The 56,864-nt window shown below is 40.2% G+C and carries 51 protein-coding genes, 7 pseudogenes and 2 riboswitches; of the genes and pseudogenes, 41 read left to right on the top strand and 17 right to left on the bottom strand.

Translation table 11 applies throughout. The features are described from left to right. Window positions 1-31: 31 nt before the first annotated feature. Complete coding sequence (sstT, locus tag HMPREF2933_RS06205) at window positions 32-1,246, bottom strand: serine/threonine transporter SstT (protein WP_101749808.1); 1,215 nt, start codon at window positions 1,244-1,246, stop codon at window positions 32-34. Between the two features lie 155 nt (window positions 1,247-1,401). Between sstT and HMPREF2933_RS06200 the strand changes: the two genes are divergently transcribed. Both HMPREF2933_RS06200 and HMPREF2933_RS06195 read left to right on the top strand, forming a co-directional pair. Further along, on the top strand, window positions 1,402-2,259 hold the full coding sequence (locus tag HMPREF2933_RS06200; RefSeq protein WP_024052463.1) for a mechanosensitive ion channel family protein: 858 nt from the start codon (window positions 1,402-1,404) through the stop codon (window positions 2,257-2,259). A 17-nt stretch (window positions 2,260-2,276) separates the two neighbouring features. Further along, window positions 2,277-2,864 (top strand): DUF4352 domain-containing protein, encoded by a 588-nt coding sequence (locus tag HMPREF2933_RS06195; RefSeq protein ID WP_024052462.1) that lies wholly within the window; start codon window positions 2,277-2,279, stop codon window positions 2,862-2,864. A 71-nt stretch (window positions 2,865-2,935) separates the two neighbouring features. Here the strand turns inward: HMPREF2933_RS06195 and gdhA are convergent, their stop codons facing one another. Next, window positions 2,936-4,282 (bottom strand): NADP-specific glutamate dehydrogenase, encoded by a 1,347-nt coding sequence (gene gdhA, locus HMPREF2933_RS06190; RefSeq protein ID WP_070242075.1) that lies wholly within the window; start codon window positions 4,280-4,282, stop codon window positions 2,936-2,938. Between the two features lie 337 nt (window positions 4,283-4,619). Between gdhA and HMPREF2933_RS06185 the strand changes: the two genes are divergently transcribed. The 3 genes from HMPREF2933_RS06185 to HMPREF2933_RS06175 all read left to right on the top strand — a co-directional run bounded on the left by HMPREF2933_RS06185 (window position 4,620) and on the right by HMPREF2933_RS06175 (window position 8,326). Next, a complete protein-coding gene (locus HMPREF2933_RS06185) occupies window positions 4,620-5,555 on the top strand; it encodes a dihydroorotate oxidase (protein ID WP_070242072.1) in 936 nt (311 codons plus the stop codon). 116 nt (window positions 5,556-5,671) lie between these two features. After that, on the top strand, window positions 5,672-6,607 hold the full coding sequence (gene msrB / locus HMPREF2933_RS06180; RefSeq protein ID WP_024052459.1) for a peptide-methionine (R)-S-oxide reductase MsrB: 936 nt from the start codon (window positions 5,672-5,674) through the stop codon (window positions 6,605-6,607). Between the two features lie 227 nt (window positions 6,608-6,834). Continuing rightward, a riboswitch (purine riboswitch) is annotated at window positions 6,835-6,937 on the top strand. A gap of 123 nt (window positions 6,938-7,060) precedes the next feature. Beyond that, window positions 7,061-8,326, top strand: a complete 1,266-nt coding sequence (locus HMPREF2933_RS06175; RefSeq protein ID WP_024052458.1) for a TRZ/ATZ family protein — start codon at window positions 7,061-7,063, stop codon at window positions 8,324-8,326. Between the two features lie 186 nt (window positions 8,327-8,512). On the opposite strand, the gene HMPREF2933_RS06170 is transcribed toward HMPREF2933_RS06175, so the two are convergent. Then, complete coding sequence (locus HMPREF2933_RS06170; RefSeq protein ID WP_024052457.1) at window positions 8,513-9,691, bottom strand: ROK family transcriptional regulator; 1,179 nt, start codon at window positions 9,689-9,691, stop codon at window positions 8,513-8,515. Between the two features lie 172 nt (window positions 9,692-9,863). Here HMPREF2933_RS06170 and HMPREF2933_RS06165 point away from each other — a divergent pair, with 172 nt between their 5' ends. From HMPREF2933_RS06165 to HMPREF2933_RS06140, 6 genes are all read left to right on the top strand, one after another. Beyond that, window positions 9,864-11,129, top strand: a complete 1,266-nt coding sequence (locus tag HMPREF2933_RS06165) for a PTS sugar transporter subunit IIC (RefSeq protein WP_024052456.1) — start codon at window positions 9,864-9,866, stop codon at window positions 11,127-11,129. Window positions 11,130-11,141: 12 nt separating this feature from the next. Further along, entirely contained in the window at window positions 11,142-12,038 is an 897-nt protein-coding gene (locus HMPREF2933_RS06160) for a DUF7916 family protein (RefSeq protein ID WP_024052455.1), read from the top strand. A gap of 38 nt (window positions 12,039-12,076) precedes the next feature. Continuing rightward, entirely contained in the window at window positions 12,077-12,397 is a 321-nt protein-coding gene (locus tag HMPREF2933_RS06155; RefSeq protein ID WP_070672635.1) for a PTS sugar transporter subunit IIB, read from the top strand. Window positions 12,398-12,406: 9 nt separating this feature from the next. After that, on the top strand, window positions 12,407-12,730 hold the full coding sequence (locus tag HMPREF2933_RS06150; RefSeq protein WP_003070913.1) for a PTS sugar transporter subunit IIA: 324 nt from the start codon (window positions 12,407-12,409) through the stop codon (window positions 12,728-12,730). Window positions 12,731-13,049: 319 nt separating this feature from the next. After that, on the top strand, window positions 13,050-14,972 hold the full coding sequence (locus HMPREF2933_RS06145) for a beta-glucoside-specific PTS transporter subunit IIABC (protein ID WP_024052454.1): 1,923 nt from the start codon (window positions 13,050-13,052) through the stop codon (window positions 14,970-14,972). A gap of 155 nt (window positions 14,973-15,127) precedes the next feature. Next, window positions 15,128-16,393: a CapA family protein gene (locus tag HMPREF2933_RS06140; RefSeq protein ID WP_070672632.1), complete on the top strand. Its 1,266-nt coding sequence runs from the start codon at window positions 15,128-15,130 to the stop codon at window positions 16,391-16,393. 79 nt (window positions 16,394-16,472) lie between these two features. On the opposite strand, the gene HMPREF2933_RS06135 is transcribed toward HMPREF2933_RS06140, so the two are convergent. Continuing rightward, the gene (locus tag HMPREF2933_RS06135; RefSeq protein WP_024052452.1) at window positions 16,473-16,982 is read right to left on the bottom strand and encodes an HXXEE domain-containing protein; all 510 of its coding nucleotides are present in this window, start codon (window positions 16,980-16,982) and stop codon (window positions 16,473-16,475) included. A gap of 14 nt (window positions 16,983-16,996) precedes the next feature. Continuing rightward, window positions 16,997-17,866, bottom strand: a complete 870-nt coding sequence (locus tag HMPREF2933_RS06130) for an AraC family transcriptional regulator (RefSeq protein WP_024052451.1) — start codon at window positions 17,864-17,866, stop codon at window positions 16,997-16,999. 111 nt (window positions 17,867-17,977) lie between these two features. Here HMPREF2933_RS06130 and HMPREF2933_RS06125 point away from each other — a divergent pair, with 111 nt between their 5' ends. Continuing rightward, complete coding sequence (locus HMPREF2933_RS06125; RefSeq protein WP_024052450.1) at window positions 17,978-19,417, top strand: glycoside hydrolase family 1 protein; 1,440 nt, start codon at window positions 17,978-17,980, stop codon at window positions 19,415-19,417. Then, a pseudogene (locus HMPREF2933_RS06120) lies at window positions 19,407-19,616 on the top strand (VOC family protein); the annotation flags it as partial. The gene HMPREF2933_RS06125 and the pseudogene HMPREF2933_RS06120, both read left to right, overlap by 11 nt. Before the next feature lie 289 nt (window positions 19,617-19,905). Here HMPREF2933_RS06120 and HMPREF2933_RS06115 read toward each other — a convergent pair. After that, window positions 19,906-21,051: a cobalamin-independent methionine synthase II family protein gene (locus HMPREF2933_RS06115; RefSeq protein WP_024052449.1), complete on the bottom strand. Its 1,146-nt coding sequence runs from the start codon at window positions 21,049-21,051 to the stop codon at window positions 19,906-19,908. Between the two features lie 354 nt (window positions 21,052-21,405). Between HMPREF2933_RS06115 and HMPREF2933_RS06110 the strand changes: the two are divergent. The 6 genes and pseudogenes from HMPREF2933_RS06110 to HMPREF2933_RS06085 form a co-directional block, all read left to right on the top strand. After that, window positions 21,406-22,035: pseudogene (locus tag HMPREF2933_RS06110) on the top strand (HAD-IIB family hydrolase); the annotation flags it as partial. A gap of 1 nt (window position 22,036) precedes the next feature. Then, window positions 22,037-23,170, top strand: a pseudogene (locus tag HMPREF2933_RS06105) (thiamine pyrophosphate-binding protein); the annotation flags it as partial. A 255-nt stretch (window positions 23,171-23,425) separates the two neighbouring features. Further along, window positions 23,426-24,278: pseudogene (locus HMPREF2933_RS06100) on the top strand (alpha-hydroxy-acid oxidizing protein). Window positions 24,279-24,532: 254 nt separating this feature from the next. After that, entirely contained in the window at window positions 24,533-25,972 is a 1,440-nt protein-coding gene (locus HMPREF2933_RS06095; protein ID WP_024052444.1) for a 6-phospho-beta-glucosidase, read from the top strand. Between the two features lie 201 nt (window positions 25,973-26,173). Beyond that, window positions 26,174-26,851: a response regulator transcription factor gene (locus HMPREF2933_RS06090; RefSeq protein WP_024052443.1), complete on the top strand. Its 678-nt coding sequence runs from the start codon at window positions 26,174-26,176 to the stop codon at window positions 26,849-26,851. Window positions 26,852-26,853: 2 nt separating this feature from the next. Further along, window positions 26,854-27,720: a sensor histidine kinase gene (locus HMPREF2933_RS06085; protein ID WP_024052442.1), complete on the top strand. Its 867-nt coding sequence runs from the start codon at window positions 26,854-26,856 to the stop codon at window positions 27,718-27,720. Window positions 27,721-27,770: 50 nt separating this feature from the next. Here HMPREF2933_RS06085 and HMPREF2933_RS06080 read toward each other — a convergent pair whose 3' ends face one another. Together HMPREF2933_RS06080 and HMPREF2933_RS06075 are read right to left on the bottom strand one after the other, a co-directional pair. Next, window positions 27,771-28,529, bottom strand: a complete 759-nt coding sequence (locus HMPREF2933_RS06080; protein ID WP_024052441.1) for an ABC transporter permease — start codon at window positions 28,527-28,529, stop codon at window positions 27,771-27,773. 13 nt (window positions 28,530-28,542) lie between these two features. Next, window positions 28,543-29,451 (bottom strand): ABC transporter ATP-binding protein, encoded by a 909-nt coding sequence (locus tag HMPREF2933_RS06075; protein WP_024052440.1) that lies wholly within the window; start codon window positions 29,449-29,451, stop codon window positions 28,543-28,545. 222 nt (window positions 29,452-29,673) lie between these two features. On the opposite strand from HMPREF2933_RS06075, the gene dexB reads away from it, so the two are divergent. After that, window positions 29,674-31,281 (top strand): glucan 1,6-alpha-glucosidase DexB, encoded by a 1,608-nt coding sequence (gene dexB, locus HMPREF2933_RS06070; protein ID WP_024052439.1) that lies wholly within the window; start codon window positions 29,674-29,676, stop codon window positions 31,279-31,281. A gap of 67 nt (window positions 31,282-31,348) precedes the next feature. Here dexB and HMPREF2933_RS06065 read toward each other — a convergent pair whose 3' ends face one another. From HMPREF2933_RS06065 to HMPREF2933_RS06055, 3 genes are read right to left on the bottom strand one after another with little or no spacing between them, the layout of a single operon-like run. Continuing rightward, window positions 31,349-32,002, bottom strand: a complete 654-nt coding sequence (locus HMPREF2933_RS06065) for an energy-coupling factor transporter transmembrane component T (protein ID WP_024052438.1) — start codon at window positions 32,000-32,002, stop codon at window positions 31,349-31,351. Then, on the bottom strand, window positions 31,999-33,333 hold the full coding sequence (locus HMPREF2933_RS06060) for an ATP-binding cassette domain-containing protein (protein ID WP_024052437.1): 1,335 nt from the start codon (window positions 33,331-33,333) through the stop codon (window positions 31,999-32,001). The genes HMPREF2933_RS06065 and HMPREF2933_RS06060 overlap by 4 nt, the downstream gene beginning before the upstream one ends. Window position 33,334: 1 nt before the next feature. Continuing rightward, window positions 33,335-33,895 (bottom strand): ECF transporter S component, encoded by a 561-nt coding sequence (locus HMPREF2933_RS06055; protein WP_024052436.1) that lies wholly within the window; start codon window positions 33,893-33,895, stop codon window positions 33,335-33,337. An 82-nt stretch (window positions 33,896-33,977) separates the two neighbouring features. Next, window positions 33,978-34,065, bottom strand: a riboswitch (TPP riboswitch). A gap of 265 nt (window positions 34,066-34,330) precedes the next feature. On the opposite strand from HMPREF2933_RS06055, the gene metE reads away from it, so the two are divergent. From metE to HMPREF2933_RS06025, 7 genes and pseudogenes are all read left to right on the top strand, one after another. Then, a complete protein-coding gene (metE, locus tag HMPREF2933_RS06050; protein WP_024052435.1) occupies window positions 34,331-36,499 on the top strand; it encodes a 5-methyltetrahydropteroyltriglutamate--homocysteine S-methyltransferase in 2,169 nt (722 codons plus the stop codon). Between the two features lie 202 nt (window positions 36,500-36,701). After that, the gene (metF, locus tag HMPREF2933_RS06045) at window positions 36,702-37,568 is read left to right on the top strand and encodes a methylenetetrahydrofolate reductase [NAD(P)H] (RefSeq protein WP_070242010.1); all 867 of its coding nucleotides are present in this window, start codon (window positions 36,702-36,704) and stop codon (window positions 37,566-37,568) included. Window positions 37,569-37,875: 307 nt separating this feature from the next. Next, window positions 37,876-38,375: pseudogene (locus tag HMPREF2933_RS06040) on the top strand (family 1 glycosylhydrolase); the annotation flags it as partial. Continuing rightward, on the top strand, window positions 38,333-38,509 hold the full coding sequence (locus HMPREF2933_RS10610) for a family 1 glycosylhydrolase (RefSeq protein WP_117625225.1): 177 nt from the start codon (window positions 38,333-38,335) through the stop codon (window positions 38,507-38,509). The pseudogene HMPREF2933_RS06040 and the gene HMPREF2933_RS10610, both read left to right, overlap by 43 nt. A 12-nt stretch (window positions 38,510-38,521) precedes the next feature. Next, window positions 38,522-39,364 (top strand): Cof-type HAD-IIB family hydrolase, encoded by an 843-nt coding sequence (locus HMPREF2933_RS06035; protein ID WP_070672630.1) that lies wholly within the window; start codon window positions 38,522-38,524, stop codon window positions 39,362-39,364. Between the two features lie 11 nt (window positions 39,365-39,375). Continuing rightward, complete coding sequence (locus HMPREF2933_RS06030; protein WP_024052431.1) at window positions 39,376-39,969, top strand: histidine phosphatase family protein; 594 nt, start codon at window positions 39,376-39,378, stop codon at window positions 39,967-39,969. Next, a complete protein-coding gene (locus HMPREF2933_RS06025) occupies window positions 39,970-40,572 on the top strand; it encodes a histidine phosphatase family protein (RefSeq protein ID WP_024052430.1) in 603 nt (200 codons plus the stop codon). It abuts the gene before it with no gap. A gap of 226 nt (window positions 40,573-40,798) precedes the next feature. On the opposite strand, the gene HMPREF2933_RS06020 is transcribed toward HMPREF2933_RS06025, so the two are convergent. The 3 genes and pseudogenes from HMPREF2933_RS06020 to HMPREF2933_RS06010 form a co-directional block, all read right to left on the bottom strand. Continuing rightward, window positions 40,799-41,212, bottom strand: a complete 414-nt coding sequence (locus tag HMPREF2933_RS06020; protein WP_206151521.1) for a hypothetical protein — start codon at window positions 41,210-41,212, stop codon at window positions 40,799-40,801. Next, the gene (locus HMPREF2933_RS06015) at window positions 41,193-42,098 is read right to left on the bottom strand and encodes a phosphodiester glycosidase family protein (RefSeq protein ID WP_070672624.1); all 906 of its coding nucleotides are present in this window, start codon (window positions 42,096-42,098) and stop codon (window positions 41,193-41,195) included. Before HMPREF2933_RS06015 ends, HMPREF2933_RS06020 begins: the two co-directional genes overlap by 20 nt. After that, a pseudogene (locus HMPREF2933_RS06010) lies at window positions 42,095-43,137 on the bottom strand (GtrA family protein). The gene HMPREF2933_RS06015 and the pseudogene HMPREF2933_RS06010 overlap by 4 nt, the downstream one beginning before the upstream one ends. 267 nt (window positions 43,138-43,404) lie before the next feature. On the opposite strand from HMPREF2933_RS06010, the gene rpsF reads away from it, so the two are divergent. The 3 genes from rpsF to rpsR are packed head-to-tail and all read left to right on the top strand — an operon-like array spanning window position 43,405 to window position 44,474. Beyond that, window positions 43,405-43,695, top strand: a complete 291-nt coding sequence (gene rpsF, locus HMPREF2933_RS06005; RefSeq protein ID WP_003026325.1) for a 30S ribosomal protein S6 — start codon at window positions 43,405-43,407, stop codon at window positions 43,693-43,695. Between the two features lie 11 nt (window positions 43,696-43,706). Continuing rightward, window positions 43,707-44,198 carry a single-stranded DNA-binding protein gene (locus HMPREF2933_RS06000; RefSeq protein ID WP_070672620.1) on the top strand — a complete coding sequence of 164 codons (492 nt, stop codon included), beginning with the start codon at window positions 43,707-43,709 and terminating at the stop codon, window positions 44,196-44,198. Window positions 44,199-44,234: 36 nt separating this feature from the next. Then, entirely contained in the window at window positions 44,235-44,474 is a 240-nt protein-coding gene (gene rpsR / locus HMPREF2933_RS05995; RefSeq protein ID WP_000068664.1) for a 30S ribosomal protein S18, read from the top strand. Window positions 44,475-44,653: 179 nt separating this feature from the next. Here rpsR and HMPREF2933_RS05990 read toward each other — a convergent pair whose 3' ends face one another. After that, entirely contained in the window at window positions 44,654-45,331 is a 678-nt protein-coding gene (locus HMPREF2933_RS05990) for a DUF1129 domain-containing protein (protein ID WP_024052425.1), read from the bottom strand. 15 nt (window positions 45,332-45,346) lie between these two features. Further along, window positions 45,347-46,291, bottom strand: coding sequence for a magnesium transporter CorA family protein (locus HMPREF2933_RS05985; protein WP_003030529.1), 945 nt, complete (start codon window positions 46,289-46,291; stop codon window positions 45,347-45,349). A 122-nt stretch (window positions 46,292-46,413) separates the two neighbouring features. On the opposite strand from HMPREF2933_RS05985, the gene uvrA reads away from it, so the two are divergent. Next, a complete protein-coding gene (gene uvrA / locus HMPREF2933_RS05980; RefSeq protein WP_070672619.1) occupies window positions 46,414-49,239 on the top strand; it encodes an excinuclease ABC subunit UvrA in 2,826 nt (941 codons plus the stop codon). A gap of 117 nt (window positions 49,240-49,356) precedes the next feature. Here the strand turns inward: uvrA and HMPREF2933_RS05975 are convergent, their stop codons facing one another. Continuing rightward, window positions 49,357-50,109 carry a DeoR/GlpR family DNA-binding transcription regulator gene (locus HMPREF2933_RS05975; RefSeq protein ID WP_083308037.1) on the bottom strand — a complete coding sequence of 251 codons (753 nt, stop codon included), beginning with the start codon at window positions 50,107-50,109 and terminating at the stop codon, window positions 49,357-49,359. A gap of 175 nt (window positions 50,110-50,284) precedes the next feature. Here HMPREF2933_RS05975 and HMPREF2933_RS05970 point away from each other — a divergent pair, with 175 nt between their 5' ends. From HMPREF2933_RS05970 to HMPREF2933_RS10380, 10 genes and pseudogenes are all read left to right on the top strand, one after another. Continuing rightward, window positions 50,285-50,803 (top strand): RpiB/LacA/LacB family sugar-phosphate isomerase, encoded by a 519-nt coding sequence (locus HMPREF2933_RS05970; RefSeq protein WP_024052422.1) that lies wholly within the window; start codon window positions 50,285-50,287, stop codon window positions 50,801-50,803. Between the two features lie 38 nt (window positions 50,804-50,841). Continuing rightward, on the top strand, window positions 50,842-52,197 hold the full coding sequence (locus HMPREF2933_RS05965; protein WP_070584422.1) for a PTS galactitol transporter subunit IIC: 1,356 nt from the start codon (window positions 50,842-50,844) through the stop codon (window positions 52,195-52,197). Window positions 52,198-52,221: 24 nt separating this feature from the next. Beyond that, window positions 52,222-52,512, top strand: coding sequence for a PTS sugar transporter subunit IIB (locus tag HMPREF2933_RS05960; protein WP_024052420.1), 291 nt, complete (start codon window positions 52,222-52,224; stop codon window positions 52,510-52,512). A gap of 9 nt (window positions 52,513-52,521) precedes the next feature. Continuing rightward, window positions 52,522-52,974, top strand: a complete 453-nt coding sequence (locus HMPREF2933_RS05955) for a PTS sugar transporter subunit IIA (RefSeq protein WP_070654279.1) — start codon at window positions 52,522-52,524, stop codon at window positions 52,972-52,974. A gap of 17 nt (window positions 52,975-52,991) precedes the next feature. Next, the gene (gene hxlB, locus HMPREF2933_RS05950) at window positions 52,992-53,531 is read left to right on the top strand and encodes a 6-phospho-3-hexuloisomerase (RefSeq protein WP_070654278.1); all 540 of its coding nucleotides are present in this window, start codon (window positions 52,992-52,994) and stop codon (window positions 53,529-53,531) included. A 384-nt stretch (window positions 53,532-53,915) separates the two neighbouring features. Further along, the gene (locus HMPREF2933_RS05945; RefSeq protein ID WP_024052417.1) at window positions 53,916-54,977 is read left to right on the top strand and encodes a M24 family metallopeptidase; all 1,062 of its coding nucleotides are present in this window, start codon (window positions 53,916-53,918) and stop codon (window positions 54,975-54,977) included. Between the two features lie 58 nt (window positions 54,978-55,035). Further along, window positions 55,036-55,596, top strand: a complete 561-nt coding sequence (gene efp, locus HMPREF2933_RS05940; protein WP_003026309.1) for an elongation factor P — start codon at window positions 55,036-55,038, stop codon at window positions 55,594-55,596. A gap of 109 nt (window positions 55,597-55,705) precedes the next feature. Further along, a complete protein-coding gene (locus tag HMPREF2933_RS05935; RefSeq protein WP_003037725.1) occupies window positions 55,706-56,095 on the top strand; it encodes an Asp23/Gls24 family envelope stress response protein in 390 nt (129 codons plus the stop codon). After that, on the top strand, window positions 56,088-56,513 hold the full coding sequence (nusB, locus tag HMPREF2933_RS05930; RefSeq protein ID WP_003037723.1) for a transcription antitermination factor NusB: 426 nt from the start codon (window positions 56,088-56,090) through the stop codon (window positions 56,511-56,513). Before HMPREF2933_RS05935 ends, nusB begins: the two co-directional genes overlap by 8 nt. Before the next feature lie 216 nt (window positions 56,514-56,729). Then, window positions 56,730-56,864: pseudogene (locus HMPREF2933_RS10380) on the top strand (sigma-70 family RNA polymerase sigma factor); the annotation flags it as partial.

Here is a 56,864-nt window from a genome sequence, read left to right as displayed (position 1 = left end):
ATGAGGTTGGGACTTTTCCAACCTCATTGTATTACGCTTTTTTCCTTTTTCCCCAAATACTTTTTTCTGCAACTGCAGTAAAGAGGGCATCCGTTGAGGAATTGAGCGCCGTTTCACAGGAATCTTGGATAACTCCAATGATGAATCCTACCCCAACGACTTGCATGGCAACATCATTTGAAATACCGAAGAGACTACAAGCAACAGGAATGAGCAAAAGAGAGCCACCTGCCACCCCGGAAGCGCCACAAGCAGAGATAGCGGCGACAATACTGAGGATTAATGCTGTCGCAAAGTCGATCGAAATGCTTAATGTATTGACTGCAGCAAGGGTGAGCACATTGATGGTAATAGCTGCTCCAGCCATGTTAATAGTGGCACCAAGAGGGATAGAAACGGAATAAGTATCTTTGTTGAGTCCTAGTTCTTCACAAAGTTTCATGTTGACAGGAATATTAGCAGCTGAACTACGTGTGAAGAAAGCTGTCACACCACTGACTTTTAAACACCGCAAAACAAGTGGGTAGGGATTTTTTCTCATCAGAACAAAGGCAATGAAAGGGTTGACGACCAGAGCTACAAAAAGCATGATAGCGATTAAAACTGCTAATAAGCTGCCATAGTTAGCCAACACCGCCAACCCTTTGTCAGAAATCGTCTTAAAGACCAAACCAAGAATCCCAAAAGGAGCCAGATTGATAATCCATTCAACGACCTTAGAGGTTACACTTGCCATAGTTTGCAAAAGCTCTTTACTGCTTTTGCTGGCTTCACGCATGGCAAGTCCAAATACCACCGCCCAAGATAATATTCCAATATAGTTTGCGGTGATGAGAGCATTGACTGGATTGTCCACTACTTTGAGCAATAAATTACTGAGGACTCGCCCAATCCCATCTGGTGGTGTAATCTTGGTCTTTGACGCTGTGAGTGTGATGTGTAAAGGAAAAAGGTAGTTAGCTAGCACTGCGACTAAAGCTGCTGAGAATGTTCCCAAAAGATACAAGATAATGATAGTTTTCATGTTGGTTTCTTGTCCTTTTCGATGTTGTGATAGAGCATTGGTCACCAAAGCAAAAACCAACAGTGGAGCAATGCCCTTTAAGCCACCAACAAATATATCTCCCAATAAGCCAATTGCTGACAGCTTAGGACAGGTCAAGCCGAGGACAGCCCCTAATGCAATCCCGATAGCAATACGCTTAATCAAACTAGATTTTTTCCAAGCCAAAACTATTCTTTTCATATCATATAATCCCTTCATGATCATAATGTCTCCCATTATAGTATAAATATTCTGAAAAATCAATCTGTTTTAGATAGAATACACTGGGGGAGTTCGCATTCCCCTGATTCAATTAGGCTCAGATATGGTATAATAGAAATAAGTAGGAGGTAGCTATGCTATTTGCGAACAAGAATGTATTCTCTCGTTATTTTGAAAAACTCAACTGGTCTCATTTGGTAGATGATGTCTTTAGCAAGCTCGTTTCACTTTTGCTCTTGCTAGCTCTCTTTTACCTCGCTAAAAAGCTGGTACATGTACTCGTAAGAAAGATTATCTCACCCTCTTTGAAACTCTCCAGTCAAGACGAAGGGCGGCAAAAGACCCTCACTCGTTTGATTGAAAATTTGCTGAATTACACCCTTTACTTTCTCTTGATTTATTGGATATTAGCGATTTTAGGTTTGCCGGTGTCTAGTTTACTAGCAGGAGCTGGGATTGCTGGGGTGGCAATCGGGATGGGAGCGCAAGGCTTCTTGTCTGATTTAGTCAATGGTTTCTTTATTTTGTTGGAGCGGCAGTTGGATGTCGGAGACAGCGTTCGTCTGACTAATGGCTCGATTAAAATTGCAGGAACAGTTGTGAGTGTCGGAATTCGGACGACACAAGTGCGCGATGCAGATGGCGCTTTGCATTACGTTCCTAATCGCAACATTACCGTCGTCAGCAATTTCTCACGCGGTAATATGCGAGCGCTCATTGATATTCCATTATACGCTCAGACGGATTTGGAGAAGGTCACTCGGATTATCCAGCAGGTCAATCAAGAATATGCGGGCAATCAAGTAGAAATTTTGCAGGAACCGACGATTTTAGGTCCGCAAGTTAGCGAAAATGGTCAATTTTATTTTCGTATTAGTATCACCGTCCAAAGTGGTAGCCAAAGCATCGTTTACCATCAATTTTACAGGCTGTATCATGACGCTTTATTAAAGGAAGGAATTGATTTGCCAACGATTTATGCACCAGCGTAAGCAGAAAGGAGATTATTATGGAAGAACAAGTACCGCATGAAATAAAAACCCCTGCCGGTCACGTCTATCGCTTGAAACAGCCCCTGTATAAGCAGCCTTTGTTTTGGACGACCATCATTAGCTGTGTCATGCTTGTATTCATGACCCTCGTGGTGGCTGGTTTAAGTATTTTTAACTTTGCCGTTCTAGGGCATGGTGCTCGAACTGCAGTTTATCAAGATAGTTATAAACATCACCGTCTGGGAGACAGCGTGCGTTTTGAAAATGGAATAAAAATCACTGTTCAATACATTCATGTGGACTCCAAAGAGCGGATGAAAGGGCAAGCAACAGGAGCAACGATTACCGCCAAAGTCATTATCGAAAATACCTCTAGCGAATCGCTCCCTCTCAATGTCTATGACTTTGATTTACAAGACGAAATGGGAGAATCCTATGTCTTGGATGACGCTACTTTTGACACTGCCAACATAAAAGAGGAGCTTGCGGTGGGCGAAAAGGTGGAATGGAAGCTGATGTATGACGGTGAGGACGGCTCGCAGCAGCCCTATACTCTCGCTTATGACAATGTCAGGTGGGGAGAAGCCAAAAGCGTGAAGTTTTAGAAATTTTCAGCAGAAGAACAGTAAAAGACTGTGGACGAATCTGTCCACAGCCTTTTATCATGCATGTTCGTTTAAACAATCCCTTGAGCAATCATAGCATTGGCGACATTTTCAAAAGCAGCGATGTTTGCTCCTGCTAGATAGTCTTTGCCAAGATTGTAGTTTTCAGCAGTTGTTTTAGCAGTGTTGAAGATGTTGGTCATAATGTCTTTCAGACGAGTGTCTACTTCTTCACGCGTCCATGAGAGACGGAGACTATTTTGGCTCATTTCGAGTGCAGATACAGCAACTCCACCAGCATTGGCGGCTTTAGCAGGACCATAAAGGAGATTATGTTCTTTGTAAACAGCAATGGCGTCAAGATTACTTGGCATGTTAGCACCTTCTGATACACAGAATACGCCTTGCGCTACCAAGCGTTTCGCTGCTTCACCATCGATTTCATTTTGAGTGGCACATGGCAGGGCAATGTCGAATGTACCGTCGTAAGTCCAGACAGAGCCTTCGTGATAAGTAGCACTTGCTCTTTCAGCAGCGTATTCTGTCAGACGAGCACGACGTTTTACTTTCACATCTACCAGAAGATCAAAGTCAATTCCGTCCTTGTCAATGATATAGCCATTTGAATCAGACACAGAAATGACTTTGGCACCGAGGGCAGTTGCTTTTTGCACAGCATATTGAGCTACATTTCCAGCACCGGATACGACAACGGTCTTTCCGTCAAAACTTTCACCGTTTGCTTTGAGCATTTCTTGCGTATAGTAAACAAGACCGTAACCAGTTGCTTCTGGACGGATTAGAGAACCTCCAAATCCAAGTGGTTTACCAGTCAAGACACCAGCATCAAATTGGCGTAGGCGTTTATACTGACCGTAAAGATAGCCAATCTCGCGTCCGCCAACCCCAATATCACCAGCAGGAACGTCAAGAGAAGGACCGATGTATTTTTGCAATTCTGTCATGAAGCTTTGGCAGAAACGCATCACTTCAGCATCTGTCTTGCCTTTCGGATCAAAGTCAGACCCACCTTTACCACCACCGATTGGCAGTCCAGTCAAAACATTTTTAAAGATTTGTTCAAATCCGAGAAATTTCAAAATCCCTTGATTAACCGTTGGGTGGAAACGAAGACCGCCCTTATATGGTCCAACTGAGGAATTAAATTGCACGCGGTAACCGCGATTGACTTGAACTTTGCCGTCGCGATCAACCCAAGGAACACGGAAACTAATCACACGTTCTGGCTCGGTAATGCGTGCCAGAATGTTTTCTTCAATGTATTCAGGATGTTTTTCAAAAACGGGTTCAAGCGTGTTTAAAAATTCTTCCACCGCTTGCAGAAATTCTGCTTCGTGAGCATTGCGAGCTTTCACCAATTCAAAAGTGTTTTGGATATATTCTTTAGCAGTTGTCATAGACTTCTCCTTAAATAAGATACGAGGACGAGTAAAAATCGTACAAAATAGGAGGCTGACGCCGTGTTCGATGAACACAAGGGAGCCTATCTTTTTTGCTAGACTTTCGTCCGAGTTCAGTGTATGTTATATTTTGTTACGTGTGTCATTATAGCAGAAAATTTTTGTGCTGTAAAGAAAAAGTTGAATTTTCTGAAAATTCCGACATAACATTTACAACAAAATCCTGCTCAGCAAAAATTCATTTGCTTATCCCGAACATTTTTTCCTTCTATTCCGTTAAAAGAGTCAGATTTTTGCTTTTAATGGTACAATAGAAAAATGAAAGGAGTATTTCATGTTATCAACTCAAACACAAATCGCTGGTTTTTCTTTTGACAACTGCCTGATGAATGCGGCTGGAGTGGCCTGCATGACGATTGAAGAGTTAGAAGAAGTTAAAGACTCAGCTGCGGGAACCTTTGTCACCAAAACAGCTACTTTGCAAGCGCGAGCAGGAAATCCCGAACCGCGCTACCAAGATGTGCCGCTTGGCTCGATCAATTCAATGGGGCTGCCCAATCATGGACTGGACTATTATTTGAATTACTTGTTAGAATTACAACAGACAGAACCAAACCGAACCTTCTTTTTGTCGCTGGTAGGTCTGTCGCTAGAAGAAACCCATGCTCTTTTGAAAAAGGTGCAAGCTAGTGATTTTAAAGGCTTAACCGAGCTCAATCTATCTTGTCCCAATGTTCCCGGCAAACCACAAATCGCTTATGATTTTGAGACGACGGAAAAGATCTTGAGTGAAGTGTTTGACTATTTCACCAAGCCACTAGGCATTAAATTGCCACCATATTTTGATATGGCACATTTTGATCAAGCGACAGCTATTTTTAACAAATTTCCTCTTTCTTTTGTCAACTGTGTCAATTCAATTGGCAACGGGCTGTATATTAACGATGAAACAGTTGTCATTCGTCCGAAAAAAGGCTTTGGTGGTATTGGTGGTGAATACATCAAACCAACTGCACTTGCTAATGTTCATGCTTTTTATCAACGACTTAATCCTTCGATTCAAATCATCGGTACGGGCGGTGTATTGACAGGGCGGGACGCTTTTGAGCACATTCTTTGTGGAGCCAGTATGGTGCAAGTTGGAACAATGCTGCATAAAGAAGGTGTAGGGGCTTTTGAGCGCATTACAAATGAGCTGAAAGCGATTATGGAAGAAAAAGGCTATGAAAGCATAGAAGATTTTCGTGGGGAATTGCACTATCTGGACTAACCACAAGTGGTATTTGGCAGTTCATTGCCACATCATTCTCAAGAAAGTTCTAATCAAATCCTTATAACATTTTAGGAATTTGTGAGAAAATAAGAACAAAGAAATGAGGTATTTTTATGGCTGAAATTTATCTAGCAGGTGGCTGCTTTTGGGGTTTGGAAGAATATTTTTCCCGTATTACAGGTGTGACTGATACGACTGTCGGCTATGCCAATGGGCAGGTGGAATCTACCAATTACCAGTTGATTCATCAGACCGACCATGCTGAAACCGTTCATGTGACTTATGATGAAAATTTGGTTAGCTTGCGAGAAATTCTGCTCTATTATTTTCGGGTGATTAATCCGCTGTCCATCAATAAGCAAGGAAATGATGTCGGACGTCAGTACCGCACAGGGATTTATTATACAAAAGATATTGATGTATCAGTCATTAACGAAGTCGTGAAAGAGCAAAAGCGTCAATTCGGTCAGAAGATTGCGGTGGAAGTAGAACCGCTGCGCCATTATGTATTGGCAGAGGATTATCATCAAGATTACCTCAAGAAAAATCCTGGTGGTTATTGCCATATCAATGTTAATGACGCCTATCAGCCTTTAGTGGATCCGGGACAGTATGAGAAACCGAGTGAAAATGCTTTAAAGGAAAACTTGTCCGAGGAAGCCTATCAGGTCACTCAACATGCCGCAACCGAACGACCATTTCATAACGAATATTTTGCAACGTTTGAAGAAGGCATTTATGTGGATGTGACGACGGGAGAACCGCTTTTCTTTGCCAGTGATAAGTTTGATGCTGGTTGTGGCTGGCCGAGTTTTACAAGACCGATTGCCAAAGATGTGATCAAGTATTATCAAGATAAAAGTCACGGTATGGAGCGGATTGAGGTGCGGTCGCGTTCAGGAAATGCACACTTAGGTCATGTTTTCACAGATGGTCCACAGGATCAAGGTGGACTTCGCTACTGTATCAATTCTGCGGCATTGCGCTTTATTAAAAAAGAAGACATGGAAGCTGCAGGATATGGCTATTTACTTTCCTATATGAAGTAAAGTCGGTAGAATAAACAAGAAACGAAGTTAGACAATCCTAGTTGCTTCGCAATCACCTCTATAAGCGCAGGGCTGGACAATAATCGCCAGTTTGAAAACTGATTATGTACGAAACAAACGTTGTAGTGATTGATTGCTCAAAGTATTGCAGATAGGATTTGCGGAGTAAATTTCAATGTTTTTCCTATTTTTTAAAGCTTGCTATTTAGGGCAGATTTTGCTACAATAACTAAAAAATTCAATGAAAACATATAATCTCCATAATAAGGTTGGAGAGTTTCTACCGTCTTACCGTAAATAAGCGTGGCTTTGTCCTTAGTTATGTTGGCAGATACAAATAGAGCATAGGGTAATGTGAAATGATTGTCCCACACGATTTTTGTTTTTGCGATTGCTACGCTGACGAATGCGCAGTAATTGAATGCCTTGTGACTCTTATTTAAAGGAGAAGCGATGAAAGCATTTAAACAGGTGAATTTGGTGACATGTGACGCAGATTTTCATGTCTATCGAAATGGGCTGCTAGTGGTAAACGAGGACAAGATTGTTTATTGTGGGAATGAGGACGCCACTTGGGAAGCGCGGGCAGATGAGACAGTAGATTGTGAGGGAGCCTGGCTTATGCCTGGTCTAGTCAATTGCCATACCCACTCTGCTATGACCACCCTTCGTGGCATTCGAGATGACAGCAATCTCCATGAATGGCTAGAAGATTATATCTGGCCGGCAGAAAGCGAGTTTACACCAGAGGTCACAACAAAAGCTGTCAAGCTGGCGCTTACGGAAATGCTTCAGACTGGGACGACGACCTTTAATGATATGTACAATCCCAACGGTGTTGAAATTGGGCAGATTCATGAAGTGGTGGAACGCTCTAAAATGCGTTGTTATTTTTCACCGACTTTGTTTAGCTCCGATATGGAGACGACGGAAGAAACCTTAGCGCGTACTCGGACTATTATTGAGGAAATTCTGTCCTACAACGATGATCGCTTTAAAGTAATGGTAGCACCACATGCGCCATATAGTTGCAGTAAGGATTTGCTAAAAGGAAGCTTGGAGCTGGCGCGTGAATTACAACTGAAATTGCATATCCACGTGGCAGAAACACAAGCAGAAAATGGCATAATTTTAGAGCGCTATGGAAAACGCCCACTTGCTTTCTTGAAAGAATTAGGCTATCTGGAACATGAGGGGATTTTTGCCCACGGTGTGGAATTAAATGAGCGAGAAATTGAAGAACTAACAGCCTCTAAGATTCATATCGCCCACAATCCCATCAGCAATCTCAAATTAGCATCTGGCATCGCTCCCGTAACAGACTTGATTCAAGCTGGCGTGACAGTCGGACTTGCAACGGGCTCGGTCGCTTCCAATAATAATTTGGATATGTTTGAAGAAAGTCGTACTGCTGCTCTTTTACAAAAAATGCGCACAGGTGGCGCCACTCAATTTACCATTGAGCAGGCTTTGAAAACAATGACAATTGAAGGTGCCAAAGCGCTCGGCATGGATGATCAAATCGGCAGTCTAGAAGTTGGCAAACAAGCAGATTTTTTAATCATTCAGCCAAAAGGTAAAGTACATTTGTATCCAGAAGAAAAGATGCTTTCCCATCTCATCTATGCTGTCAAGGGAAATGATGTTAAAGATGTCTATATAGCAGGTGAGCAAGTTGTAAAAGACGGACAAGTCCTGACGATGGATGTAGTTATGTAAAAATGAAAGTTCTAAAGGAATCTTTGAAGAACCTCTTTGACACAATAGAGGTTCTTTCTTTATAAATATTTCAGACAAATTAGTAAGTCCATCTTGTATTGTATAGTAAAAATTAGAGGTTCGTAACAATTGTTCTAACCTCTAATTTTTGTAATAAGTATAACAAGCTTATGAGCCATAATGAAGCTAAATGGATAAAAACTCCTTTTGCAGACAAAGCGCAACACCAGCTGTTGCACCAGTGAAGTCATTGTAAGGCTCGATAATGAGTTCAGGCAAGTCTTTGAAGAGTAGTTTTGGTTGTTGTGAGATTTCTTGATAGAAAGCTGCAATGACTTTGTCATCAGTCAAGATGGGACTGTGCAGATAAATTTTCTTTGCATCAATCATCATGCTAAGGTTTAGCAGGGATTGTGCCAAATACTTAAATGCCAAATGAAGGAGATTGAGAATAGCTTGGTCTCCTAAGTTATATGCTGTGAGGATAGTTTGAATCGTGATCTCTTCTTTATCTGTGACAAGTGATTTTAAATGTGTCAACTCCGCAGTTTCAAAGATGATTTTTGCTTTTTTTATCAGCCAGCTTTCACTAGCATAAGTCTGCAAACAGCCTCTGCGTCCACAACCACAGACTTCTCCGTCAGGACAAACGACGGTATGACCAATTTCGCCGATGACAATATTGCTTTTGCCGTAGATTTTGCCATTGTACATATAAGAGCAGTGCATACCCCGTGCAAAATGAAAATAGATAAAATTCTCATCCAGTTGGTAAGCAGAAAAAAGGCGTTTTGCTAGTGCCATGCAATTGACATTATTAGAAAAGTAAATTGGAAAAGAAAACTCGTTTTTAATCTTCGCTAGATCAAATTGTTTCCATGTTTGATTGTTTGTTGTAATCAAATCATTGTGCAAATAGCGTCCAGGGATAGCTACTCCCACGGCTTGAATTGTATAGGAATTGTTCCGAAAAATAAATTGTTCAAGTAAATGACAAAATAAATCAGCGTCTTCTGCTAGAATTTTTTCCGAGGTGACGGTTGCTTTATCTTTATCAATCACATTTCCTGTATTATCACTCAACACAAAAGAAAAGTATTTTTCAGACAGTTCACAACCGATGAAATAAGAGTACTGTTTTTTTATACCCAAGAGGATTTTCTTTCGCCCGACTTTTGTGTGTTCTTCATCTTCCCCCAGCTCATACAGCAGTTTTTCTTGGATCAAACTTCCTGTAATCGCACTAACTGTAGCAGGAGTAATGCCCGTCTCTTTTGAAATATCAATGCGAGAAATTGGCCCCTTGGCGTAAATTTTATCTAAAATAATTGTTCGTAATTCAGCTTGTTTTTTCGTTTGATTCATTATCTACCATCCTTCCCTGCATCTATTATATATTGATTATAAAAAATTATCAAATATAAGTGAAAGCGCTTGACTTTTTTGGATAATTGTTTTAAAATATAATTAAAAAGCGAGATAAAGTTGATTTTGTCTGCTATTTAATAATATATTATAATCAAAGGAGATTGTAAAGATGGACAAATTTTTACAAGCAAAACTAATGCCTATTGCTATTAAGTTGGGGAACAATAAAGGCTTAGTAGCAATTCGAGACGGCATTACGCTTGCGGTACCATTACTGTTGATTGGTTCTTTGTTTATGGTCATTGCTAGTTTTCCTGTTCCAGGATGGGAAGCTTATTTGACAAAAATTGGGGTTTCTGCCTATCTATGGAAAGGCGTGGATAGTAGTTTTGGTCTGATTGGTTTGGTAGCCAGTTTTGGAATTGCCTACTATATGAGCCGTCAATACAAAGTGGATGGGATTCCTTCTGGGATTATCTCGCTTGCTGCCTTTATCACAGTGACACCATTTCTTGCTACTAAAACAGGAAATGGTGTTCCCACAGCATTTTTAGCTTCACAAGGCCTTTTTGTAGCAATCATTCTTGGTTTGGTAAATGGTTATATCTATCAATGGTTCATCAATCATAATGTCCAAATTAAAATGCCTGATGGTGTTCCACCGGCAGTTTCAAAAAGTTTCAGCGCCATTATTCCAGGTGCAGTGATTATCACAGGCTGGTTGTTGGTTTATGCCCTTTTAGCCAGTTTAAAACTACCAAATTTGCATGCGGTAGCTCAAACTGTTTTAGGAAAACCGCTAGGCCTACTAGGTAATAATTTATTTGGTTTGATGATTCTAGTTGCTTTAAATAGTTCATTCTGGTTTGTTGGACTTCACGGAGGGAATGTCGTCAATGCAGTTATGAAACCATTATGGCTTTCGAACCTCGATGCCAATAAAGTTGCTTATCAAGCAGGAGAAAAATTGCCGCATATTTTTACCAGTGTCTTTATGGATAACTTTGTCTTTATTGGTGGCGGAGGTGCTACCATTGGACTTGTATTGGCACTTGGTTATTTAGCGAAAAAGAAAAAATCAAGCAAACAAATCAAAGCACTGGCACCTATTACGGTAGTTCCAGGCTTGTTCAATATCAATGAGCCAACCATGTTTGGTGTGCCAATTGTCTTAAATATCTTGCTTCTGTTTCCATTCATTTTGGCACCGATTGCGAATCTCATCGTTGCGTGGTCATCCATGGCGAGTGGTCTGGTACCGTTAACATATACTGACCCAGGTTGGACAACTCCTCCGATTATTAGTGGCTTGCTGGCAACGGGAAGTTTTAAAGCGTCTATTTTACAAGCTGTTCTTATTGTGATGGATATTTTAATCTATATCCCATTTGTGATTGCTATTGAAAAACGCTTTAAAGCAGAAGAAAATCAGTAGGGAGATGAGAGTATGAAACGACTCATTAGTGCAAACCCTTCGGAAATTCTAAGCATGACTGCCCAAGAGCTTAAGCAAAGCATTCAAGCGAGTGAAGGGCGGGTTGTCTTATCTGAAAATGTGGTCATTCGTGAAACCTTTATCGGAGATATCACCAATGCTGAAATTGCAAGAGCTTTCGGCGCAGATATGATTTTACTGAATTGTTTAGATGTTTTTCAGCCAGAAATATTTGGTTTGGATTGTGAAAAAGAGAAAATTGTTCACGAATTGCATCGTTTGGTAGGCGCTCCAATCGGTGTGAATTTGGAGCCTATTGATCTACAAGCGGATATGTTGGAAGAAGTGCAAGTGATTGCTGCCGGTCGGCAAGCTAGTCAGGCTTCTTTTGAACAAATTGAAAAATTAGGTTTTGATTTTGTTTGTTTGACAGGTAATCCAGGAACAGGAGTTAGCAATAAAGAAATTATTGATGCAGTAAAATTAGCTAAGCAGCATTTTTCAGGTTTGATTATAGCTGGGAAAATGCACGGTGCAGGGGTATCTGAGCCGGTTGCAGACATTCAGATAGCTGAACAATTATTAGAAGCTGGTGCAGATGTGATTTTGGTGCCAGCGGTTGGTACAGTTCCTGCTTTTAGTGATGAAGAAATGAGAGCTGTCGTAGATCTAGTACATAGCAAAAGAGGTTTAGTCTTAAGCGCTATTGGCACTAGCCAAGAGACGTCAGATATTGAAACAATTAAACAAATCGCACTTCGTAATAAAATTTGTGGTGTTGATATTCAACATATTGGGGATGCAGGCTATGGTGGTTTGGCAGTAGTGGATAATATTTATGCACTGAGCAATACTATTCGTGGCATTCGACATACTGTGTCACGTTTAGCAAGATCCGTTAATCGGTAGAAAGGATCGTTGACTTTAATGAATAGAAAGGAACAATTATGACTAAAGTTACCATTATGTTGGCATGTGCTGCGGGTATGAGTACCAGCTTGCTTGTGACAAAAATGCAAGCTGCAGCCGATGAAAAAGGATTAGATGCAGAAATTTTTGCAGTTCCAGCACCAGAAGTAGATGATATCCTTTCTGAGAAGAAAGTAGATGTTTTGTTATTAGGTCCACAGGTGCGCTATCTTTTAGATCAATTCACAGAAAAGTTAGCTCAAAAGAATATCTCAGTTGGAGTTATCCCAATGGTGGATTATGGCATGATGAACGGTCCACAGGTGCTAGCGTTAGCTGAGGAACTGATCGGAGGCTAGAAGATTGATATGGAAAATTCAAATTTAGAAAGTATCATGTCCCTCATTATGTATGGTGGCGAGGCGAAGAGCAATGCTTTTGAAGCGATTCAAAAAGCTAAGAACGGTCTCTTTGAAGAAGCACATGAAAAGTTAAAAGCAGCAGATGAGGCATTAGTTTTAGCACACAAGTCACAGACAGTGATGCTGACACAAGAAGCTCAAGGTGAAAAAATTGAGCTCAGTCTTTTGATGGTGCATGCTCAAGATCACTTGATGACGAGCTTAACGTTTATTGATTTAGCAAAAGAAGTTGTTGCAGTGTATGAACGACTAAATCAAATGGTTAAATAATCTAATAACATTCTCTTTAAGAACTTTGATAGGTTGAACGACTTGTCAAAGTTTTTTTAAATAATTAACAGACGATTATTTTATTTATCACCTGATAATTATTTAAAAAAGTTTTAGAAACCGCTTGCAATAAAATAAATTTGTGCTATACTTAATTTACGGATTGTTACTGGTCATGCAGGCAAAACCTAGACAAATACGAGATATAAGGTAGGAAAGCTACTTTCTATTTGGTATGTGTTTAGGTTTTTTTGTTACCGTTGTTCTATATTTATATGTGCAACAACACAGCTGACCTAAAAAATAAAGGAGGTCCATTATGGCAAAAGATTATACTGACTTAGCTCAGGATATTGTTGCTCACGTTGGTGGTAAGGAAAATATTACCAAGTTAGTGCACTGTGTGACGCGTTTGCGTTTTTCTCTGAAAGATGAGAGCAAGGCAGATACGGAATACTTGAAAAATAGAGACGGTATTGTAACGGTTGTAAAAGCTGGTGGACAATACCAAGTGGTGATTGGGAACCACGTGCCAGATGTGTATGCGGCGGTCATTAAGGAAGCAGGTATTTCTGGTGAGGATAGTATTGATGTGGATGAAGGAGATGTTCCGCAAGGCAATCTCTTTGACCGATTTATCGCCTTGATCTCAGGACTTTTCCAACCAATGCTGGGAGCTCTTTCTGCAGCTGGTATGATCAAAGGTGTAGTTGCCATTATGGCAGTTTGTGGCGTTAAGACGACTGACGGAGCTTATGTCATCTTAAATGCCGCTGGTGATGGATTCTTCCAATTCTTACCATTGATTCTGGCTTTGACTGCTGCTAAGCGGTTTAAAATGGAAAAATTCACAGCGCTTGCGATTGGCTTTGCCTTGGTTTATCCCAATATCGCAGCTAGCTTTACAGGTGCCAAACCACTCTATACGCTATTTGCAGGAACTTTTATTGAGTCAAAAATCTACGCAACTTTCTTAGGTTTGCCGATTATCTTCCCTGCTTCTAGTTATCTATCAACTGTATTGCCAATCATTCTAGCAATTTGGGTCGGCTCAAAAATTGAAAAATTCTTTAAACAAATCATTCCAGATGTTGTCAAAGTCTTTATTGTTCCATTCTTTGTAATTTTAATTACTGTACCGTTATCATTTCTTGTCATTGGACCAGTCATGACATGGGCTTCTGATATAGTCGGTGCTATTTTCACAGGTATTTATAGCTTCAGCCCAATTATTTATGGAATTATTCTGGGTGCTTTGTGGCAAGTGCTGGTTATGTTCGGTCTCCACTGGGGATTGGTGCCGCTTGCAATTTTGGAATTACAAAAAGGACCAGGTGTCATTCTTGTAGCTTCTATTGCTATTTGCTTTGCGCAAGCAGGAGCATTGCTCAATATCTTCTTGCGTACAAAAGAAGAAAAAGTCAAACAATTGGCTATTCCAGCCTTTATCTCAGCTTTGTTTGGGGTAACAGAACCAGCCATTTACGGGATTACCTTGCCAATGCGAACACCATTTATTATGACTTGTATTGCCGGTGCGGTTCAAGGGGCTTATCTCGCTTTCTTTAATGCCAAAATGCAAGTAATGGGTGGAATGGGGCTCTTTGCGATTCCGTCTTTCATTGATCCAAAAGATTCACTATTGCTCATTCACTTCCTTGTAGCAATTGCAATCAGTTTTGTTCTTGGATTTGTATTGACCCAATTTACAAAGATTCCAACTCTCTATGGTGGAGCACAAGAAGTCGCTGCTGAAGAAATCAGTCTGCCAGTTGAAGAGATTGCTCCTGAGCAAGTCATCACAGCTCCGCTTAGCGGGAAAGTGGTCGCACTCGAAGATACGCCTGATGCTGTTTTTGCAAGTGGTGCAATGGGTCAAGGTATAGCAATTGAGCCTAGCGTTGGCGAAGTTGTCGCTCCTGCTGACGGTGTGATTCGTCTGCTTTTCCCAACCAACCATGCGATTGGCTTAGCGACTGATGATGGCGCTGAAATCTTGATTCACGTGGGCATGGATACAGTCGCTCTTGAAGGAGAAGGCTTTATGGCACATGTTACTCAAGGCTCAAAGGTCAAGGCGGGTCAATTATTGCTAAGCTTTGATATAGATGCTATCAAAAAAGCAGGTTATCTTGTTACAACTCCAATCATTGTGACCAATATAGCTGATTATAAGACAGTTGAAACATTAGCTGACGGCGATGTGAAACTAGGCGATGATTTGCTGAAAGTAAGTGAATAATCTAAGAAAAGGACAAGCAAAACTTGTAGAGTTCTAAACAGTTGGTCGAAAAAATCAACTAGAGCTACAAGCATGCTTCGTCCTTTTTATTATTTATCATTTCCTGCGTCATGTTCGCTTCTTTATGCTACAATGTAGATAGAGGAGAATAGAACATGAAAAGATCAGAACGGGAAATACAGTCAGCAACTAATTGGCAGTTTATTTTAGGCTTGCTTTGCGTAGTGTTTTTAGTAGCAAGTGGGATTTTATTAGCTGAGAAAATAAACGATAGCGTTAAGATTAAGGCAAAGTCGACAAAAACAGGTGTTGTACAAAAGAAAAAAATGTCTTCTACCCCAAATGGTGTACAGACGGCTCGTATCATGGCAAATGGAGATCTGCTATATCATGATCTTCTATATATGAGCGCCTTACAGTCAGATGGGACGTATGATTTCACAGAAAATTATCAATATGTCAAACCTTGGCTGAAAAATGCGGACTTGATATTAGGAGATTTCGAGGGGACTATCCGACCAAATTATCCTTTGGCGGGTTACCCACTGTTCAATGCGCCAGAGTCGGTGGTGTCAGCTATCAAAGATGCTGGTTATCAAGTTGTGGATTTGGCACACAATCACATTTTGGATTCCCAATTGGAAGGTGTTTTTTCAACAGCAAAAGCATTTGAGCAGCACGGAATTACACCGATTGGGGTTTATACACATAAAAACAGGGATAAAGCCTCGCTTGTGATTAAAAAAGTGAATGGGATTAAAATTGCGCTCTTAGCTTATTCCTATGGGTTTAACGGCTTGGAGGAAAATATCTCTCATGCAGACTACAATCATCATTTGTCGGATTTAAATGAAGAAAAGATGAAAAAAGAAATTAAGCAAGCCGAAAAAGAAGCTGATATAACCGTTGTCATGCCCCAGATGGGGGTTGAATATCAATTGGAACCGACACAGGAGCAAAAAAATCTTTATCATAAGATGATTGAGTGGGGAGCAGATATTATTTTCGGCGGACATCCGCATGTCGTTGAGCCGTCAGAAGTCGTCACACAAAATGGACAAAAGAAATTCATTATCTATTCTATGGGTAATTTCATCTCCAATCAGCGAATTGAGACGATGGACGGTGTGGAAAATAAGAAATGGACAGAACGCGGCGTGCTCATGGACGTGACGGTTGAAAAATCAAAGAAAGGGACGATTATCAAGGAGGTACAGGCACATCCGAGTTGGGTGAGTCGTGTGGCGAAAGGGACGTATTCACCGGAAGGCTATCCTCTCTACACCTACCAGACCTATATTTTAGAAGATTTCATTGAAGGTGGAAAATACCGTAATCAATTAGACCAAGCTACCAAAGAACGAATTGATACGGCTTATCAGGAAATGAATGAGCATGTAAATTTGAAATGGGATAAATAGTTGAGATTAAAATAAAAAGCGCTTAAATGAGTCTTGCTGTAGACAACGTTTAAGCGTTTTTGAATATTTTAAAGTGGTTCTAGCTCATCAACTTGGAAAACTGTTTACCTAACCAGAGTGCAAAAAAGAGATTGCTGATAATGATGAGAACGCCAATGAGACTGAAAACAAGAAGTTCAATTGTGTTGATATGAAGTAAAGTGGTGGTTTTCCAAATGATAATACTGCTAACTGGTAAGCATAGGATAGAGGTCGCAAGAGCTGGGATATAGCGCCTAAGCCAGATAGCTTGCAGGATATGAGTCACCAAATGAAGAGCAAAAGCCACAAATCCTCCCAGCCAGATGAGATAAAGTAGGCGGGTGTGGTAAAAAAGAGCAAAGAAAGAAATGAGGGATACCACGACAAATTCCTCTGCCACGGCTAGTGCGAAACCTTCTGTGGATAAGCTTTTGTGGGTATTTAAAATGAAGACAGCTTTTTTCTCCAGTAGTTTTTCATTCCGCTCTATCCATGGCATGAAGCCGATGATTTCTTCTAAATCATGAAAAATGAATAGCAGCGGAAACAACCAGATAGTATCTTTCATTGAATGCCTCCTTGTTATTTTTTCCGATATTGACTAGGAGTTATTTGGTAATACTTTTTAAACTGACGATTGAAGTTGGAGAGATTGTTAAAGCCAGACTGTGTAGCAATTTCTAGGACGGGCAAGGTAGAGTGTTGCAAGAGTTCAGCCGCTTTTCGCAAGCGAAATTGAATCACGTATTCCATGCAAGATACCCCAAGATGTTTCTTAAAGAAATTCATGAAATGGGTATCGCTGTAACCACAAATTTGAGCAAGCTGATCAATCGTGAGTTCCTCTTGATAATGACTACCGATATAGTCAATGATGGTACGGATTTTTTCTTCCTTGCGATAGCCTTCTAAGGATTGCTCTTTTGAAATCACATAGCCATTTTCAAATAAGAGAAAAAAGAGTTGGTTGAGCTGGGCTTTGAGCTGAAATTCAAAATACTCTGTACGATAATAGCCTGTTTTCATGGCATCAAGTAGACACTGCCGAATGTCTGCATAGGCTGGCTGATTGGGCTTGATGACACGAACAAAATCCAGCTGACCATTATAAAGCGGCTGCAAATATTCAATACTAGCTTGATCCATCGCAGAATAGCCCATTAAGTCTAAATGAAAGTTGATTGCATCCATATAGTGGCGACGATTTTCAATCGGGTGAATGGAGTGAAGAGCATTGGGACGAATGAGGATAATATCACCTGCTTCACTATTAAAGTAATCATAATCAATGTGAAACTGCGCAGTTCCCTCATGAACATAAACCAGTTCAACATCCGTATGCCAATGAAAGAGAATGTCCGGCTGACCGTTTTTTGTAATGGTTCGTGTGAGAGAATAAGGAGTGCCTTGAGTTTTGTAAACGATATCTTTGTGTAATGTTCTCAGATCCATAAGTGTTGCCTCTTTCGTAGAATAATACCAATTTATAAGAGAATTGTGTTAGAAAATACTCTTGTCTAAGATTATAATATAATTAAGTAAAAAATAAAAGAGGTAAAAGTCATGAGTAAATTTCCAGCAGATTTTCTTTGGGGCGGTGCAACAGCTGCCAATCAATACGAAGGAGCTTACAATGTGGACGGGAAAGGTCTTTCAGTTCAAGATGTGACACCAAAAGGCGGCATGCCAGCTAAAGCAGGTGATCTCAATCCTTTGATTACAGATGAGCCAACACTAGACAATCTTAAATTAGAAGGGATTGACTTTTATCATCGTTACAAAGAAGACATTGCCCTTTTTGCAGAAATGGGCTTCAAGGTCTATCGTACTTCCATTGCATGGTCACGGATTTTCCCAAATGGTGATGAAACGGAGCCAAATGAAGCAGGTCTAAAGTTTTATGATGATCTCTTTGATGAATTGGCAAAATATGGTATTGAGCCTTTAGTGACTTTGTCGCACTATGAAACACCGCTACACTTGGCACGCAAGTACAATGGTTGGGCAAATCGTGATTTGATTGGTTTTTATGAGCGCTATGTTCGCACTGTCTTTACTCGCTACAAAGACAAGGTGAAATATTGGTTGACCTTTAATGAAATCAACTCCGTTCTTCATGCGCCATTTATGAGCGGAGGGATTGCAACACCCGTAGAAGAATTGTCCAAGCAAGATCTTTATCAAGCAGTTCATCACGAACTAGTGGCATCAGCTCTTGCAACGAAGATTGGGCATGAAATCAATCCAAACTTTAAGATTGGTTGTATGGTACTGGCCATGCCGGCTTATCCGATGACGCCAAAACCAGAGGACGTACTGGCTGCCCGTGAGTTTGAAAATCAAAACTATCTCTTTTCAGATATTCATGTGCGTGGAAAATACCCAGCATATATGAACCGTTTCTTCAAGGAAAATGGAATTGAGATTCAATTTGCGCCGGGTGATAAGAAATTGATGGCAGAACATACCGTGGACTTCATCTCCTTCTCTTATTATATGAGTGTGGTTCAAGCTCATGATCCAGAAAGTTATTCTTCTGGTCGTGGAAATGTTCTAGGTGGTCTGCAAAACCCTTATCTAACTGCTTCAGAATGGGGGTGGCAAGTTGACCCAATCGGTCTGCGTCTGGTCCTCAATGCTTTCTATGACCGCTACCAATTGCCGCTCTTTATCGTAGAAAATGGTCTCGGTGCTAAAGATGTCTTGGTGGATGGCCCTAATGGTCCAACTGTTGAAGATGATTATCGTATTGATTATCTTAAACAACATTTGCAACAGGTCGGCGAAGCGATTGAAGATGGTGTTGAGCTCTGGGGCTATACCACTTGGGGCTGTATTGACCTCGTGTCTGCTTCAACAGCTCAGATGAGCAAGCGTTACGGATTTATCTATGTTGACCGCAACGACGATGGAACAGGGTCTTTGGATCGCTACAAGAAAAAATCATTTGATTGGTATAAAGAAGTTATTGCAACGAACGGAGAAAAACTCTATGAAGATTGAACATACAGCCCTTTATGTTCGAGATTTAGAAGGGGCTAAACGCTTCTTTGAAACGTATTTTGAGGCAAAAAGTAACCAGCTTTACTATAATCAGAAAACAGGTTTTCAATCTTACTTCCTCAGCTTTGACGAAGGAGCAAGATTGGAAATCATGACCCGAAAGGAAGGTTTAGCGGATAACAACCAACCACTGCATTTTGCAAGCTAAACGATAAAATACATGAGGCTGGGAACTTTTGTCCCAACCTCCTTTTTCGTGTTAAACAAATGAACTGAAAGTTGTAACATAGATATCAGGAGGAAAATGTCCAAGTGCCGCTCTCTGTTGTTTTTACCTTAAAAATTTGCCAAATAGAGAAATCATTTTGATTTTACTTTTTTTCAGTCGTATTTATTTTTGAAAGTTAAAAAGACAAACCTCAAAAAGAAGTTTGTCTAGCGTTTTATAAGGATTTACTAAACAGTCATAAGATGTCGTCACGTACAACTTAATCCCAAAACTTTTTAGCGATTTCTTGACCTTGTTTGATTTTGGCCCATTGTTGTGGAATAGCTAGTTCATTGCCTGAATCGCAGGAAGCAAAACCGCATTGATGTGACAGCAGGAGACGATCCTTAGGAAGGATAGTGCTGGCTTGTTCTAATAAACGAAGTACACGTTCTTCATCATCTAGATCAGTTGTCTTACTAGAAAGAAGTCCAAGAACAACTTCGGCATCTTTATCTTTAAGAGAAGCAAGAGCCTTCAAATCACCAGATACATCACTGTCCCATTCTAAGAAAAAGCGGTCATAGTGTTGATCACGTAAGAATTTTTCCGCAATGGCTTCATAAGTTCCGCCTGATGCCGAACGGCTTTCATAATTTCCGCGGCAGTTGTGTGTCCAAACTTTCAGTCCTAATTGATGTCCATAATCAGCCACTTCGTTATTGATTGCAATGAATTCATCAGCTAAATCAGCCAGCGCAGCATTGCCATCGGCAAAAAATGAAGCAGGATTTGATTCGTCAAAAAGTTCCCAGAGGCAGTCGTCAAACTGGATAATTTCACCGCCAGCTTCTTTATATTCTGTCAAGAATTCTTTGTAAGCCTTGATGAGACTGGCCTTTAATTCTTCATTTGTTTTGTAAACTTGATCATCGCCAGCTAGCCCATCAAAGATAGCCAGTTCTGTGTAAGCATGAGCAGGACCCCAAATGGTTAATTTGGTTTGCGTATTACCAGCTTCTTCCTTGAGCAATTTGTAAATGTCTAAGAAATGATGATTCTTCCCTGAAAGAGGTTCAGTGATACGGATACCAATGTCTTTGCGGGTCTCGTACTGTCCGCCATCATGGTCTTGGAAAGTGTAACCATGGTCAGCAATGTAGCGCTCAATGCCTTTAAGACCCCAAACAAAGTCTAAGTGCCACATTGATTTCGAGTATTCGCCGTCTGTCAGAATATCAATATCGTTTGCCTTTTCATCAGCAATCACTTTTTTTATCGCTGCTGTCTCTGTTTCAAGATAGCCGGGAAAACTGTCGTAAAATGGATAGTGAATATCATCACGATGTTCGATTTTATTTTTGTAGGCAAGGAGATTGGCTGGGCGAAGAAGAGAGCCAACAAGTTGAAATTTTGATTGTGTCATGTCAAAAGCCTCTTTCTAAATTTCTTACTTTTTATTGTACACAAGCTAAGCACTTTTGAAAAATAGTTAATTTAGAGGAAGGGATATAGCTTAAAACTATATCTAAAACGACCAATCCTTGCTTGAATACAATTGTTTCTTTTTCACCCCTCTTTTTGATAAAATAGAAGAAAAAGGTTTATTTACTATTTTTTAAATGTGCTATAATCCTTTTGAAATAGGATGTAAATGTAGCCAATCCTGTACTGTATTATCCGAGCAAAATTACAGAAATAGCAAAAGGATAGTTGTCATCATGAAATAAATGAACGACGAGATTTGAATTTGAAATGGATGATTGTTAGAGGTGATAACATGACAATTAAGATGGTTGTGACCGATATGGACGGCACGCTCTTAGATGAAAAAGGGGAATTCGATCGAAGTCGGTTGAAAAATATATTGGATGAGCTGGACAAGCGGGAGATTCGGTTTGTGGTGGCAACGGGCAACGAAATTCACCGAATGCACTTGTTATTTGGTGATTTGTTGGAGCGCGTGACCTTGATTGTTGCAAATGGTGCGCGGATTTTTGATAAAAACGAGGTACTGCTGGGGACATGTTGGTCTCAAGACCTAGTGGCACAGGTCTTGTCTTACTTTGAAGGGAGAGAACGTGATGTGCACCTCGTTGTCACAGCTGAAAATGGCGCTTTTGTCAAAACGGGAACGATTTTCCCTATGATTGAAAAAGTCATGACAGCAGAAATGGCGCAAGAATTTTACCGAAAGATAAACTTTGTCGAAACATTACGTCCAGACGATTTTCCGCAAGTTCTGAAAATGAGTATGGTGGTAAACGAGCAAGTAGCAGTTCAGGCTACTCGACAGCTCAATCAGGATTTTGCAGACACATTAAATGCAGTCACAAGCGGCTATGGAGCGATTGACATTTTGCAAAAAGGAATCCATAAAGCTTGGGGGGTAGAGCAATTGATGCAAAAAATTGATAGAACTGTCTCAAAAATTGTAAATTCCGATTGCTGTAGCGGGTCTGGCTAAGGGCAAAATTCCAGATGACTTTGAAGCCAACTTAGGAACATTGAATCGTGCCGCCTCTAAGGTTGGTGATGAAGCTTTTGCGGCAGCTGATCTGGTGATTGCTCTTGGGACAAACTTCCCATTTGCCAACTTAGTTTATCGTTCTCATGATTTTAAGTTTGTTTCTATTGATATTGATGCTGCTAATTTTGGTCGTCATCACTACTTGGATTTAGGAATTTTATCAGATTCTGGAAGTTTTCTGAAAAAAGCCTTGGAACGTAGTGAAGCAGTCGCTCCACAACCATTTTATCAAGCAAGTGTGGCAGCTATGAAAGATTGGAAAGCTTATCTGGAACGTTTAATGCAAAAAGCAGACGGACCACTAGAGTTTGAGCAAGTTTATCGCGAAATCAACCACATTTCAGATGCCAATGCTGTCTATGGTATTGATGTTGGGGACAATATTATCAATAGCTTCCGCTTCTTAAACTTTACATCAGAGAAGAAATGGACAATTTCAGCTCTCTTTGCTACGATGGGGTATGGCTTACCAGCTTCTATCGCAGGTCAATTTGGTTTTCCAAATCGTCAAGTTTTCAATATTGCTGGAGATGGTGCGTTTTCAATGGTCATGCAAGATCTGACGACCCAAGTCAAATACCAGTTGCCAATTATCAATATTATCACTTCTAATAATTCACTCAACTTTATCAAGTCTGAACAGGAAGATTTGGTCATGAACTTTTCAGGCGTAGATCTCTACGAAGTAGATTTTGCGAAAGTCGCAGAAGGAATGGGAGTAGAGGGAATAACAGTTAAAACTTTAGAGGAATTGCCAGCTGCATTTGACCGCGCACTTGAAGTTTCAAAATCTGGAAAGCCTGTTTTGATTGATGCTAAAATCACAGACAAATGTGGTATCCCTGTGGAAGAGTTGGAATTGGATATTGTTGATGGTGACTTTGTAGAAAAAATTTCTACTGGTTATCAAGAAACACATGGTCAAATGAGTCCAGAAGAATTCTTTGCGGCTTATGATGGGCAAGAGCTGCGACCTATTACAGCTTATTTCAAAGAATATGGTGTCAAGCCATAACGTGATCCACAGCTTATCTTAATTTACCACTGTCTATAGTAGTTAGAGCGGGAGGGCATCCCTCTCTAACTCTACTATAAATTGTAGAAGCTGTTTCACTTTATTAAATTGGTATAAATTTTATACAAATTCTTATTATTCTGATCTGTTAGATAGACTGATTGAATTTTTTGTTTCGAAAAAATGAAAGCGTTTGCTTCTCGAAAGTTCAATCTGACTTTCTCTGCAGATATGCATTAGATAGGAGGAAACATTATGTCTTACCAAACTAGTAGTGCTGAAGGTCCAGTTGATTTCATTAACACTTATGATTTAGAGCCCATGGCTCAGAAGGTCATTCCCAAAGCTGCATTTGGCTATATTGCAAGTGGAGCCGAAGATACTTTTACTCTGCGGGAAAATATTCGTGCCTTTAACCATAAGCTAATCGTACCTCATACGCTTCGCAATGTGGAAAATCCAAGTACAGAGATTGAATTTGACGGAGATAAACTATCGTCTCCAATTATTCTAGCTCCGGTAGCGGATCATAAGCTGGCGAATGTACAAGGAGAAGTGGCTTCCTGATGGTGCAGGCAAGACAATGGACTTCGTTTACAAATCAGCTAAGCAAAAATTATCCCCTCGTGATGTGGAATTTATCGGGTCTTACTCAGACCTTCCTGTCTATGTCAAGGGTCCACAATGTCGTGAAGATGTAGAGCGCTCGCTTGATGCCGGTGCTTCTGGTATTTGGGTGACCAACCACGGTGGACGGAAAATTGACGGCGGTCCGACAGCATTTGATTCATTGCAAGAAGTGGCTGAAACAGTTGATAAACGTGTACCAATTGTTTTTGATTCAGGTGTCCGTCGTGGTCAGCATATCTTTAAGGCACTCGCTTCTGGGGCAGATTTAGTGGCCATTGGACGACCTGTGATTTATGGTCTAGCTCTTGGTGGTAGTGTTGGTGTCCGCCAAGTCTTTGAGCATATCAATGATGAATTAAAAACAGTGATGCAATTATCTGGTACTCAAACGATTGAAGAAGTAAAACACTTCAAACTTCGTCATAATCCTTATAATCCAACTTTCCCAATAGACCCACGGGATTTGAAATTGTACTAAAATGGATAAATTATCATCCAACTCTCTTTGGCGTTTCAAAGGGAGTTTTGTTATGCTAAGCGATAGAGAAATGAAGTCAGATATCCGATTTTAATAAAAATGTTCAGTTCTAAATGACAAAAGTTAGCAAAAGTCATTAATGTACTTGGAAAATAGAATAGTATCACTATTTGACAGTTTTTTATAAGAAAATTTCTTATTTGTTTGTTATAATATAAAATGTAGAAAACGTTTTATATTATAAGGAGGAAAAAATGACAGAAAAATTGACTTTTCCAGATGGATTTTTATGGGGCGGAGCGACCGCTGCCAACCAATGTGAAGGGGCCTATGATGTTGATGGTAGAGGCCTTGCAAATGTCGATGTGGTGCCGATTGGTGCGGATCGTTTCCCGATTATTGCTGGTAAGAAAAAGATGTTTGACTTTGAGGAAGGCTATTTCTATCCGGCAAAAGAGTCCATTGATATGTATCATCATTTTAAAGAAGATATTGCGCTTTTTGGCGAAATGGGCTTTAAGACTTATCGACTCTCTATCGCATGGTCTCGGATTTTTCCAAAAGGAGATGAGCTGGAGCCCAATGAAGCAGGCTTGAAATTTTACGAAGACCTCTTTAAGGAATGCCACAAGTATGGCATTGAGCCCTTGGTGACTATCACCCACTTTGACTGTCCTATGCACTTGATTGAGGAATACGGGGGCTGGCGCAGCCGCAAAATGCTGGAATTTTACGAGCGCCTCTGCCGCACTCTTTTTACCCGCTACAAGGGGCTAGTCAAATACTGGCTGACTTTCAATGAAATCAACATGATTCTCCATGCGCCTTTTATGGGAGCAGGACTTTACTTTGAAGAAGGGGAAAATGAAGAGCAGGTCAAATACCAAGCAGCTCATCATGAATTGGTAGCCTCAGCTATTGCGACCAAGTTGGCTCATGAGATTGATCCTGAAAACAAGGTTGGCTGCATGCTGGCAGCTGGTCAGTATTATCCAAATACAGCCAATCCGGCAGATTACTGGGCAGCTTTGCAGGAAGATCGGGAAAGCTATTTCTTCATCGATGTCCAATCCAGAGGAGAATATCCAAACTATGCCAAGAAGAAATGGGAGCGTTTGGGTATTGAGGTTGAAATGACAAAAGAAGACCTAGACTTGCTCAAGACCTATACGGTGGATTTTATTTCCTTCTCTTATTATTCTAGCCGTGTGGCTTCTGGTGATCCAAAGGTCAATGAAAAAACTGCCGGAAATATCTTTGCCTCGCTTAAGAATCCTTACCTAAAATCTTCTGAGTGGGGCTGGCAGATTGATCCGCTGGGCTTGCGAATTACCCTTAACGTCATCTGGGATCGCTATCAAAAGCCGATGTTTATCGTGGAAAACGGGCTGGGAGCAGTTGATACGCCAGATGAAAATGGCTATGTCGAAGATGACTACCGTATTGACTATCTAGCAGCCCATATCAAGGCTATGCGCGATGCGATTAATGTAGACGGTGTAGAACTTCTAGGATACACCACTTGGGGCTGTATTGACCTCGTTTCCGCTGGAACCGGTGAGATGAAAAAACGCTATGGCTTCATCTATGTAGACCGGGATAACGATGGGAAGGGCACACTTAAACGTTCCAAGAAAAAATCGTTCAATTGGTATAAGGAAGTCATTGCGACTAACGGGGCAAGTGTGAAATAGAGCAATTGGGGCGTGAGACAAAATTTAAAATCATTTTAATCGGCTCTCTTATTTCAAGAATTCGGTGAGAGTGGGGCAGAAATCAGTAGCTTCGTAGAAACTTGATTTCGTCATCCCACTCTCTTTTTTTGCTTTCCGTTGACTTCCGTCTTTTTCCTTGTTACACTATGGATAAGAGATTTTACTGGAAATGGATATAATATGGCTACTATTTTAATCATCGAAGATAACAACGATATTCATGACATTTTAAAAGATTTATTTGAAACTGAGCACAGAGTTTTCTCGGCTTATTCTGGAACGGAAGGGTTGCTGCTTTTTGCGCAGGAAGCAATTGATTTGGTATTGCTGGACATTATGCTGCCAGGGAAAAACGGTGATCAGGTCTTGGCAGAAATTCGCAAAAACAGTCAGATTCCAGTGGTCATGCTGACAGCTTTGGGTGAGAAATCGCTGGTTAGTCAGTATCTGTTGGACGGCGCTAATGATTATATTGTCAAACCGTTCGATCTAGACGAGGTTTTTGCGCGTGTGACGGTGCAGCTGCGCAATCATCTTTCACAAAAGCAAGCGACGGAAATTCAAGGGATAAAAAATATCCGTCTTTCATCAGAAACATTTGAAGTAGTCAATGGCGAGAAACGGGTTCGTTTAGGCAAGAAAGAGTATCAGATACTTCAAACCTTGCTTCATCATCCGAAGAAAATTTACACAAAGGAAGAACTGTTTGAGTTGATTTGGGAAGAGGCATATTTGCCGGGAGACAACACGCTCAACACTCATCTCAGCAATCTTCGTAAGAAATTGGCACAAGTAGATGATTCGGAAGAATATATAGAAACAATTTGGGGATTAGGTGTACGGCTCAAGGAGGGCTGAGAATGCTTGATGTTATACTAATTATGTTCATCAGTCTGCTTGGAATTTTGCTGTTACGTTATCATTTGGCAGTGAGAAATCTGGCGGCACAGATTCGAGAAAAACGAAAAACAAGCAGTGAAATTCGTTTGGCACCTCAAAACCACAGCCAAACGATTGTTGAGTTGGCAAATGAAGTTGAAAAGCTCTTTCAAGAAGTAGAGCAGACACGTTTTATAGCTCGTCAGGAAAAGAAAACCTTAGATATGGCGATTAGCAATATTGCTCATGATATTCGCACACCCTTGACCATTGCTAGTGGCTATACCCAAAAGCTTATAAAGGGAAAAGAAGAAAATGAACAGCTGTTGAAAATTGCGACCAATCTGTCCGTTGTTTCCAATCGTTTAGAAGCGCTCATGGAATACCGTCGTCTTATGGAAGGTGCTGTTCGACCACAATTTCGACAAATAGATATTTCCAAGCTGATTGCAAAGCAAATGCTTCCTTTTTATGATGCCTTTCAAAAGCAAGGAATTGAATTGCAAGTAAATTTGCAGGAGGGGTTAGTAATAAAGTCAGATCCAGAAATTTTAGAGCGGATTGTCCAAAATATGTTGAGCAATGTCCTCAAGCATGGAAAGGAAACTGCCCAGCTATCTTTAATCCGAAAAGATGCGGCTATTCTTTTAAGTGTAAAAAATATTGTCAGTCAACCAATTCAGCATTTGGAAAAATTAACCAATCGCTTTTATTCTGAAAATCTCTCTAACATGGAAGAATCCTCTGGTTTAGGACTTTATATCACTCAACAACTGGTAGATATTCTTGGCGGTGATTTAACCATGAAAACTGAAGGAGAATGGTTTGGATTGCTTATCCGTTTGTGAATATTTTATACAGAAAAACAGCTAATCATTTGACTAGCTGTTTTCTTTTGTTATAAATCTTTTCTTTTAAACACTTGCAAACCACTAAATGCAAAAAGAAGTGTGATGAGAAGAGCGATGGTTATGGTTTTGAAGACCATATCCTGTTTAGAAACCATGTCAAAATAGAATTGCATGTTCAAGTATTTTAACCAGTCAATATCTGGGTAAAAGGCAGTTGGCAAACCTAGCAGGGAAGCGCCGACAAAATAGGTGAAAATAGCAGCTATAATAGAATTTGTAGCATACAGTACGAAAGAAATAAGACTAACCCAAGCAAGCGTACAAATAAATTGAACCCCTATCGTAATGAGAAAATTAGAAAGGAAATGTTTGGGTGCGGTTCCAATACCATTGATGAGTGTAGCAGGAATAAATGAGGAATAGGTTAGAATCAATTGGAGTACGATGAGACTTGCCAGAACAAAGAACTTAGACAAATAGAATTCTGTCCGTGAGATACCACTAGTGATAGAATTTTTATATAATTTCTGAGTGAGATCAATTCCAATCAATAAAACAACAAGGATAATAGTAAAAATAATGGTATTACTAAAATTATCAGAAGTTTTGGTGATAGCCTCAAAACCAGTCCAGCCTCCGTTGTCGCCCAGTTTTTCTAAAGCTTTTGTATCTGTATGGACCCCGACATTGCCTATGACACCATAGAACACACCTAATAAGAGCGTGGTGATAAAAAGGGTTTCTGTAATCCAAAAACCTTTTGAACGGAAAAGACGATAAAAGTCTGCTTGAATAGTATGAAACATGATAAACCTCCCTCTATTCTACTAAATCTGTAAAGTATTTTTCTAAATCTTGGCGAGCATAGTAGATTTCATTGATAGTAATATTCGCCTTTCCTAGCTCTTGAATAATCTTGTTAATTTCGTGTGAGTGAGTGAAAATATGCAGCTCGTCTGTTGCGTTTACAACTTTGAGGCGGTAACCTAGTTGATCGTGAAGAATTTTGCTTGCTTCAGCAAGATTATTTGTTTTCAAAACGATATAATCTTCATTTTGCTCTTCAAATTCTGCTTTCGTAATTTCTTTGATGAGATGACCATTTTCAATGATGCCGAATTTTGTAGCGACCAAGTATAGTTCACTTAAAATATGGCTGGAAATGATGAAGGTCATATTTAATTCTTCATTGAGACGTTGCACCAACTGGCGGAATTCTTTGATTCCGACAGGGTCAAGCCCGTTAATCGGTTCATCCAAAATTATCAAATCTGGTTTTGACAGAAGAGCAATAGCAATGCCCAAGCGCTGTTTCATTCCAAGAGAAAAGTCTCGGAATTTTTTCTTGCCAGTATTGGTTAGTCCGACGTAAGAGAGAGTTTCTCGGATAACCTTGTCCGCATTTGGGATATGCCGTATCTTGCAGCAATAGTTTAAGTTTTCATAAGCCGTCAAGTGATTGTAAGCAGCGGGTGCTTCAATGACAGAACCAACTCGTTTGAGAGCGTGCGTCCATTCGGATTTATTAGAAGAGCCAAAGAGAGCGACCGTACCGCTATTGGGCTGAATCAACTGGGTAATCACTTTGATAAGCGTTGTCTTACCAGCTCCATTTTTCCCAATTAGCCCGTAAATTTCTCCTTGCTTCACGGTGAGACTGACATCATTCAAAGCGAGTTGTTGTCCAAATCTCTTGCTGATGTGTTTCACATTTACAACAGTTTCCATAACGTGACCTCCATTTTTTCTATCGTAGAGTTCCCCTTTTTTCGCTATTTAGTATACAAAATGCTTGTCAAATAAGTCTCAAGCAATTCTCAAATATTTCTAAAATTGACAGAGTCAAAATTTTTACATACCAAAAAGAAATTAAAATTCAACGCAAACGCTTGCAAAGAAGTGAAAGATTATATAGTATGGAAGGTGAAAAAGATGAAAGTGAGATGCATAATGCAAAGAAAATGGTGGCATGATGCCGTGATTTATCAGATTTATCCAAAGAGTTTTATGGATAGTAATGGAGATGGAATTGGTGATTTAAAAGGAATTACAAGTAAATTGGATTACTTGAAGAAACTTGGGATTACTGCTATTTGGCTTTCTCCGGTTTACAAGAGTCCGATGGATGATAATGGCTATGATATTGCGGACTATGAAGCAATTGCGGATATTTTCGGATCTATGGAAGATATGGAGAACTTGATTGCGGAAGGGCAGAAGCGCGATATTAAAATTATCATGGACTTGGTGGTCAATCATACTTCTGATGAGCATGCTTGGTTTGTAGAGGCGCGTGAAAATCCAGATAGCCTGGAGCGCAATTATTACATCTGGCGAGATGAGCCGAATGACTTGGACTCTATTTTTGGTGGCTCTGCTTGGCAATATGATGAAAAAGCTGGACAATATTACCTGCACTTCTTTAGCAAAAAACAACCTGATCTCAACTGGGAAAATGAAGCCCTACGTCAAAAAATCTACAAGATGATGAATTTCTGGATTGACAAGGGAATTGGTGGTTTTCGTATGGACGTGATTGACATGATTGGCAAAGTACCCGGCCAGAAAATTGTCAATAACGGACCAATGTTGCACCCTTACTTGCAGGAGATGAACCGTGCAACATTTGGGGAGAAGGATTTACTGACAGTTGGCGAAACTTGGGGTGCCACTCCTGAAATTGCAAAGCAGTATTCCGATCCAAAGAATCATGAATTATCCATGGTGTTCCAATTTGAACACATTGGTCTTCAATACAAACCGAATCAACCCAAATGGGATGTGGCAGATGAATTGGACGTTCCTAAGCTCAAAGAGATTTTTGCTAAGTGGCAAAATGAACTAGGCGTAGAAGAGGGTTGGAATTCGCTCTTTTGGAATAATCATGACCTTCCGCGTGTTGTCTCTATCTGGGGAAATGCTACGAAATACCGCGAGAAGTCAGCCAAGGCTTTGGCAATTTTACTTCATCTGATGCGTGGCACTCCTTACATTTATCAAGGAGAAGAAATTGGTATGACTAATTATCCCTTTAAGACCTTGGAAGAAGTGGAAGATATTGAATCTCTCAATTATGCTCGTGAAGCCCTTGAAAAGGGGGTACCGCTGGATAATATTATGGCAAGTATTCGCGCGATTGGGCGGGACAATGCTCGCACACCCATGCAGTGGAATGCCCATCAACAGGCAGGTTTTTCAACCGGTCAATCTTGGCTAGCTGTCAATCCTAACTATTCAACGATCAATGTAGAAGCAGCTCTGGAAGATTCAAATTCTATTTTTTATACTTATCAAAAATTAATTCAATTGAGAAAAGACAATGATTGGTTGGTGACAGCAGATTTTAAACTACTTGAAACGGCTGATAAGGTGTTTGCTTATTTACGAGAAACGACAACAAAGAAATATCTGATCGTGATGAACTTCTCAAATGAAGAGCAAAGTTTTGTCTTGGAAAATACTGTAAAGGAAGTTTTGATTGCTAACACAGATGTAACTAAGATACTTCAAACCCATAAATTACAGGGCTGGGATGCTTTTTGTGTGGAAATTGAGTAGAAAGATTGGCAAGAACTCGACATAAAAAATACTGTGAGAAATTCCACAGTATTTTTTATGTCGAGTTCTATCTTGGGATCAAAAGAGTCAAATTGATAAGGAGGAAAATCAAGAAGCAAGCAAGGGTGGTGCTTTTTGGTGTTTCTAAATGTCGGTAATAGCTTCGCTTGATAGTCTCATCAAATCCGTGGGCGTACATAGCTTCTACATAGGAATCTCGCCAGTTGAAAGCGATAAAAATTGCTTTGATATAAAAGATTGGCGACCAGAAATGTAAGGTTTTACCTCGCAAGAGACTAGCTTCGCGAACAGCTTGGATTTCTTTTTGAATGACTGGAATGGCGTTTAAGACAACGAGCAGTCCGTAGGTAAAATGACTCGGAAGCCCTTTTTGATGTCCATAGCGCAAGAGTTGATTGAGATTGACGCCGTATAAAAAGGTCATTCCCAGAGCCGCTAAAGCAAAGGAGCGCGTAAAAAGAACAATCGCTTGATTTTTGTCGCCGTGAAGCTGGATAGCCCAGAAATTTGCCAACGCTGGAAGCAATGGAAGAAGGAACATCCAAAGAATGCCCCACCATTTGCTAAGGTAAGTAAGGTAGATAAGTGTTCCTGCGACAATAGCGCAGTTGAGCCATGTTGAGCGGACAAAGGAAATTTCTAGCGTCAATACAATGAGAAGGAGCAAGAGTGCTAGGACATTTGTTTCTTCTTTTTTCATAGCGCTCTCCTCTCTGTCAGCCCGTGAGACGTCAGCTCTACCAAATGATCACTAATGCCGTCCAAGGGCTCCAAACGATGAGAAATGATAATAAAGCTCTGTTGTGCAGCTTTTTCCTTAATCCAATTAGCAAAAAAATCACAGGCTTTTTTATCTAAGCCAGTAAAGGGCTCATCCATGAGTATGACAGGAGTTTCCAAGGTCAAGATAGCCAATAATTGAATGATTTTTTTCTGTCCACCACTCAAGTGAAAAAGACTAGAATCCATTTTGTCCTCTAAGCCAAATAAATCCAGGGCTTCTTGTACCTTTGCTTGGTTTTCACTGGAAAGAGAGGGCAGGTTTAATTCCTCTGCGGGGGTCGTCTGAATGAATTGCTTTTCAGCATCTTGAACAACGGCAGTAATATGGCGGTACAATTGTTTGCTTTTCTTGAGTTTTTGCCCCTGATAACTCATATTGCCTTTGTATTTTTGCAATTGCAAAATAGCACGAAAGAGAGTGGACTTGCCGACACCGTTAGCTCCGATGAGAGTTGTAATACCTTGTTGAAAAGTAAAGTCCTCAATTGTAAAAAGTATTTTTTTGTCAAATTGACAGGAAACGTGCTGTAATTGTAAGAGAGGATTCCGCTGGGTATTTTCGCATGCCAGCTGATAGCTTGGGAGTTCCTTTTTTAAAAGAGCTACATCTCGTTCAAAAAGTTCCCCATTTTTTAATTCAACAAGGTGGTCAACGCAGTCCGCATAGAGACTGCGGTCGTGGTCGCACAGAATCACCATTTTCCCCATTTTTGTCAAATCTGATAGTAAATGAATCAAGCGCTTGCGTGCTTCTTGATCGACAGAAGCAAAGGGCTCGTCCAATAGAATAATCTGCGAATCCATAGCCAACAGAACCGCCAGAGAGACTTGTTGCTTTTCTCCACCAGATAAGGTCAGAAAGTCTCGATGAAGCAGGTGCTCTACTTTGCCAAGTGCAATCGCATGCTGGATTTTTTCATCAATCTGGTCAGAGGGTGTTTGGAGATTTTCTAAGGTAAAAATCAATTCCTCATAGAGAGTTGGCATGGTGAATTGACGGCTTGGATTTTGAAACATCATGCTGAGGTAGGTGACTCGTTTATGAATAGGTAAATGAGATAGTAGTGTATCACCTAGTTTGACCTCTCCAGAGAAGTCTAGTTCATTGAAATTCGTTAAAATCCGAAAAAGGGTTGATTTGCCAGCACCGGTATCGCCAATTAAGAGTGTCATTTTGCCTGTTTCAAAGGCGAAGGTTAAATCTTTAAAGACATCTCTAAAATAAATGTGTTCTAATGTTAGTTTCATCTTATTTACCAGCAGCTTGGTTAATCTTGTCGTAAAGATTCATAATGATTTTAACCAGAACAGCACAGAAGAAGAATACCGAAAGAAAACGAACAACAAACAATGCTAAAACAAACTCAGGTTTGAAAGCATAGTAACCAATCTTGAAATATTCATAGGCAAAGCTCAAAAGGGTCGTACCAATTGCGCTGTAAGTAAGTGACAACCAATCATAGCGTTTGTATCTGGTCGCAGCAAACCCAAGTTCGCTACCAAATCCTTGTATGAAGCCAGAAATCAAGGTGCTCATGCCAAATTGGCTACCATATAGTACCTCTGCGAGGGCTGCAAGCACTTCTCCAATCGTGGCGCTACCAGTTTTGCGAATGAGTATAGCTGACATAGGAGCTGCCATGCACCAAAGTCCGAACAAGACTTCATTGGCGAAAGGCTCCAAACCTGCTGGCGCTAAAATAGCTGTCAAAATATTGTAAAGAAAACCTGAACCGACAAAAATCCCACCGAAAAGAATAGCTAAAAGAGCTAAGAGGATAACATCTCGTAAACTCCATTTTTCAAACATAAAAAACTCCTTCTAACAAAGCAGATGAGGAGTTTTAGCACGACAAAATAAAATCTAATCACATAAATGATTAGAACGGTTTGGTCTTTCTTATACATTTCCCTGCGGCAGCATTAACTGCATCAGGTTCCATGGGTATAATCTCAGCCTTAGCACCCCAAATGTTCTTTGCTTTTTATTATGTTGCTATTCTAACATCTATTTTCAAAAATAGCAAGAAAAGGATTTTCAAAAATTTTGATGTATGCGGCTGTCATAGCCTTAAACTATATCAAATCATAAAATGTTAAACGACATGCGATGAAATCAATGTTTAATATATATTTGGAATCTCATTATAGTTAAAAACTATAATGAGATTCCTAGAAATTCCAATTATACAGAGCTTAGATTTTCTGTTAAGATAGTGTCGACAAAAAATTTTGGAGGATGACTATGTCAACTACGATTATCGGCTTCCCGCGTTTGAGAGAATTCCGAGAATTAAAATTCACTGCTAAAAAATACTTTAGGAATGAAATTTCAACTCAAGAGCTCCTGACTGCTGCCAAGGACCTGCGCGCCAAGCACTGGAATATCGTCAAAGAGCACGGGATTACAGAAGTACCGTCCAACGACTTTTCTCACTATGATAATGTTTTGGATGTCGCCTTCCTCTTTAACGTAGTGCCGTCCTCTGTTCAGGGCCTGGACCTGTCTGATCTGGAGCGTTATTTTGCTCTGGCCCGCGGTTACCAAGGGGAAAAAGGGGATGTTCGAGCCCTGCCGATGAAAAAATGGTTCAACACCAACTACCACTACATTGTGCCTAAGTTTGAAAAGGATACTCAGGTTAAATTGTCCGACAGCAAGATCTTTGATGAATTTGCGGAAGCCAAGGAGCTAGGTCTGGATACCCGTCCGGTCCTGGTAGGTCCCTTCACACTCCTGCAGCTGTCCGACTTTGAAGAAGGGGTAGAACCTGCCCAGTTTGTGGATGCCCTGGTCAAGACCTATCAGGAAGTCTTTGCCAAATTGGCCGACCTTGGTGCCGGCCGCATCCAGCTGGATGAGCCTGCTCTGGTCAAGGACCTGTCTGCCGAAGAGAAGGTCTTCTTCCTTGATCTCTACAGGAAAATCCTGGCGGACAAGAAAGGACTGGAAGTCCTAATCCAAACCTACTTCGGCGATGTTCGGGATATCTACTCCGATTTGATCGAACTGCCGGTTGATGCCATCGGTCTGGACTTCGTTGAAGGCAAGAAAACTCTGGAGTTGGTCAAGTCCGGCTTCCCGGCCGACAAGACCCTCTATGCCGGGATTGTCAACGGTAAGAATATCTGGCGCAATAATTATGAAAAGAGCCTAGCTGTCCTGGAGCAGATTCCGGCTGAAAAGCTTGTGCTGACCAGCTCCTGCTCCCTGCTGCATGTGCCTTTCACCACAGCCAATGAAGACTTTGAAGAAGCCATCCTCAAGCACTTTGCCTTTGCGGTGGAAAAGCTGGATGAGATCCGGGATCTGGATGCCATCCGCAATGGCGGCGGAGCAGAAGCTCTGGCTGCCGACAAGGAACTCTTTGGGACAGAGCGTGTCGGTAGAAATGCTGAATTGGCGGCCCGCCTGGCCGGTCTGACCGATGCCGACTACACCCGCCTGCCAGCCTTCGCAGAACGCGAGGCCATCCAGGAAGAAGCCTTCAAACTGTCGGTTCTGCCGACGACAACCATCGGTTCCTTCCCTCAGACCAAGGAAGTTCGGACCAAGCGCCTAACCTTTCGTAAGGGAGAACTGTCCCAGAAAGACTATGACAAGTTCCTAGCTGAGCAGATCGACGAATGGATCAAGTGGCAGGAAGAAGTTGGTTTTGATGTTCTGGTTCACGGGGAATTTGAGCGTAATGACATGGTAGAATACTTCGGTCAAAACCTGTCCGGCCATCTCTTCTCCAAGAACGGCTGGGTGCAGTCCTACGGTATGCGTGGGGTAAAACCGCCGATTATCTGGGGAGATGTAACCCGCCTCAACCCGATTACTGTTAAATGGTCCAGCTATGCTCAAAGTCGGACTGACAAGCCGGTTAAGGGAATGCTGACGGGACCTGTAACCATCCTCAACTGGTCCTTCCCACGGGAAGATATTCCCATCAAGGACTCTACCCTGCAGATTGCCCTGGCCGTTAAGGACGAAGTTCTGGACCTGGAAGCTACCGGCGTTAAGATTATCCAAATCGATGAAGCCGCCCTGCGTGAAAAGCTGCCGCTCCGCCGCAGCGACTGGTATGAGGATTATCTGGATTGGACCATTCCGGCCTTCCGTCTGGTCCACTCTACCGTTGCACCGGATACGCAGATCCATACCCACATGTGCTACTCAGAGTTTACCGATATCATCCCAGCCATTGATAACATGGATGCGGATGTCATCTCCTTTGAGGCTAGCCGCTCAAATCTGGAAATTCTGGATGAGCTCAAGGCCAAAAACTTCCAGACAGAAGTGGGACTTGGAGTTTACGATATCCACTCTCCTCGTGTACCGAATGAAGGGGAAATCGACCACACCATCGAGGCCATCCTGGTCCGCCTGGTAGAGGCAGCCAAGGCAGCACGCCAAGGTTTGAAATAAAAAATAGAGACTGACAATCTTGCAAAGGTTCTGATACTCAATGAAAATCAAATTTCTTTGACAGTCGCTTTGCGACTTCTATCCACAACCTTCAACAATCTCCTAGATTGTTGAAGGTTGACAAAGTTTGAAGAGATTTTCGAAGAGTATAACTTGCGGGATTGTCACATACTCTCGTAAATATCGAAAGGAATTGTAAAACATGTCTATCCAAAGCCCGTCTCTCTCTTTTGAAGTATTTCCTCCAAATCCAGCAGTAGGCAATGAAAATATTATGGTGGCCCTGAAGGAAATGCAGGACCTGGCGCCTCATTTCATCAGTGTCACAGCTAGTAATAATAAGTTCAATATCGAAGAAACGACGGTGCGTCTGGCGGACTTCATCTGCAATGGTCTGCACATCCCGACCATTGCTCACCTGCCTGCGGTTTATCTGACTAAGGAAATGGTTACAGAAACTCTGACAGTACTTGATAAGATAGGTGTTCATAAAGTATTGGCGCTCAGAGGGGATATCCTTCGAGATGTGGAACCCCAAAAGGACTTCGTCTACGCAACAGATTTGATTGAGTATATTAAGAAAGAAGCTCCTCACTTTGAGATTATCGGGGCCTGCTATCTAGAAGGTCATCCTGATTCACCAGACCGAGTTTCAAATATCAAGAATCTCAAAAAGAAAGTAGATGCAGGCTGTTCGAGTTTGGTCACTCAACTCTTCTTTGATAATGAGCGTTTTTATGATTTTCAAGAAAGATGTACTCTGGCTGGGATTGAAGTTCCGATTCATGCGGGGATTATACCGATTTTAAACCGTAATCAGGTTCTTCGTTTGCTCAAAACCTGTGAAAACATTTATTTACCACGAAAATTTTGCTCTATTCTAGATAAATATGAACACGATCCAGAGTCACTCAGAGCAGCAGGATTAGCCTATGCGATTGACCAAATTGTTGACTTAGTCACTCAAGATGTGGCAGGTGTTCATCTATATACAATGAACAATTCCAGTACTGCTCATCAAATTTATCAGGCGACACATACATTCTTTAATAATAAAGTGTCAAGCTAGGGCGTGAGACAGTCTGGGAGACTAAGAAAACAAAGTTTTCGTCAAAGGTAGTCTTCCGAGTTTAAAAAGCGAACAACATTGAGTCTTGCTTCGTACGCTCTATCTGTAAGTTCAAAGCAGTGTTTTAAGCAATCAGCCACTACCTTGTGTACTTTGAAGCTGGAGACTTTTGTCCCAGCTTTTTTCATGATTGTGTAAAATGCTCATTCTTCTAGGAAAGAATAGTATCAGTATTTATGACTATTTTACAAGAAAGGGGTCACAAAAAAGAGTATAATAGAAGTAACGAAAGAACGAGGTGAATGAAATGACAGAAAAACAGTTTCCGAATGGCTTTTTGTGAGGTGGCGCGACTGCAGCCAATCAGTATGAAGGTGGCTGGGATTTAGGTGGCGTGGTCCGGCTACGTCTGATACAGCCAAAGCTGTACGCCCTGAGGAGCGTCAAAATATGGAAGGTTTTGCCGCACCCATGACCAGAGAAAAAGTAGAAGCTGCTCTTAATGATAAGGAAGGACTCTATCCTAAGCGCTGGGGCTCTAACTTTTATCATCGTTACAAGGAAGATATTGCTCTTTTTGCAGAAATGGGCTTTAAAACTTTCCGCCTCTCTGTCGCTTGGAGTCGAATTTTCCCTAATGGAGACGATGTAGATCCTAATGAAGAAGGGCTGGCTTTTTACGATGCGGTCTTTGACGAACTCTTGAAATATGGCATTGAGCCTTTAGTGACGTTGTCACACTATGAGACACCGATTCATTTGGCATTAGAGTACGGTGGCTGGAAGAATCGCCGAGTTATTGGTTTTTTGAGCGTTATGGATTTATCTATGTAGATGCAGACGATGAGGAAAATGGAAGCTATGACCGCTCCCGTAAGGATTCTTTCTTCTGGTATCAGAAAGTGATTGAAACCAACGGGGCAGCGGCCTTAGAAGAATAGAGAGGTCAACAGATGAGCAGAAAAATTATCTTTTTAGATGTAGACGGAACTTTGGTGGATTATGACAATCGCATTCCAGAATCCGCTATCCAGGCTATTCGTCAGGCGCGGGGAAATGGGCATTTAGTCTATGTTTGTACAGGGCGTAGTAAGGCGGAAATGCCAGAGGAAATCTGGGCTATCGGTCTAGACGGTATGATTGGCGGGAATGGTTCTTGTGTGGAGCATGAAGGTCAGGTTATCATGCATCAGCTGATTCCTTTAGAAGTGGAAAAGAGAGTTGTAGACTGGTTGCATGAGAGAGGATTGGAATTTTATTTAGAAAGTAACAACGGTCTCTTTGCTAGTGAGTATTTTCGTGACGCAGCGCGTCCGGTCATGAAACTTTATGCCAAGAAAAAAGGAAAACCAGATGCGGAAGTTGAACATCAAGAGGTTGAGGATGTGATGCATGGCATGGTCTTTGGTGGCAAGCTTTACCGAGATGATCTAAATAAAATCAGCTTTATTCTCACTTCTTATCAGGATCACTTGGACTCTAAGGAAGCTTTTCCAGAGCTCAAGGCTGGTACATGGGGTGGTCGTGGAGAGGAATCTCTCTTTGGCGACTTAGGAGTTAAGGATATTACGAAAGCTCATGCGATTGATGTGCTGTTAGAACATTTAGGGGCGAAAAAAGAAGATACGATTGCTTTTGGAGATGCCAAAATTGACATTCCGATGTTGGAATATTGTCAAGTTGGGGTTTCTATGGGAAATGGTGGTCCAGAAATATTAGCCATGGCGGATATGGTGACAGATGACGTGGCTGAGGACGGTCTCTACAATGCTTTTGAAAAATTAGGACTTCTTTAGAGGAACGGTTTATGACAAAAACACTTTATTTGATGCGACACGGGCAAACTTTATTCAATAAACGGCATAGGATTCAAGGTTGGTGTGATGCCCCTTTAACGGACTTAGGAGTGTATCAAGCTCAGGTGGCTGGGTACTATTTCAAAAATGCCGGGATTACGTTTGATGCAGCCTACAGTTCAACATCTGAACGAGCCTGTGACACTTTAGAAATTGTCACAAATTGCAGCCTTCCTTATCAACGAGTGAAAGGTCTCAAGGAGTGGAACTTCGGGACCTTTGAAGGGGAAAGCGAGGATCTTAATCCGCCCCTGCCCTATAAAGATTTTTTTGTGACCTATGGGGGTGAATCGCAGGAACAGGTGCAGGCGCGTATGGCAGCGACCATTCTTCAGCTCATGCAAGAGACAGATGGTCAGTCCGTGCTCATGGTCTCTCATGGCGCAGCTATGGCCAATTTTGCCAGAGCTTGGAAGAAAAATTGGCGTCTGGAAAGTCTAGGTCACATGACCAATTGTGGTATTTTGAAGTTTTCTTTCGAAGATGATCAATTCTATCTGGAAGAAGTCATCAATCACGATTTTAGCAACTGGGAGGAAAAATAAATGAAAGATTTATATTTGATGCGGCATGGTCAGACTTTTTTCAACCAAGAAGGCTTGGTGCAAGGAGTGTGTGATTCACCGCTGACTGATTTAGGTATAGAGCAAGCCGAGCAAGCGCGAGATTTTTTCGAGAAAAATGGCATTGAATTTGGCGGTATCTACTCTTCCACTCAAGAGAGGGCTTCTGATACCTTGGAAATTGTGACGGGGCGAACAGATTACACCCGTCTCAAGGGGGTGAAAGAGTGGAATTTTGGACTTTTTGAAGCTCAGCCAGAAAGATTGCAGCCAAAGTTTCGAGCCGGTGCGGTGTCTTTTGAAGATTTATACGTGCCTTATGGGGGTGAAGATGTGATTCAAGTAGGAGAACGCATGCTGACCACTCTGACAGAAATCATGAAAAAAACGCCTACTGTTGAAAATCCAATATTGGTCGTCAGCCACGGTGGCGCTATGTGGGCTTTTTATCTAAAAGTAGGTTATTTGCCTGATCCTAATATTTATTTCAGTAACTGTGCCATTTGTCATTACCAATATGAAAACGACCAGTTTCTGCTTCGACAAGTTATTGACCCATTGGCTAAAACGGTCTATGACTTGTAACGGCAACTTACTTGTTCTCGCTTGATTTCTTATAGAGAAAATAGTATAGAGTGGCTGTTTAATAGTTGAATAAAAGAAAGAAAATGATGACCAAAACCATCATTTTATATCTTTTTATATGTAATTTTCTCAAATTTCCTTTTTCTGCAGGTGATTGCATTAGTAAACTATCCTGGGCTCAAGTATTTTATGAAAAATCTCGAAGAATTTTTCGAGATTTGCAAGATTATAAAAACTGTTCTTCTGTCATCCACACGCTTCTGGTGAAGATCATGGAGAGCAGGGCTAATCCAGCAAGTCCAATTCCCATGTACCAGTAGGGTAGATCCATTGTGGTGGAGCGTCCAGACAGGTTGACAATACCACGAAAGAGCACACCCATAGCAATGGTTGCAACCGCAGAATTCCAAAGATTGAGACTGAGCCGTGAAAGATTAGGAATCATTTTTTGAAAAATCAGAAGCACCATCCCTCCAATTAGTGGCACTCCAAAGAGATAATGCATATAGACAGAAGTCTCACCAAAGCTGAAGTGCTCGTAAATACGGCTGAAAATGAAGAAAAATACTGTGATTAAGGCATAGACAACGGCTGTCTTTTTGAGCCGTTTCTTGCTTGCTTTAGTAACCGATGTAGACAATGTCACTCACCGCCCTTTCTGAAATCGTTCCGTTCGTCGTTGGTTTATTGACGACTTTTCCATTGAAGTAAAGAGTAGACGAACCACCACCATCCAGATTGTAGGCTGTTTTCACACCGTAAGACTTCATAACTTCTGCGAGTTCGTAAAGAGAAAGTCCCGCACTTTCTGAAGTTCGACCGTCTGATACGACGATAATATAGTGGTTTTTATCAATAATCCCAATAGCTGTACGTGGATTAGAAGACATGGATTGCCCCACTTCCGAATTGCTTGAAACAGCAATCTTACCATTGTCAACCAAAGTCGGACCAAAGGCAAGAAGGTTTACAACACCATTTTTAACCAAGTCTTCAGCAGAAACATCATGTTCGTAAACAAGTCCGAAACTCCCATCTTTATAGATTGCTAAATCACCATTGCTAGCATCTTCACGAACGGTATTTCGATGGACGACACCGTTACGTATGACATAGCCAGTCGTGTTGGCTCCGTAGTAGTCTCCGTTGATAGCAAGAATGGCATTGTTATTGGCAGCTGTGACAGAAGTCTTAGCTGTCACATTATTTCCATATGTATTTTGTGCTAGAGCGGTTTTTAGATATTCAGATGAGCTGACCGTAATATCTGCAATGTACACTTTTGTGTTGCTGACGTTTTTTGTAGTTAGGTTAATAGAAATGTTATTATCCTTATAGCTTGTATCAGTCGTTGTTGCATTTGTTGCGGTTTTAGCAGTTGTTGTGCTCGTTGAGTTAGAAGAACTTTTGACCGTTGTAATAGCCTCTGACAGGACAAAGGTTTTTAACATTGAGTAGGTAAACGACCCTGTCAGCAAAATACCAAAGAGACTAGCATAAGCATAGGATTTTTTTAAAAATTTCATGATAAGGTGTGAGTCCTTTCTTTGAAAATAATTTTTTTTGAACGAGCCAAGATAGGCAAAAGAGCAGCGCTCCGACGAGGATTTTAATAATCAGCAAATTGAGACCGAAAACGGCGTAAAATAGTCTGATTAGAAGAGTATCGAGGATAAATAAGCCCAAAGCTAGCCCGAAATAACCAGTACCCGTTTTAACAACACTGTCTTTATTTTTAAAGACCAATCTTTTGTTTGTGGAGTAATTAAAAATCGAGCTAGTGACACGAGCCACTCCGTTTGCCAGTAAAATTTTGAGACTAGTTGGTACCGCAGCAAGTACCAAGAGGGCGAGAGCATAGACGATATAGTCAATCAAAAAACTACTAATTGAAGAGGGAGCGAACTTAAACATATCTTTATAAATCATGAGCCCGTCTCGTACCGGTCTAAAGTGAGAAGCTTGATTATCATTAATATAAACTGTCTCAATTGGAACTTCAATGATAGGGTATTCTTTGGAAGCAGCTAGTAGCATATTCATTTCATATTCATAACGCTGCCCTTCAACCTTCAACATAAATGGGATCATGTTGGTTGTAAATCCGCGAAGTCCTGTTTGGGTATCTGTCACGGAAACACCAGTCTGTTGCTTAAACAGAAATCGTGTTAATTTATTTCCAAAAGCCGAACGCAAAGGAACGTTGCCAGAAAAAGAACGCGCTCCTATAATCAAGTGATTGGGGTTTTCTTGAGCCTTTTTGCTCACTCGGAAAATATCCCATACGTTGTGTTGACCATCTGCATCAGCTGTGACCACTGTCCCATATTACCCTAAGGAATCAATATAAGAAAAAACTGTTTTCAGCGCTTGCCCTTTCCCTTGATTTGTTGTATGGCATAGAATAGTAGCATATTTCTGTGTTTCTCGAAAAATGGAATCATCGTTAGCTGGACTGCCGTCATTTACCACGATGATTTGCAGCGAACTCTTTTCCTTCACCTTTTGCAACAAATGAATAAGATGAAGGTCGGGTCTGTATGCGGGAATGACTAAATAGTTCATGTGTTTACTCCTTTCTTAGAAAAGTGATAGAAAATTTACACAACAGTATATAGAGCATAGCTTAAAACTAACTGATATCAGCTTTTTTTAAGGTTTTGGAATGGAATGGGTAATGGAGTATAGGGAAAAACTGTGCTTTTTACAAAAACAAAAATCGAATTTTTCTTGCTATTTTCCAAAAAGTTTAGTATAATAGTTATTCGTGAGAAAACCTCACTTACCCCTTGCAATGGCTGGGGGTCATTAGACCAAAAGGAGGAAAAATCAATGGCTAAATACGAAATTCTTTATATTATTCGTCCAAACATTGAAGAAGAAGCAAAAAACGCTTTGGTAGCACGCTTTGACTCTATCTTGACTGACAACGGTGCAACTGTTGTTGAATCAAAAGACTGGGAAAAACGTCGTCTTGCATACGAAATCCAAGATTTCCGTGAAGGACTTTACCACATCGTAAACGTTGAAGCTGAAGACGCAGTCGCTTTGAATGAATTTGACCGTCTTTCAAAAATCAACGCTGACATTCTTCGTCACATGATCGTCAAACTTGACGCATAAGAAGGGTTGCTATGATAAATAACGTTGTACTTGTGGGTCGGATGACCCGAGATGCCGAACTTCGCTATACTCCGCAAAATCAAGCGGTCGCAACTTTTACTCTTGCTGTCAATCGCAACTTTAAAAATCAAAGTGGCGAGAGAGAAGCAGATTTCATTAACGTTGTAATTTGGCGCCAGCAGGCAGAAAATCTTGCAAATTGGGCTAAAAAAGGAGCTCTCATCGGAATTACTGGTCGGATTCAGACACGTAACTACGAAAACCAGCAAGGTCAACGTGTCTATGTGACAGAAGTGGTAGCTGACAATTTCCAACTGCTAGAAAGTCGTGCCAGCCGTGAGGGTCAATCTTCTGGTGGCTACACTTATAATAATTTCGGAAATTCATCATCCAACTTTGGGAACTCAACTTCTGCCAATCAAGTACCCAACTTTTCTCGTGATGAAAATCCATTTGGTAATACCAATCCAATGGACATCTCAGATGACGATCTACCATTTTAATGGACAAACAGAATAATGATATAAAGGAGAAAGAACATGGCTCAACAACGTCGTGGCGGATTTAAACGCCGTAAAAAAGTTGATTACATCGCAGCAAACAAGATTGAATATGTTGATTACAAAGATACTGAGCTTCTTAGCCGTTTCGTTTCAGAACGTGGGAAAATCCTTCCTCGTCGTGTAACAGGAACTTCAGCTAAAAACCAACGTAAAGTAACAACAGCAATAAAACGCGCTCGCGTAATGGCTTTAATGCCTTTCGTAAACGAAGACTAAAATATAAAAATGAGCATGAATTTCATAAAATCATGCTCATTTTTTAAAACTCAATCAGCAACTAAATAGATTGCTTTTCTTATGCTCAAAATTGTTTGAAACGGTTGTCAAAAATACTTATTAGATCTTATTAAAACATCCACCTGTTGAAACAAGCGGATGTTCAAATAAAAATATGACTAAAGTTGTCTTGGTGCGGTTAAAGCACTGCGGATATTGAATTTCTTTTTGAGATAGAAACGAAGTGCCAAAGTTCCTCCACCAAACACAAGGATAAATAAGTTCGGCAGTTTTGGATTTAAAACTGCTGGCAACAGGAAGGTTGTGCCGTAAAGAACAACAGCCCACAAAATCGTAGCAGCTGAAATGATAAGAAGCGATTTGAAAAATGGTGGTTTCTGACTTTGGTCCTGGTCGGCATAATAAAAACGGTAAATAAAGTAATACATGCCATAAAATACGAGTGCCCCTACTGCGCTACCAAGTACAATCGTCACAATACCGTAATTGCTAGGATTTTTGGAGAATAAGTTAACACTACTATTTAAGATAGCAAATAAACTAAAGACAAATAAGAAAGCATCCATAATCATGAGATACGGATTGGTATTTTCTTTGATAGTTTGAGCTTCTTTTTGTTTTGCTTCTGAAAAATTCGCTGCCCAAACAGTAGGTGCTCCATAAAGTCCGCGAGCGGTAATTCCTTTTGCTTGATTTTTAAGAATCGTTGGGATGATTTCCTCTAGCAGGGCTTTGATTTCTTCGTCTGTCTTTCCATCTTTGATGAGTTGGTGGGTTGCGATATGGACAAATTCTTGATTTTTTTTGCTGAGTTTATCCAAAGAAACTTGTGTCATAAGATCTCCTTTTAATTAAAATAATTTTTTGTGAATGAGGTAAACTGTCAGTGAAACACTGATCGCAAAGGCGATGAAAATAATAATCCAAAAAGCATGTGGCTCCCCATTGAGTGGTAAGTCATTGTTTTTGAAGTTCATTCCATAGGCTGAGAAAATCATAGTTGGAATGGACATGACAATCGTCACTAAAGCTAGAGCTTTCATGATGTTATTTTGATTATTTGAAATGATAGAAGCAAACGTATCTGTCATACTGTGCAAGATATTTCCATAAATATCTGCCATCTCAATCGCCTGCTGGGTCTCGATGAGTGTATCTTCCAACAAATCTTCATCTTCCAAATATTTCTTAATATTGCTGGTGGCACTGGTCAGCTTTTTAATCACGCGCTCATTGGTTTTCAAGGAAGCCTTGAAATAAACAATCGTTTTTTCAAGCTCCATGAGTTCAATCAATTCTTCATTGCGAGTGGACTTGTGCAGTTGACTTTCAATCTGCTCACTCTTGCGGTCAATGGAGCGCAACGCTGTCAGATAAAGCTCGGCATTGCGGTAAAGAATTTGGAAAATAAAGCGCGAACGCATGAAAGTATAGAAATTACGCAGCCGTCGATTGATAAAAATATCCAATAAAGGGAGTTTTTCCAAACAGGTGGTAATAATCGCCTCTTCGGTAATAATAATCCCTAGAGGAATAGTCACATAATAAGTCTGATTATTTCGTTCTTCTGTAATTGGAACATCCACGATAATCAAAGTATACTCATCTTCAATAGTGACACGAGACATTTCTTCTGCATCGAGCGGCGCCCTCAAGTCCGTAATGTCAATATCAAAAGCGTTGGCAATTTCAGTAGACTCGCTTTGAGAAGGGTTGACCAAATTGATCCAAGTCCCCGACTCAAGTGTATCAATTTCTTTAAATTCAGTTGTTGTCGATAGAAAGACTTGTTTCATATTTTCCTCCTTCAGTTATTTGCACACCGTATTATTATACTACAAAATTCCGAGTTTTTGGGTAAAAGATTGCAGAAAATTTTGTTATAATAAAAAGAAGTTTAAAATAAAGTGTGGTAAGGATGCAGGATAAAATTATCATTCATGGAGCGCGAGCTCATAATTTAAAAAATATTGATGTCACAATTCCGCGAGACAAGCTGGTTGTCGTGACTGGTTTGTCTGGTTCAGGCAAATCTAGCTTAGCTTTTGACACTCTCTATGCAGAGGGGCAACGTCGCTATGTAGAAAGTTTGTCTGCTTATGCTCGCCAATTTTTGGGCAATATGGAAAAACCAGACGTGGATTCAATTGACGGACTTAGTCCAGCCATTTCTATTGATCAAAAAACGACCAGCAAGAATCCGCGGTCAACGGTTGGAACAGCTACGGAAATCAATGATTACCTTCGTTTGCTTTATGCACGTGTGGGAACTCCTTACTGTATCAATGGGCATGGAGCTATTACCGCTTCTTCTGTGGAGCAGATTGTCAATCAGGTTTTGGAATTGCCAGAGCGTCAGCGGTTGCAAATCCTAGCGCCTATTGTTCGCAAGAAAAAAGGGCAACACAAGACAATTTTTGAGAAAATTCAAAAAGACGGATACGTGCGTGTGCGCGTGGACGGAGATATTTATGATGTCACAGAAGTTCCAGAGCTTTCTAAAACAAAAAAGCACGATATCGAAGTAGTGGTAGACCGGATTGTCATTAAGGACGGTGTACGCAGTCGGTTATTTGATTCGATTGAAGCAGCCTTAAGAATTGCAGACGGTTATGTGGTGATTGACACGAGGGATGACAAGGAATTACTCTTTTCCGAGCATTATGCTTGTCCAGTCTGCGGCTTTACGGTACCTGAGTTGGAACCTCGTCTCTTTTCTTTTAATGCACCATTTGGCTCTTGTCCTGATTGTGACGGTCTGGGTGTGAAGCTGGAAGTGGACTTGGATATGGTGGTTCCTGACAGTAGTAAGACCTTGCGGGAAGGCGCCTTAGCTCCATGGAATCCTATTTCTTCAAATTATTATCCTCAAATGCTAGAACAGGCAATGACGGAATTTGGTATCGATATGGATAAGCCATTTGAGGAACTGACCGAAGATGAACAACAACTAATCTTCTTTGGTTCTGAAGGACGAGAATTTCATTTTCATTATGAAAATGAATTCGGTGGCGTGCGAGATATCGACATCCCTTTTGAAGGAGTGGTAACCAATATAAACCGTCGCTACCATGAGACCAATAGTGATTTCACTCGTACCCAGATGCGAACCTATATGAATGAGCTGACCTGTGCAAGTTGCCATGGTTATCGATTGAATCCACAAGCCTTGTCTGTTAAAGTGGGGGGTGAAGGTGGTCTTAATATTGGGCAAGTATCTGATTTATCTATTGCAGATCATTTAGAATTACTTTCTCATCTGACTTTGACTGAAAATGAAGTAGCCATTGCAACACCAATTATCAAAGAAATCCGAGATCGCTTGACATTTCTTAATAATGTCGGACTTAATTATCTAACTCTATCTCGTTCTGCAGGCACGCTGTCTGGTGGTGAGAGTCAGCGGATTCGCTTGGCGACTCAAATCGGCTCTAATCTCAGCGGTGTTCTTTATATCTTAGATGAGCCTTCTATCGGTCTTCATCAGCGCGATAATAATCGCTTGATTGCCAGTCTCAAAAAAATGCGTGATTTGGGCAATACTCTCATTGTGGTTGAACATGATGAAGATACTATGCGCGAAGCTGATTGGTTGATTGATGTTGGACCTGGAGCAGGTGTTTTTGGTGGTGAAATTGTTGCGGCAGGCACTCCAGAGCAAGTTGCAAAAAGCAAGAAATCAATTACAGGTCAGTATTTATCGGGCAAACGTGAAATTCCAGTGCCATTGGAGCGCCGCGTAGGAAACGGCCGCTTTATTGAAGTAACAGGTGCGCGAGAGCACAATTTGCAAAACATCACGGCCCGCTTCCCGTTAGGAAAATTTATAGCCGTGACGGGGGTTTCTGGTTCTGGTAAATCCACCTTGGTTAATTCCATTTTGAAAAAAGCAATCGCTCAAAAACTCAATCGTAATTCAGACAAACCGGGTAAATTCAAAAATATTTCAGGAATTGAGCATATTGATCGTTTGATTGATATTGACCAGAGCCCGATTGGCCGAACACCAAGATCCAATTCAGCGACGTATACTGGCGTCTTTGATGATATTCGCGATCTCTTTGCTAAGACCAACGAAGCTAAGATTCGTGGGTATAAAAAGGGGCGTTTCTCTTTCAATGTGAAGGGGGGACGCTGCGAGGCCTGCTCTGGGGATGGAATTATCAAGATTGAGATGCACTTTTTACCAGATGTTTATGTCCCTTGTGAGGTTTGCCATGGAACACGGTACAATAGTGAAACCTTGGAAGTGCACTACAAGGAGAAAAACATTGCTCAAGTTTTGGATATGACGGTCAATGATGCAGTAGAATTTTTTAAGCATATTCCAAAAATCGAGCGGAAGTTGCAGACGATTAAAGATGTTGGGTTAGACTATGTGACCTTGGGGCAACCTGCCACAACTCTGTCTGGTGGGGAGGCTCAGCGGATGAAACTAGCCAGCGAACTTCATAAGCGCTCAACAGGTAAGTCTTTCTATATTCTGGATGAACCAACTACAGGTCTGCACACGGAGGATATTGCGAAACTTCTCCAAGTGCTATCACGTTTTGTAGATGATGGCAACACGGTTCTCGTCATCGAGCATAATTTGGACGTTATTAAGACGGCCGATCACATTATTGACCTTGGACCAGAAGGTGGTATTGGTGGAGGTACTATTATCGCAACTGGCACACCAGAAGAAGTAGCTGGAAATCCAGAAAGCTATACAGGTCAGTATCTAAAAGAAAAATTGAGCTGAAAAGTTTAACACGTTGCTGACCTATCTAGCAATAAAGAAAAATTAAACCGCACCCAAAAGTTGGATAAAGGAATCTAACTTTTGGGCGCGGTTTAATAATTTTATAGATTTTTAAGGCTACGAAAGAATAACTTTTGTTTGTTTCCCAATATTTAGACACTTAGCTTCATCCGCATCTGAATCTGTAATCAGAGCAGTGATATCTGACCAATCACAGATTTTATAGAGACTTTTTCTTTCAAATTTACTAGAGTCGGCTAGGATGTAAGCTTTGTCGGCTTGTTTTATTATTTCTCGGTCAATAAACACATCTGAAGAAGACGGACTTGAAGGGCCGTCAATATTTGAAAAACCATCTGAACCGAGGAAACAAATATCAACGAAAACTTGTTTTATCTGTGAAATAGTCCACCCTCCAAAGACTGATGAGCTTTTAGGGCGGAATTCTCCACCAAAAAAGAATAGTTGATTATCTGAATTAACTAAAGCATTTGTGACAGGTAAAGAATCTGTAAAAATCTTATAGCCAGATTTTTGAGCTAGTAAATAGGCTAATTCGACAGTTGTGCTACCTGTTCCAATGATTATTGAAGCATTTTCTGGAATGAGTTCAAGAGCTTTTTCGGCAATTCTTTTTTTATTAGAAGTATTTTCTTTTTCGCGTGTATTATAAGATAATTCAATAGCATTTTGTTTTAAAATAGCTCCACCGTGACTTTTTATGAGCAATCCTTTTGTTTCAAGATATGATAAGTCTTTGCGAATCGTTTCGTAGCTAACTTCAAACTGTTCAGACAGTTTGCTGACATAGACAGTTCCATTATTTTTTAATTCATCAAGAATGAGTTGGCGTCTTTTTTCCAATAACATTATGTTCACCTCACTTGTTTCTAAATATAATTATATATCAAAACTAACAAAAAACAAGTTTTTTTGCTTGAAAACCAATAAAAAATAATAAAAACCATCAAAAAACCATTGACAACAACCAAAACCAATGATATAATATAGGCATAAAAAGAAAACGATTACAAGGAGACGGAAAATGAAAACAAAAATCGCAATTGCCTGTGATGATTTGGGCTTTGAAACAAAAGAAGCTCTCAAACACTATCTTATTGAAGAAAAAAATGCTGAGATAGTTTATGATCCTGTAAAAGTGCCAGAAGATGGTGTTAATACTTTTGCAGTTCTGGCGGATGAAATGGCTGAGACTATTCAACGTGATAAATGTCGATTAGGAATTTACATCTGTGGTACTGGAATTGGATTTACTTGTCAAATCAATAAGCATTGGGGAATTAGAGCGGTAGCTGTAACGAATCCTTACTCAGCAAAACGTGCAAGACTTAGTAATAATACACAGGTTATTGGTCTTGGTTGCCGTGTCAATGGTCTTGAATATCTTAAACAGATTGTAGATGCTTGGTATGATGAACCATTTTGTTTTAGTACAGCTCGTGAAAATTCAAAGAAAAATTTATTGGAAGCAGAAGCTGATGATAATCGTCTATTGAAAAAGCCTGATTATGTCGCGTGGAACATGGGCTTTAGACCTGAATAGTAAAGGAGGAGGCTAGTTATAAGCTGGCTAGTAGAAAAATGGAAGTTATTACAAATTTTATTAATAATTTAGGAAATTTTATTTTTATCCCACTAATTTTCTTGGTTTTCATGCTGATTTTACGCAGACCGCTTTCTGAAGCGATTCAATCAGCAATGAAAGTTGGGATTGGTTTTATTGCTTTATCTCTTGTCATTAATTTTATGTTAGATAAAATGGAGCCAGCCATCACCGGGCTAGCAGAAAAGACAGGCTCTTCTTTAAGTGCTATTGATGTTGGTGGTGCTGCGACTGCGGTTATGGGATTTGGTTCAAATATGGGAGCAATTATTATTCCACTATGTGTTGGTATTAATATTCTTCTTCTTGTTTTGAAACTGACGGACTGTGTTAATGTTGATGTTTTTAACCTTCATCAAAATGCATCAATGGGAGCAATTGTTGCTGTTTATTCTGGTAATTTTCTTTATGGTGTTTTAACAGCAGGACTTTTCCATGTCTGGGCACTTATTGCATCTGATTTAGGTGCAAAACGTAATAATGAATTTTTTGGATTACCAAAAGGAGTTTCAATTTCACACCCTGTTGCTAATACTTATCTTTTATTTGCCTATCCGTTTAACTGGATTTATGATCATATCCCTGGTTTGCGTCATTGGAATGTTACCGCAGAGTCTATTCAAAAACGTTTTGGAGTATTGGGTGATCCAACAGTTGTAGGTTTTATTCTTGGTGTGCTTTTAGGGTTATTTGGTTATGATTGGAGTAACCCTTATACAACAATTATCTCAAGCTTACAACTTGGTATGTATTTGGCAGCTGTTATGCTTCTTCTTCCTAAGATGACTTCAATCATGATGGAAGGACTTGTTTCGCTTTCAAATGCTGCGCGTAAGAAATTGGTTAAAAAATTCCCAGACCGAGAAATTACAGTTGGTATGGATACGGCACTTATTGTTGGTAATCCATCAGTTATCGCTCCAGCCTTACTTCTTATTCCTGTAATGGTGATTCTAGCAGTAATTTTACCTGGGAATAAAGTCATGCCGTTAGGTGATTTATCACAGTTTGTCTTCTTCATTGCGTGTATGGTTCCTGTTTTTAATGGAAATATTATTCGTACTTGGTTGACTTCAGTGATTCTATTTGGTGGTGGTCTCTATATTGCATCATGGATGACACCAGCAACTAACGAGGTCTTCCAAAAATTTGGTGCAGGTGCTAAAGAAGGTGTTATGTATTCTTCTTTAAACCCATCCGCTAATCCTTTTACAGGTCTCTTTGCGGCAGTATCACATATTGGATTAATTGGTTATATTTTAGTTGGAGCAATTCTTGTTGCAGTAGGCTATCTACTTAAGAAAAAAGAACATGCTCAAATCGAAAATGCTTAATAAATAGAAATAGAGGTAATCATTATGGCTAAAAAAATTCTTGTTGTTTGTGGAAATGGTATTGCTTCATCATCAATTATGGTGTCAGTTTTACAAGATTTCTTAAAAGATGAAAAAATTGCTGATGTTCAAGTTGATAAAGCTTCTCTCATGGATTGTTCAACTGAAAAGTTCAATAGCTATGATTTAGTTGTTTCATCTACAAAACTTGAAAATGAAGGTTTAACAGTTCCAGTTATAGTTGGAGCAGGTTTACTTACTGGTATTGGTGAGGATGAAATCTTTGATGCTGTTAAAGGTGAAATGACTAAATAGGAGTTTATTATGGTTTATGTTGTAGTGAATGATGCAGACGAAACTGTAAAAGATTATCAATCGGCAATTCGTTTTGCGGGAGAAGCTCTTCTTAAAGTAAATAATATTAAAAGTGACTATATCCAAGCATGTATTGACCGTGAGGTTGATTTTCCTACAGGTTTATCGTTGGCAAGTGGACAAGGCGTAGCAATGCCACACGGTAATTCTGATTTTGTGACTGAAGATAGCGTAAGCGTTGTACGTTTATCAGAGCCAGTTGTTTTCGGATTAATGGAAGATAAGAATCAGAAAGTTGGTGTTACATTAGTTTTTAATCTAGCTTTGTCATCAGGAAAACAGCATATTGCAGTTTTACGTAAAGTGATTGCTCTTTTTCAAGATGACGTGTTTATTAAGAAATGCCAAAAAAATAGTGTTGAAGAAGTAGCTAGTAACATTAAAGCAAAACTAGATTCTTAAAAGTTGAGGTAGACAAAATGGAAGAATCTCAAATTATTCTATCTGATATTGAAAAAGCGGTAAATCAGATTGACGATGAGAAATTGGATGATTTGGCGAATAAAATTGTAAATTCACATCATATTTTTTTAGCAGGTATGGGAAGGTCAGGTTTGATGATTCGTGCATTTGCTAATCGGTTAATGCATTTAGGATTATCAGTAAGCATTGTTGGAGACATTAATTCCCCCCACACACAGCTAAATGATTTAGTGATTATTGGCTCTGGTTCTGGAGAAACAGATAGTTTAGTTTCATTGATAAAAAAAGCTAACACGTTATCGTTAGATTCAGCTCTTATTACAACAAATTTATCATCTACAATTGGGAGATTATCAAATTTAGTTTTGGTGATTCCTGCTCAAAATAAAGCTAGTGAGCAAGTTGGAAAACAACCTATGGGTTCAGTATTTGAACAGTCTAGTCTGGTTTTATATGATATTCTTATTTTAAAATTAATGAAGATTTTAAATGAATCTAATGAAACTATGGCAAAACGTCATGCAAATTTAGAATAGTCATCTCTTCTCTAAGCTAAAAATACTTCTTTTAAGTTTGTATAGTCCCCAAAAGCTAGATAAAAACTCAAGAAAACCGTAAAAACTCAGAATCAGTATTTTTACTAACCTGATTCTGAGTTTTTTGGATTATCATTTTAAAAGTTATTGGATAGTTTCTCCTTTTTTAACAAACTTTTCTGATTTTTACTTAGAAAACCTTAAAAAAGATAGATACATAGAGAATTCAATCCTTTATATTTTGCTATCTCCATAAAAGATATCAGTAAAGATTGTTTTTAAAAATCATTTTCAACAGTTAAATGTATTTTGTAACTATAAAGGTTATACCATTTACAACTTTTTTTGATATAATAATTTTAATCATTTTACGGAGGGATTTTTATGTTATCAAGAGTAAATAAATTAGAAGCAGCACTTGCGCAAACGGATTGTGATGCTGTTTTAGTAACCAATCTGAAGAATATTTACTATCTAACGGGTTTTAGCGGAACAGAAGCGACAGTTTTCATTAGCAAAACGCGACGGATTTTTTTGACAGATTCCCGCTATACCTTGATTGCCAAAGGTGTGGTAAAAGGTTTTGATATTGTCGAAACACGTGATGCTTTGTCAGAAATTGCGAAGATCATTGCAAATGATAAAATAGAAACTATTGGATTTGATGACGAAATTTCTTATCATTATTTCAAAACTCTTGAAGAGCTTTTTTCAGGTTATAAGCTGACAGCAATGACTGCTTTCATTGAAAATCTACGCATGATCAAAGATGAAGGAGAAATTGCCACGATTCGAAAAGCTTGTCAAATTTCTGACCAAGCCTTTCTAGATGTCTTGGATTTTATCAAGCCGGGGCAAACAACGGAGCTACAAGTTATGAACTTTTTAGATGCTCGCATGCGGCAACTGGGCGCATCGGGAGCCTCTTTTGACTTTATTATTGCATCAGGTTATCGCTCTGCTATGCCGCATGGAGTAGCTAGCGAGAAGGTCATTCAAACAGGTGAAACCTTGACAATGGATTTTGGTTGTTATTATAATCACTATGTTAGCGATATGACGCGAACCATTCATGTTGGTCATGTGACGGATGAGGAGCGCGAGATTTACGATATTGTGTTACGGAGCAACCAAGCTCTGATTGAAGCGGCGAAAGCTGGTATGAGTCGTATTGAGTTTGATCAAGTACCGCGCAAAGTGATTAACGATGCAGGTTACGGACAATATTTCACGCATGGAATTGGACACGGAATTGGTCTTGATATTCATGAGATTCCTTATTTTGGTAAATCCTCTGAGCCGATTGAAGTGGGTATGGTCTTAACAGATGAGCCGGGTATTTATTTGGATGGGAAATACGGTGTGCGGATTGAAGATGACATTCTCATCACAGACACAGGCTGCGAACTCCTAACGCTCGCGCCAAAAGAGTTAATTGTTATTTGAGAATTGTCAATGTTTATGATAAAATAAAGAGAAATCTATTTTAAAAGAGGTAATAATAATGATTGAAGCAAGTAAGCTGAAAGCTGGTATGACGTTTGAAACAACGGACGGAAAATTGATTCGTGTCCTTGAAGCAAGCCATCATAAACCAGGTAAAGGGAATACTGTTATGCGTATGAAATTACGGGATGTACGCACAGGTTCAACTTTTGACACAACTTACCGTCCTGAAGAAAAATTTGAACAAGCAATTATTGAAACGCGCCCAGCACAATATTTGTATCAAATGGATGATACAGCCTATTTCATGGATACAGAGTCATTTGAGCAATATGAAATCCCAGTAGCGAATGTAGAGCAAGAATTGAAATTTATTCTTGAAAATTCAGAAGTGAAAATTCAATTTTACGGAAGCGAAGTTATCGGTGTTACAGTTCCAACGACTGTAGAATTAGTCGTAACAGATACACAACCTTCTATTAAAGGAGCAACGGTGACAGGTTCTGGTAAGCCAGCTACTCTTGAAACAGGTCTTGTGGTCAACGTACCGGACTTTATCGAAGTTGGACAAAAATTGATTATCAATACGCAAGAAGGAACTTACGTTTCTCGTGCATAATTTATGTTGAGAACTAGAAGTTCTTAATTACTATCAAATTCAGACTGAGAGCCTGACAAATATTGAACAGACTCCTTGAATGTCTTTGTGTCTTAAGAAAGGACAAGTTATGGCAACTGAACAATTAGGCGAAATCGTTATCGCACCGCGTGTCTTAGAAAAAATTATTGCCATTGCAACGGCTAAAGTGGACGGTGTTTACTCTTTCGCAAATAAAAGCATGTCTGACAGTCTTGCAAAACGTTCTTTAGGACGTGGCGTCTATCTTCATACCGCCAGTGATGGCGAAGTAACTGTTGACATTTATTTATACTTAGAATACGGTGTAGGGGTGCCAGCAGTAGCTGTTGCTATTCAAAAAGCCGTTAAAAGTGCTGTTTCTGATATGGCAGAAGTTGAATTATCCGCAGTGAACATCCATGTAGCGGGTATTGTGCCTGAAAAAACACCAAAACCAGATTTAAAAGATTTGTTCGATGAGGATTTCCTCAATGACTGATGTACAACTGGAAGCAAGAAGAGAACTACGTGAACGTGCATTTCAAGCATTAATGAGTTTGGAATATGAAAAAGATATTGTAGAAGCGTGTCGTTTTGCATATCTCTATGATAAAGATATGACAAACGATTCTGATGTGGAAATTCCAGCCTTTTTATTGAACCTCGTCACGGGTGTTGAACAGTCTAAAAACGAGTTGGATGACAAGCTTAGCCAGTACCTAAAAGAAGGTTGGACTTTGGAACGTCTTACATTGATAGAAAAAAATATTCTTCGCTTGGGATTGTTTGAGATGACAGAGTTTGATACACCTCAACTAGTCGCAATCAATGAAGCAATTGAGCTATCTAAAAAATTCTCAGATGAAAAATCGAGCAAGTTTATCAATGGTATTTTAAGTAAATTTGTTATAGAATAAATTTTAAGAAGAAATGAATACAGGATTGAGAGGACGAACTTCGTTCTCTCTTTTTCAATTTTATCCGCTAAACAGCTTCAGAAAACCTCTGAAGTGACAGGGATGCTGCTCACGAGACCCAGAAGAGATGCAATAAGATAAAAAATAGATAGAAGAAAACCAAAGGGTTCTCCTTCATGCTATCCTTAAAAGGTAAGAAAAAGGAAGGAGAAGAAGATGGAGTTCAAGGAGTTATATGCCAAGGTGAGAGGAATCGTACTGAAATGTCGGAGGGAATATTATATCCACCTGTGGGAGTTAAGTGATTGGGACCAAGAGGGAATGTTGGTGCTCTATCAGTTGGTAAGCCAG

Source organism: Streptococcus sp. HMSC066F10, assembly GCF_001813805.1.
Lineage (GTDB): Bacteria > Bacillota > Bacilli > Lactobacillales > Streptococcaceae > Streptococcus > Streptococcus vaginalis.
Note: the sequence above shows the minus strand (reverse complement) of the source record. Positions and strands in the feature narration are given on the sequence as shown.

What these genes read in the sequence shown, in the direction of transcription:
- efp (WP_003026309.1), top strand. Translation starts at nt 55,036, where the DNA reads ATGATTGAAGCAAGTAAGCTGAAAGCTGGTATGACGTTTGAAACAACG.
- gdhA (WP_070242075.1), bottom strand. Translation starts at nt 4,282, where the DNA reads ATGACAACTGCTAAAGAATATATCCAAAACACTTTTGAATTGGTGAAA.
- HMPREF2933_RS06015 (WP_070672624.1), bottom strand. Translation starts at nt 42,098, where the DNA reads ATGAAATTTTTAAAAAAATCCTATGCTTATGCTAGTCTCTTTGGTATT.
- rpsF (WP_003026325.1), top strand. Translation starts at nt 43,405, where the DNA reads ATGGCTAAATACGAAATTCTTTATATTATTCGTCCAAACATTGAAGAA.
- HMPREF2933_RS05935 (WP_003037725.1), top strand. Translation starts at nt 55,706, where the DNA reads ATGGCAACTGAACAATTAGGCGAAATCGTTATCGCACCGCGTGTCTTA.
- HMPREF2933_RS05975 (WP_083308037.1), bottom strand. Translation starts at nt 50,109, where the DNA reads ATGTTATTGGAAAAAAGACGCCAACTCATTCTTGATGAATTAAAAAAT.
- HMPREF2933_RS05985 (WP_003030529.1), bottom strand. Translation starts at nt 46,291, where the DNA reads ATGAAACAAGTCTTTCTATCGACAACAACTGAATTTAAAGAAATTGAT.
- HMPREF2933_RS05970 (WP_024052422.1), top strand. Translation starts at nt 50,285, where the DNA reads ATGAAAACAAAAATCGCAATTGCCTGTGATGATTTGGGCTTTGAAACA.
- HMPREF2933_RS06140 (WP_070672632.1), top strand. Translation starts at nt 15,128, where the DNA reads ATGAAAAGATCAGAACGGGAAATACAGTCAGCAACTAATTGGCAGTTT.
- HMPREF2933_RS06155 (WP_070672635.1), top strand. Translation starts at nt 12,077, where the DNA reads ATGACTAAAGTTACCATTATGTTGGCATGTGCTGCGGGTATGAGTACC.
- HMPREF2933_RS06195 (WP_024052462.1), top strand. Translation starts at nt 2,277, where the DNA reads ATGGAAGAACAAGTACCGCATGAAATAAAAACCCCTGCCGGTCACGTC.
- metE (WP_024052435.1), top strand. Translation starts at nt 34,331, where the DNA reads ATGTCAACTACGATTATCGGCTTCCCGCGTTTGAGAGAATTCCGAGAA.
- sstT (WP_101749808.1), bottom strand. Translation starts at nt 1,246, where the DNA reads ATGAAAAGAATAGTTTTGGCTTGGAAAAAATCTAGTTTGATTAAGCGT.
- HMPREF2933_RS06150 (WP_003070913.1), top strand. Translation starts at nt 12,407, where the DNA reads ATGGAAAATTCAAATTTAGAAAGTATCATGTCCCTCATTATGTATGGT.
- HMPREF2933_RS06130 (WP_024052451.1), bottom strand. Translation starts at nt 17,866, where the DNA reads ATGGATCTGAGAACATTACACAAAGATATCGTTTACAAAACTCAAGGC.
- HMPREF2933_RS06095 (WP_024052444.1), top strand. Translation starts at nt 24,533, where the DNA reads ATGACAGAAAAATTGACTTTTCCAGATGGATTTTTATGGGGCGGAGCG.
- HMPREF2933_RS05945 (WP_024052417.1), top strand. Translation starts at nt 53,916, where the DNA reads ATGTTATCAAGAGTAAATAAATTAGAAGCAGCACTTGCGCAAACGGAT.
- HMPREF2933_RS06060 (WP_024052437.1), bottom strand. Translation starts at nt 33,333, where the DNA reads ATGAAACTAACATTAGAACACATTTATTTTAGAGATGTCTTTAAAGAT.
- HMPREF2933_RS06160 (WP_024052455.1), top strand. Translation starts at nt 11,142, where the DNA reads ATGAAACGACTCATTAGTGCAAACCCTTCGGAAATTCTAAGCATGACT.
- HMPREF2933_RS06200 (WP_024052463.1), top strand. Translation starts at nt 1,402, where the DNA reads ATGCTATTTGCGAACAAGAATGTATTCTCTCGTTATTTTGAAAAACTC.
- HMPREF2933_RS06170 (WP_024052457.1), bottom strand. Translation starts at nt 9,691, where the DNA reads ATGAATCAAACGAAAAAACAAGCTGAATTACGAACAATTATTTTAGAT.
- HMPREF2933_RS06030 (WP_024052431.1), top strand. Translation starts at nt 39,376, where the DNA reads ATGACAAAAACACTTTATTTGATGCGACACGGGCAAACTTTATTCAAT.
- HMPREF2933_RS06000 (WP_070672620.1), top strand. Translation starts at nt 43,707, where the DNA reads ATGATAAATAACGTTGTACTTGTGGGTCGGATGACCCGAGATGCCGAA.
- HMPREF2933_RS05965 (WP_070584422.1), top strand. Translation starts at nt 50,842, where the DNA reads ATGGAAGTTATTACAAATTTTATTAATAATTTAGGAAATTTTATTTTT.
- HMPREF2933_RS06080 (WP_024052441.1), bottom strand. Translation starts at nt 28,529, where the DNA reads ATGTTTCATACTATTCAAGCAGACTTTTATCGTCTTTTCCGTTCAAAA.
- hxlB (WP_070654278.1), top strand. Translation starts at nt 52,992, where the DNA reads ATGGAAGAATCTCAAATTATTCTATCTGATATTGAAAAAGCGGTAAAT.
- HMPREF2933_RS06175 (WP_024052458.1), top strand. Translation starts at nt 7,061, where the DNA reads ATGAAAGCATTTAAACAGGTGAATTTGGTGACATGTGACGCAGATTTT.
- HMPREF2933_RS06065 (WP_024052438.1), bottom strand. Translation starts at nt 32,002, where the DNA reads ATGAAAAAAGAAGAAACAAATGTCCTAGCACTCTTGCTCCTTCTCATT.
- HMPREF2933_RS05990 (WP_024052425.1), bottom strand. Translation starts at nt 45,331, where the DNA reads ATGACACAAGTTTCTTTGGATAAACTCAGCAAAAAAAATCAAGAATTT.
- HMPREF2933_RS06035 (WP_070672630.1), top strand. Translation starts at nt 38,522, where the DNA reads ATGAGCAGAAAAATTATCTTTTTAGATGTAGACGGAACTTTGGTGGAT.
- HMPREF2933_RS05960 (WP_024052420.1), top strand. Translation starts at nt 52,222, where the DNA reads ATGGCTAAAAAAATTCTTGTTGTTTGTGGAAATGGTATTGCTTCATCA.
- rpsR (WP_000068664.1), top strand. Translation starts at nt 44,235, where the DNA reads ATGGCTCAACAACGTCGTGGCGGATTTAAACGCCGTAAAAAAGTTGAT.
- HMPREF2933_RS06185 (WP_070242072.1), top strand. Translation starts at nt 4,620, where the DNA reads ATGTTATCAACTCAAACACAAATCGCTGGTTTTTCTTTTGACAACTGC.
- HMPREF2933_RS06135 (WP_024052452.1), bottom strand. Translation starts at nt 16,982, where the DNA reads ATGAAAGATACTATCTGGTTGTTTCCGCTGCTATTCATTTTTCATGAT.
- HMPREF2933_RS06075 (WP_024052440.1), bottom strand. Translation starts at nt 29,451, where the DNA reads ATGGAAACTGTTGTAAATGTGAAACACATCAGCAAGAGATTTGGACAA.
- HMPREF2933_RS06165 (WP_024052456.1), top strand. Translation starts at nt 9,864, where the DNA reads ATGGACAAATTTTTACAAGCAAAACTAATGCCTATTGCTATTAAGTTG.
- msrB (WP_024052459.1), top strand. Translation starts at nt 5,672, where the DNA reads ATGGCTGAAATTTATCTAGCAGGTGGCTGCTTTTGGGGTTTGGAAGAA.
- HMPREF2933_RS05955 (WP_070654279.1), top strand. Translation starts at nt 52,522, where the DNA reads ATGGTTTATGTTGTAGTGAATGATGCAGACGAAACTGTAAAAGATTAT.
- HMPREF2933_RS06115 (WP_024052449.1), bottom strand. Translation starts at nt 21,051, where the DNA reads ATGACACAATCAAAATTTCAACTTGTTGGCTCTCTTCTTCGCCCAGCC.
- nusB (WP_003037723.1), top strand. Translation starts at nt 56,088, where the DNA reads ATGACTGATGTACAACTGGAAGCAAGAAGAGAACTACGTGAACGTGCA.
- HMPREF2933_RS06085 (WP_024052442.1), top strand. Translation starts at nt 26,854, where the DNA reads ATGCTTGATGTTATACTAATTATGTTCATCAGTCTGCTTGGAATTTTG.
- metF (WP_070242010.1), top strand. Translation starts at nt 36,702, where the DNA reads ATGTCTATCCAAAGCCCGTCTCTCTCTTTTGAAGTATTTCCTCCAAAT.
- HMPREF2933_RS06025 (WP_024052430.1), top strand. Translation starts at nt 39,970, where the DNA reads ATGAAAGATTTATATTTGATGCGGCATGGTCAGACTTTTTTCAACCAA.
- dexB (WP_024052439.1), top strand. Translation starts at nt 29,674, where the DNA reads ATGCAAAGAAAATGGTGGCATGATGCCGTGATTTATCAGATTTATCCA.
- uvrA (WP_070672619.1), top strand. Translation starts at nt 46,414, where the DNA reads ATGCAGGATAAAATTATCATTCATGGAGCGCGAGCTCATAATTTAAAA.
- HMPREF2933_RS06145 (WP_024052454.1), top strand. Translation starts at nt 13,050, where the DNA reads ATGGCAAAAGATTATACTGACTTAGCTCAGGATATTGTTGCTCACGTT.
- HMPREF2933_RS06125 (WP_024052450.1), top strand. Translation starts at nt 17,978, where the DNA reads ATGAGTAAATTTCCAGCAGATTTTCTTTGGGGCGGTGCAACAGCTGCC.
- HMPREF2933_RS06090 (WP_024052443.1), top strand. Translation starts at nt 26,174, where the DNA reads ATGGCTACTATTTTAATCATCGAAGATAACAACGATATTCATGACATT.
- HMPREF2933_RS06055 (WP_024052436.1), bottom strand. Translation starts at nt 33,895, where the DNA reads ATGTTTGAAAAATGGAGTTTACGAGATGTTATCCTCTTAGCTCTTTTA.